The sequence below is a fragment of the Vagococcus sp. WN80Y genome (assembly GCF_059621045.1).
Genome location: NZ_JCAQHY010000156.1, coordinates 1 through 57,671, shown reverse-complemented (window position 1 = coordinate 57,671; position 57,671 = coordinate 1). Strand labels below are relative to the sequence as shown.

At 37.7% G+C, this 57,671-nt stretch carries 45 protein-coding genes and 1 pseudogene (1 of these 46 running past the window's edge); 5 read left to right on the top strand and 41 right to left on the bottom strand.

Annotated elements, in window-relative coordinates; all coding sequences use genetic code 11:
* The 7 genes from AC5KOD_RS12835 to AC5KOD_RS12805 form a co-directional block, all read right to left on the bottom strand.
* Positions 1-24: the beginning of an amylo-alpha-1,6-glucosidase gene (locus AC5KOD_RS12835; RefSeq protein ID WP_496914966.1), read on the bottom strand. 1,701 nt of this gene lie to the left of the window's left edge; only the first 24 of its 1,725 coding nucleotides appear in the window; the start codon lies at positions 22-24; the stop codon falls past the left edge of the window.
* Positions 25-43: 19 nt separating this feature from the next.
* Positions 44-3,001 (bottom strand): glycoside hydrolase family 2 TIM barrel-domain containing protein, encoded by a 2,958-nt coding sequence (locus AC5KOD_RS12830; protein WP_496914965.1) that lies wholly within the window; start codon positions 2,999-3,001, stop codon positions 44-46.
* Positions 3,002-3,027: 26 nt separating this feature from the next.
* Positions 3,028-3,849 carry a carbohydrate ABC transporter permease gene (locus tag AC5KOD_RS12825; protein WP_496914964.1) on the bottom strand — a complete coding sequence of 274 codons (822 nt, stop codon included), beginning with the start codon at positions 3,847-3,849 and terminating at the stop codon, positions 3,028-3,030.
* Entirely contained in the window at positions 3,850-4,809 is a 960-nt protein-coding gene (locus AC5KOD_RS12820; protein WP_496914963.1) for a carbohydrate ABC transporter permease, read from the bottom strand.
* A 65-nt stretch (positions 4,810-4,874) separates the two neighbouring features.
* A complete protein-coding gene (locus AC5KOD_RS12815) occupies positions 4,875-6,107 on the bottom strand; it encodes an ABC transporter substrate-binding protein (RefSeq protein ID WP_496914962.1) in 1,233 nt (410 codons plus the stop codon).
* Between the two features lie 302 nt (positions 6,108-6,409).
* A complete protein-coding gene (locus AC5KOD_RS12810) occupies positions 6,410-7,636 on the bottom strand; it encodes an amidohydrolase (protein ID WP_496914961.1) in 1,227 nt (408 codons plus the stop codon).
* 18 nt (positions 7,637-7,654) lie between these two features.
* Positions 7,655-8,497, bottom strand: coding sequence for an ankyrin repeat domain-containing protein (locus AC5KOD_RS12805; RefSeq protein WP_496914960.1), 843 nt, complete (start codon positions 8,495-8,497; stop codon positions 7,655-7,657).
* A gap of 122 nt (positions 8,498-8,619) precedes the next feature.
* Here AC5KOD_RS12805 and AC5KOD_RS12800 point away from each other — a divergent pair, with 122 nt between their 5' ends.
* Complete coding sequence (locus AC5KOD_RS12800) at positions 8,620-9,504, top strand: LysR family transcriptional regulator (protein ID WP_496914959.1); 885 nt, start codon at positions 8,620-8,622, stop codon at positions 9,502-9,504.
* On the opposite strand, the gene AC5KOD_RS12795 is transcribed toward AC5KOD_RS12800, so the two are convergent.
* From AC5KOD_RS12795 to AC5KOD_RS12740, 12 genes are all read right to left on the bottom strand, one after another.
* Positions 9,501-10,466 (bottom strand): S66 family peptidase, encoded by a 966-nt coding sequence (locus AC5KOD_RS12795; protein WP_496914958.1) that lies wholly within the window; start codon positions 10,464-10,466, stop codon positions 9,501-9,503. The two genes, AC5KOD_RS12800 and AC5KOD_RS12795, sit on opposite strands and share 4 nt — an antisense overlap.
* Before the next feature lie 82 nt (positions 10,467-10,548).
* Positions 10,549-12,363 (bottom strand): glutamine--fructose-6-phosphate transaminase (isomerizing), encoded by a 1,815-nt coding sequence (gene glmS, locus AC5KOD_RS12790; protein ID WP_496914957.1) that lies wholly within the window; start codon positions 12,361-12,363, stop codon positions 10,549-10,551.
* 472 nt (positions 12,364-12,835) lie between these two features.
* Complete coding sequence (gene glmM, locus AC5KOD_RS12785; RefSeq protein ID WP_496914956.1) at positions 12,836-14,194, bottom strand: phosphoglucosamine mutase; 1,359 nt, start codon at positions 14,192-14,194, stop codon at positions 12,836-12,838.
* 48 nt (positions 14,195-14,242) lie between these two features.
* Entirely contained in the window at positions 14,243-15,334 is a 1,092-nt protein-coding gene (locus AC5KOD_RS12780) for a CdaR family protein (protein ID WP_496914955.1), read from the bottom strand.
* The gene (gene cdaA / locus AC5KOD_RS12775) at positions 15,334-16,215 is read right to left on the bottom strand and encodes a diadenylate cyclase CdaA (protein WP_496914954.1); all 882 of its coding nucleotides are present in this window, start codon (positions 16,213-16,215) and stop codon (positions 15,334-15,336) included. Before cdaA ends, AC5KOD_RS12780 begins: the two co-directional genes overlap by 1 nt.
* A gap of 386 nt (positions 16,216-16,601) precedes the next feature.
* Positions 16,602-17,780 (bottom strand): glycosyltransferase family 4 protein, encoded by a 1,179-nt coding sequence (locus AC5KOD_RS12770; RefSeq protein WP_496914953.1) that lies wholly within the window; start codon positions 17,778-17,780, stop codon positions 16,602-16,604.
* 496 nt (positions 17,781-18,276) lie between these two features.
* Positions 18,277-19,908, bottom strand: a complete 1,632-nt coding sequence (locus AC5KOD_RS12765) for a glycoside hydrolase family 13 protein (RefSeq protein WP_496914952.1) — start codon at positions 19,906-19,908, stop codon at positions 18,277-18,279.
* Between the two features lie 53 nt (positions 19,909-19,961).
* A complete protein-coding gene (locus tag AC5KOD_RS12760) occupies positions 19,962-20,783 on the bottom strand; it encodes a carbohydrate ABC transporter permease (protein WP_496914951.1) in 822 nt (273 codons plus the stop codon).
* A complete protein-coding gene (locus tag AC5KOD_RS12755; RefSeq protein WP_496914950.1) occupies positions 20,783-21,652 on the bottom strand; it encodes a carbohydrate ABC transporter permease in 870 nt (289 codons plus the stop codon). The genes AC5KOD_RS12760 and AC5KOD_RS12755 overlap by 1 nt, the downstream gene beginning before the upstream one ends.
* A 4-nt stretch (positions 21,653-21,656) precedes the next feature.
* On the bottom strand, positions 21,657-22,889 hold the full coding sequence (locus AC5KOD_RS12750) for an ABC transporter substrate-binding protein (RefSeq protein WP_496914949.1): 1,233 nt from the start codon (positions 22,887-22,889) through the stop codon (positions 21,657-21,659).
* A gap of 56 nt (positions 22,890-22,945) precedes the next feature.
* Positions 22,946-23,953, bottom strand: coding sequence for a LacI family DNA-binding transcriptional regulator (locus AC5KOD_RS12745; protein WP_496914948.1), 1,008 nt, complete (start codon positions 23,951-23,953; stop codon positions 22,946-22,948).
* 129 nt (positions 23,954-24,082) lie between these two features.
* Entirely contained in the window at positions 24,083-24,601 is a 519-nt protein-coding gene (locus tag AC5KOD_RS12740; RefSeq protein WP_496914947.1) for a VanZ family protein, read from the bottom strand.
* Positions 24,602-24,804: 203 nt separating this feature from the next.
* Between AC5KOD_RS12740 and AC5KOD_RS12735 the strand changes: the two genes are divergently transcribed.
* Complete coding sequence (locus AC5KOD_RS12735; RefSeq protein WP_496914946.1) at positions 24,805-25,950, top strand: AI-2E family transporter; 1,146 nt, start codon at positions 24,805-24,807, stop codon at positions 25,948-25,950.
* A gap of 40 nt (positions 25,951-25,990) precedes the next feature.
* On the opposite strand, the gene AC5KOD_RS12730 is transcribed toward AC5KOD_RS12735, so the two are convergent.
* From AC5KOD_RS12730 to secA, 14 genes and pseudogenes are all read right to left on the bottom strand, one after another.
* Complete coding sequence (locus AC5KOD_RS12730; RefSeq protein WP_496914971.1) at positions 25,991-27,292, bottom strand: hemolysin family protein; 1,302 nt, start codon at positions 27,290-27,292, stop codon at positions 25,991-25,993.
* A gap of 165 nt (positions 27,293-27,457) precedes the next feature.
* Positions 27,458-31,003, bottom strand: a pseudogene (gene nifJ / locus AC5KOD_RS12725) (pyruvate:ferredoxin (flavodoxin) oxidoreductase); the annotation flags it as partial.
* Between the two features lie 1,810 nt (positions 31,004-32,813).
* Positions 32,814-34,088, bottom strand: coding sequence for a murein hydrolase activator EnvC family protein (locus AC5KOD_RS12720; protein ID WP_496914945.1), 1,275 nt, complete (start codon positions 34,086-34,088; stop codon positions 32,814-32,816).
* A gap of 179 nt (positions 34,089-34,267) precedes the next feature.
* The gene (gene phoU / locus AC5KOD_RS12715) at positions 34,268-34,948 is read right to left on the bottom strand and encodes a phosphate signaling complex protein PhoU (RefSeq protein WP_496914944.1); all 681 of its coding nucleotides are present in this window, start codon (positions 34,946-34,948) and stop codon (positions 34,268-34,270) included.
* Between the two features lie 14 nt (positions 34,949-34,962).
* On the bottom strand, positions 34,963-35,748 hold the full coding sequence (gene pstB / locus AC5KOD_RS12710; protein WP_496914970.1) for a phosphate ABC transporter ATP-binding protein PstB: 786 nt from the start codon (positions 35,746-35,748) through the stop codon (positions 34,963-34,965).
* Positions 35,726-36,535: a phosphate ABC transporter ATP-binding protein PstB gene (gene pstB, locus AC5KOD_RS12705; RefSeq protein WP_496914943.1), complete on the bottom strand. Its 810-nt coding sequence runs from the start codon at positions 36,533-36,535 to the stop codon at positions 35,726-35,728. Before pstB (AC5KOD_RS12705) ends, pstB (AC5KOD_RS12710) begins: the two co-directional genes overlap by 23 nt.
* A gap of 90 nt (positions 36,536-36,625) precedes the next feature.
* The gene (pstA, locus tag AC5KOD_RS12700; RefSeq protein WP_496914942.1) at positions 36,626-37,510 is read right to left on the bottom strand and encodes a phosphate ABC transporter permease PstA; all 885 of its coding nucleotides are present in this window, start codon (positions 37,508-37,510) and stop codon (positions 36,626-36,628) included.
* Positions 37,510-38,430 carry a phosphate ABC transporter permease subunit PstC gene (pstC, locus tag AC5KOD_RS12695; RefSeq protein ID WP_496914941.1) on the bottom strand — a complete coding sequence of 307 codons (921 nt, stop codon included), beginning with the start codon at positions 38,428-38,430 and terminating at the stop codon, positions 37,510-37,512. The genes pstA and pstC overlap by 1 nt, the downstream gene beginning before the upstream one ends.
* A 131-nt stretch (positions 38,431-38,561) precedes the next feature.
* Positions 38,562-39,410, bottom strand: a complete 849-nt coding sequence (locus tag AC5KOD_RS12690; RefSeq protein WP_496914940.1) for a phosphate ABC transporter substrate-binding protein PstS family protein — start codon at positions 39,408-39,410, stop codon at positions 38,562-38,564.
* Positions 39,411-39,972: 562 nt separating this feature from the next.
* On the bottom strand, positions 39,973-41,421 hold the full coding sequence (gene cls / locus AC5KOD_RS12685) for a cardiolipin synthase (protein ID WP_496914939.1): 1,449 nt from the start codon (positions 41,419-41,421) through the stop codon (positions 39,973-39,975).
* A gap of 135 nt (positions 41,422-41,556) precedes the next feature.
* Positions 41,557-42,441, bottom strand: a complete 885-nt coding sequence (gene ftsX, locus AC5KOD_RS12680; RefSeq protein WP_496914938.1) for a permease-like cell division protein FtsX — start codon at positions 42,439-42,441, stop codon at positions 41,557-41,559.
* Positions 42,434-43,120: a cell division ATP-binding protein FtsE gene (gene ftsE, locus AC5KOD_RS12675; protein WP_496914937.1), complete on the bottom strand. Its 687-nt coding sequence runs from the start codon at positions 43,118-43,120 to the stop codon at positions 42,434-42,436. Before ftsE ends, ftsX begins: the two co-directional genes overlap by 8 nt.
* A 169-nt stretch (positions 43,121-43,289) precedes the next feature.
* A protein-coding gene (gene prfB, locus AC5KOD_RS12670; RefSeq protein ID WP_496914936.1) for a peptide chain release factor 2 occupies positions 43,290-44,412 on the bottom strand; the annotation gives its coding sequence in 2 pieces (ribosomal slippage) (positions 43,290-44,339 and positions 44,341-44,412; 1,122 coding nt in all).
* Positions 44,413-44,728: 316 nt separating this feature from the next.
* Positions 44,729-47,257 (bottom strand): preprotein translocase subunit SecA, encoded by a 2,529-nt coding sequence (gene secA / locus AC5KOD_RS12665; protein ID WP_496914935.1) that lies wholly within the window; start codon positions 47,255-47,257, stop codon positions 44,729-44,731.
* 328 nt (positions 47,258-47,585) lie between these two features.
* Between secA and AC5KOD_RS12660 the strand changes: the two genes are divergently transcribed.
* The gene (locus AC5KOD_RS12660) at positions 47,586-48,482 is read left to right on the top strand and encodes an alpha/beta hydrolase (RefSeq protein WP_496914934.1); all 897 of its coding nucleotides are present in this window, start codon (positions 47,586-47,588) and stop codon (positions 48,480-48,482) included.
* 83 nt (positions 48,483-48,565) lie between these two features.
* On the opposite strand, the gene hpf is transcribed toward AC5KOD_RS12660, so the two are convergent.
* From hpf to AC5KOD_RS12645, 3 genes are all read right to left on the bottom strand, one after another.
* Complete coding sequence (hpf, locus tag AC5KOD_RS12655) at positions 48,566-49,138, bottom strand: ribosome hibernation-promoting factor, HPF/YfiA family (RefSeq protein WP_496914933.1); 573 nt, start codon at positions 49,136-49,138, stop codon at positions 48,566-48,568.
* A gap of 200 nt (positions 49,139-49,338) precedes the next feature.
* Positions 49,339-50,025, bottom strand: coding sequence for a ComF family protein (locus tag AC5KOD_RS12650; protein WP_496914932.1), 687 nt, complete (start codon positions 50,023-50,025; stop codon positions 49,339-49,341).
* Complete coding sequence (locus AC5KOD_RS12645) at positions 50,022-51,374, bottom strand: ATP-dependent helicase ComFA (protein ID WP_496914931.1); 1,353 nt, start codon at positions 51,372-51,374, stop codon at positions 50,022-50,024. The genes AC5KOD_RS12650 and AC5KOD_RS12645 overlap by 4 nt, the downstream gene beginning before the upstream one ends.
* 131 nt (positions 51,375-51,505) lie before the next feature.
* On the opposite strand from AC5KOD_RS12645, the gene AC5KOD_RS12640 reads away from it, so the two are divergent.
* Complete coding sequence (locus tag AC5KOD_RS12640) at positions 51,506-52,423, top strand: alpha/beta fold hydrolase (protein ID WP_496914930.1); 918 nt, start codon at positions 51,506-51,508, stop codon at positions 52,421-52,423.
* A gap of 38 nt (positions 52,424-52,461) precedes the next feature.
* Here the strand turns inward: AC5KOD_RS12640 and AC5KOD_RS12635 are convergent, their stop codons facing one another.
* The 3 genes from AC5KOD_RS12635 to AC5KOD_RS12625 form a co-directional block, all read right to left on the bottom strand.
* Positions 52,462-53,175: a hypothetical protein gene (locus AC5KOD_RS12635; protein ID WP_496914929.1), complete on the bottom strand. Its 714-nt coding sequence runs from the start codon at positions 53,173-53,175 to the stop codon at positions 52,462-52,464.
* Positions 53,176-53,281: 106 nt separating this feature from the next.
* Complete coding sequence (locus AC5KOD_RS12630) at positions 53,282-53,806, bottom strand: hypothetical protein (RefSeq protein WP_496914928.1); 525 nt, start codon at positions 53,804-53,806, stop codon at positions 53,282-53,284.
* A gap of 231 nt (positions 53,807-54,037) precedes the next feature.
* Complete coding sequence (locus tag AC5KOD_RS12625; RefSeq protein ID WP_496914927.1) at positions 54,038-54,337, bottom strand: DUF7662 domain-containing protein; 300 nt, start codon at positions 54,335-54,337, stop codon at positions 54,038-54,040.
* A gap of 152 nt (positions 54,338-54,489) precedes the next feature.
* Between AC5KOD_RS12625 and AC5KOD_RS12620 the strand changes: the two genes are divergently transcribed.
* The gene (locus tag AC5KOD_RS12620; RefSeq protein WP_496914926.1) at positions 54,490-55,134 is read left to right on the top strand and encodes a YigZ family protein; all 645 of its coding nucleotides are present in this window, start codon (positions 54,490-54,492) and stop codon (positions 55,132-55,134) included.
* 40 nt (positions 55,135-55,174) lie between these two features.
* Here AC5KOD_RS12620 and AC5KOD_RS12615 read toward each other — a convergent pair whose 3' ends face one another.
* Entirely contained in the window at positions 55,175-56,290 is a 1,116-nt protein-coding gene (locus AC5KOD_RS12615) for a glycerol dehydrogenase (protein ID WP_496914925.1), read from the bottom strand.
* A gap of 96 nt (positions 56,291-56,386) precedes the next feature.
* Complete coding sequence (locus tag AC5KOD_RS12610) at positions 56,387-57,097, bottom strand: GntR family transcriptional regulator (RefSeq protein WP_496914924.1); 711 nt, start codon at positions 57,095-57,097, stop codon at positions 56,387-56,389.
* Between the last annotated feature and the right edge of the window lie 574 nt (positions 57,098-57,671).

Here is a 57,671-nt window from a genome sequence, read left to right as displayed (position 1 = left end):
ATCCCTAATATCATACTTCATCATAGTCAACTCCTCGCCTTTTTTATCTCACTACTAATGTAAATGCTAAATCAAAATTATCAAGCCTAGTCTTATGTTTATCATACTGTTCTTGCCCACAACTATTACTTCCTAACCCTGATTGTGCCACATCAATCGTTAACCAATTACTAGATTCTCTTGATAATTCATCTATATGAGTGGCATCTTCCAACGCTTGTCTACTATAATCATGAGCTGTAAAGGTCACCGGTTGCTTGAACTGAAAAACTAGTTCTTTTCCTAATGGATTGGCTACACTTGCCCAGTAAACCATCGTTCGGGCGCCATTTTCTTGAGGGTAAATATACTCTGTATGCATGTCAGAGACTCGTTCCTGATAAATCCCTAACTGGACAGCAGCTAAACTATCACAGTAGCTCTCTCCCGGCCCATTTCCATACCATTTCACTTGATCAAACTCGCCATGGGTTACTAAATCAAAGCCTATTCTTGGCAACATGTCGGGTTTGTTTGTTCCACGACTATAGGTTTTTCCTTGAATATCAACCTCGACCACACCAGAAGGATAGATTTGATACGTATACGTCAGATGATAGCCCCAATTTTGATTAGTAGCAGAAGCGTCCGTTTTGACAACTACTTCAACAAAGTCATCATTCTCCGTATAGTGAAAGTTAGCTAGTTGCTCTGATACTTGAGGTAAAAAATAAGTTTCTCGCCAATCAGTTACCTTATACATATCATTATCTATCGGAGCACGCCATAAAGTCAATGCCAAGCCATCTTCAATGACCACATCTTCTCCTTGCTGCATTCGAGTTAATTTGCCTGTTAGTTGATTAAAAACAATCTCTATTGCATCATTTTTTATGACGATCAAGGGGCCATCCTGTTTAATAGTAAGAGACTCTCCATGTTTACTAGGTACTTGCCATTTTGGCTTTTCTCGTAAAATAATCTGACTCTTCGCAATTTCATTGATACCAATCTCTTTTTGAGTTTCACTAAAGTGTAGATTCAAATATACATCTCCAATATCAGAGGAAACATACGATTCATGTGGTAAAGATAATAATCGTTGAGATTGAGCAGGAATATCCGGTAAAATCAATGAGTCTTGATAAAGTATTCTTTCATTTTGCATTATTTGATAAGTTAGATTTACTCCCAATAAGCTCTTAAAATCAAATAAATTCTCAATTTCTACAACAAAAGGCTCTGATGTTTGATAGACCTTAATTGGTTCAATTACGTATTTATATTCAATCAATGCTGGAGACGGCGTTCGGTCTGGTCGCAATAACCCGTCGATACAAAAATTACTATTATTTGGCTGATCGCCATAGTCCCCTCCATATAAATAAGTTATTTGATCGTTTCGTTCTGCTTTTATCCCGTGATCAAACCATTCCCAAATAAAGCCGCCATGAAGTCGCGGGTATTGACGCATAACTTCTTGGTACTCTTTTAAACCTCCAGGACCATTTCCCATAGCATGGCCATACTCACAGATTAAATGAGGCTTTTGCCCCTCCGTCTCAGAGCCAATAATTTTTAAGTTTTCTAAGCGCGTGTACATCGTGGTAAACACATCACTGTGCCGACCTTCTCTAGCACCTTCGTAATGAATCGGTCGCACAGAATCAATGGCTTTAATCGCCTTATACATACTATCAAAATTTTGGCCTGCTCCTGATTCATTTCCTAACGACCACATCAAGATAGATGGATGATTGTAGTCTCGTTTTACCATTCGCAAAGCTCTCTCGACGTAAGCAGCTTCCCACAAAGTGTTATCACTCAACCAGTTATAATCACCTGTATTTTCAAAACCATGACACTCCAAATCCGCTTCATCAATAACATACAGCCCATACTTATCACATAGATCATAAAAATAGTGCTGATTAGGATAGTGTGCTGTCCTTACAGCATTGATATTATGCGCCTTCATTAAGCGCACATCATCTTCCATAATAGCTCGAGTAGTCGTCATTCCGCCAGTAGTTGTAAAATCATGACGATTGACCCCATTAAAAAATATCGGCTGCCCATTCACACAAATGCGTTGATTTTTAATCTCAATTGACCTGAATCCAACTGTTAAAGGAATAAATTCCTCGTCTATTGTCAGTAAAACTTCATATAAATGAGGTGTTTCTGCCGTCCACAACTCAGGTTGTTTAATCTGAGTTAAACTTAGAGTCTCCTCCCCATCTTTGACAAACCTATTTAACTGTACCCATTTTCCATCGATTAAGATTTCACCTTTTATCTCTTGAGAATAAGGGGTTGTTAGCCTTAATCGCAAGTCGAAATTTTCATAGTTTTCATCTGGAATTGTGTCAATTTTAATATCACTAATGCTATTTTTTGCTTGTTTATATAAGGAAACATCTCTAAATATCCCAGATAACCACCACATATCTTGATCTTCTAAATAGGTACCAGCCGACCATTTGACCACTTTAACAAATAGCTGATTAGCCTGTTCTTTTACTAACTCCGATACATCAAAGCGAGTTTCATAACGACTCCCCATATTAGAGCCGACAAACTGGCCATTCAAATAAACTTCAAAATAAGAGCTAACTCCTTCAAATAATAGAATGGTTCGTTCATCCATTTCTGGTAGATAGTCAAAGCTTCGATAGTAAAGCCCAGTTGGATTTTCAGTGGGTACGTATGGTGGATTAATAGGAAATGGGTACAGTACATCTGTGTAATGCATCTTATCGTACCCCTCCATTTGCCAGCAAGAAGGAACGTTAATCAACTGTTCGCCCATAACCGCCGCCGTCAATTCTTCCGGTACCATCTCTGGGTAGTCATACAACTTAAATTGCCACTCACCGTTCAAATTTAAATAGCCTTTTTGTTGAGAATCCTCAAAATTAAGAGCCGTTTGACGATCGCTATAACGATTAAAAGAAGTCGCCGGCTCCATTCGATTTTGTCCTAAAGACTGATTATTTTCCCACGGTTTTATTTCTCTCATTTTGTCGATACCTCTTTCATTAATAATTATTTTACTGAGCCACTAACTCCCTCAATAATGTATTTTTGTGCAAAGAAAAACGCTAAAATTGGTGGCACAATCATCAGAATCGTAATACACATGATTGGAATAATATTTGTATCATGAACCCCTTTAAAGGAAGCTAAGCCTAATGCCAGTGTGTACTTTGTCCGGTCCTGCAAGAAAATCAACGGACCTAAATAGTCGTTCCAAACAGACAACATATTCAAAATAGCAATTAATATCAATGGTGCCCGCATAATTGGAAAAAAGATTTTATAATATATTTGAAAGTCATTCGCGCCATCAATTCGTGCAGCATTCTCAATGTCAGTCGGAATATTCATCAGGAACTGACGCAATAAGAAGATATAATACGGTGAACCGAAAAAAGATGGGACAATCAGTGGTTTCAAGGTATTTATCCATCCCATCATATTGAATTGCATATAAAGAGGAATCATCGTTACATCCCATGGCAACATCATCGAAGCTAATAACAGCATGAATAGAAAGTTTTTATACTTAAAGTCATATCGTGCAAAACCAAAAGCGATTAACGAACAGGATATAACTTGACCGATAGTAGTCAAAACGGTCACCACTGTCGAGTTCCATAAATAACGGCCAAAAGGTTGAGATTGCCAAGCTTCGACAAAATTTTTCCATTGAAAAGCCCGAGGAATAATAGTAGGTGGGTAACTATTGACTTCACTTGGTGATTTCAATGCCGTAATTAACATCCAGAGAAAGGGTGCCATAAAATAAAACGAAAATAAAATTAAACACACATACGTCAATAGTTTATTTTTCTTTGATAATTCCATTTACTTTCTCCCTCCCTTTTTCTTTTTCGTACTCTTAACCTCAGCTTCATAAAAGACCCAAGCACTAGAAGATTTAAAGATTAACGTTGTCAATAATAAAATAATGACAAACATCACCCAAGCATTTGCACTCGCATACCCCAGTCGCTGGTGTTTAAAAGCATTCTCAAAGACATAAAGGCCATAGAAATATGTCGATTTCAGTGGGCCTCCTTTAGTCAATAAGATAACTAATGTCAGTTGTTGCAACGCCGTAATTGTCGAAGTAATTAAATTAAATAAAATTGTTGGCGTGATGATTGGAATTGTAATATTGAAAAATTGCTTGATTGGCGATGCCCCATCAATAACTGCTGCTTCATAATAATCACCCGGAATACTTTTAATATTCGTGTAGAAAATGAGCATCATTGTCCCAACGCCCCATGCGCTAGCAATAACTACCGCTATCAACGCCCATTTAGGATCAACCAACCATTTTGGTCCATCGATTCCAACCAAACTTAATAAATAATTCAAAATACCGTATTTTGAGTTGAAAATCCAGCCCCAAATAATAGAGACCGCCACCCCTGAAATAACAGCTGGCAAATAAAAAATCGCCCGAAAAAATTTAACCCCTTTGACTTTCTGTGTTAATAACACAGCTAAAATTAACGCAATAATCATATTTAATGGCACAAATATCAGCGCAAATTTAATCGTTATATACAGGGATTTCTTGAATTGCGGATCGACTGTAAACATTGTTTTATAGTTTTCTAGTCCTACAAAAACTGGTTCGCGAGTGACTGGCCAATCATGCAAACTCATAAAGAATGAGAAGATGAGAGGACCAAAGGTAAATACGATAAATCCAATGATCCATGGGGCGATAAACAAATAAGGAATCCATTTTCTATGATCTTTCTTTTTCTTAAAAGGTTTCGTAGCACTTGATTGCTTCATACTTTCTTCCAAGTTTTTCAGCTCCTTTGATAAATATAACAGAGAGACTAGTCACTTTTAGCTAGTCTCTCCAGCCTTTAGTACTTTTCTGCCACATTCGTCAAAACTTCTTTTGGTTTTTCCATTGTACTTGGATTAAATATTTGCTCAAATGACAACTTCAAGTCCTCTGAAACATCGCTCCAATTATCAACTTTGAAGGAACTCGGTGTAAAGCCCTCACTTTTAATTAACATCTTGTAGAATATCCCTTTATATTCGTCCTCTTCCAAACCATTTTCTTTAACAACAGATTTTAAAACAGGTAGTTCATAATCAATCCGCTCATTATTAGCCTCTTGATTCGTCCAGAATTTAATAAACTCGAAGGCAGCTTCTTTATTTTTTGAGTATTTTGACATGGCTAAACCAGATGAACTAATTATACTAACCCCATCATTACCATTACGGCTTGGGATTTCTGCCAATCCATAGTCAATTCCAGCTTCTTTAAGCGGCTCTAACGACCATGAACCTGTTACAAACATTCCGACCTTACCTGACTCCATTTCTGTTGAACCATCACCTTCTGTTGCAATAGCACTCTCATCCTTCAGCATTCCTTGAAAGTCATCAAAAACCTGAATTGTTTTAGAACTATCAAGTGCACCGGCTAGTTTTCCGTCATCTGTCGTGTAAGAGGAAGCATTTCCCCAAGCAAACATTTCAAAATCATAAGGGTCTGGCTTACCAGGCAAAGCATACCCAATATCACCTGTCTTACTGTCGCTTAATTTTTTAGCTTTCTCGTGTAAATCATCCCATGTCCAGCCTTCTTTAGGATAATCCACTTTCTTTGCATCAAATAACTCTTTATTGTAATAAATTGCGTGTGTCGTAAACCCAACAGGTAGCCCTAAAATCTCATCATCAACTGAATTATAATTCCAAAGTGTCTCATAAAAATCAGCCTTAAATTCAGCACCTTCTTTTTCTATAAAGGAATCTAGTGGCTCTAAAGCATCTTTATACTGAGGGTAATTCCACATATACATAACATCTGGCGCATCTTTTGCACCAATTCCTGCTGAAATTTTTGTATCGTATTCGCTTCCATATGCCTCTAAAACAACTTTGATATCCTTGTGCTCATCATTAAATTTATCAACTAATTTTTGCTGCATATCCAAACTTTTTTCACTGTCCCAAGTTGAGAATCGAACAACAGTTTTCCCATCATCTTTTTTGGCATCTTTACTAGATGAACATCCAACTAATGCAATACCTAATCCTAAAAGTGCTGTACCTACTAACAATTTCCTAATTTTCATACACAATGCTCCCCTTTGCTAATTATTATTTTATTAACTACCTGTAGTATAATGATAAAATTTACTAAATGCAAGCGTTTTTATCAAATTATTTACTAAATAAAAAAATGTGAATAGATGAACTTTAGTAAATTTTATGTTGAAAGCTCACAGTAGCAAGTTATTTTAACAAAAAAAAACTACTAGATTATAAGTAGCATTAGTCAGACACTTCTAATAACTAATTATAATCTAATAGCTAATACGTTAAATACGAATAGTGAACCGGTCATAAAGATAATTCCTAAGCCTCACTCCTTGTTTTAACTATTTACCCCTTTTGGCAATTTCCCAGCAATCACTTTCCCCTTGGCCATTGTTGCTACTCGCTCAGAACATCGCGCAATCGCTTCGGCCGAACAACTAGCCGCAACAAAAACAAAGTCCGCTTGATCGCCAACTTGTGGCCAGACACGTTGACCTTCGTTATCTAATGGGGTTACACCGTCGGTAATAAAGCCGAGTAAACGATTCAGCTCATATTCTGTTACTTGACCTGTGATTTCACCTAAACGACCAAGGCGTTCCAGAATATCACCATTCCCATATGGAGACCAATTATCAAAAATATTGTCACACCCCACATGTACCTTTACTCCGGCCTTTTGTAAATCAAAAACTGGTGGCATATTACCTCCAAGTGGGACACTTGTGATGATACTAACTTTCTGTTCTGCTAAATGCTCAAATAATTCAAGCTTTTGTTGTCCAGAGACATCTGCTAAAGCAAAGGCATGACTAATAGCCGCTTTTCCTTGCATCTGATATTTTTCAACTAGAGTCAAAAAATACTCAAAAGTAGCCATCCCCATATCCGCTCGCTCATGGAGATGTAAATCGATTCCCACTCCTTGTTCATCAGCTAAGCTAAAAGTATTTTCAAGAGAAGCTTTCATATCTCCATCTACAGCCGTCGGGTCAACGCCCCCCACTAATGATGCTCCACTTTTCAACGCTTGACGAATTAATTGACGACTATCACTTCGTAATAGACCATGTTGTGGAAAGGCCACAATCTCAGCAGTCATGTGATCTGATTGAGCGGCTACGACATCAGCAACTTGAGTAAGATAGGACAATTCAACTGCAGGGTGTACGTCAACATGACTTCTAAAATGTGTCACACCAACTTGTTGATAAACTTCAATCAGCTTCTCAGCACGTTGCGCCACCGATAAAGGAAGTCGGTTTAGCTCGCCAATCTCCATCTCAAATCGTTCCACGATAGACGGAACCTTAGTGACTGCTTTCCAAGCCGTTCCCAAACGTGATTTATCTAGATGACAATGTTTTTCAGTGAAGCTAGGCAATAATAGTGACCCTCCTGCCTCATAAACTTGTCCCGTAGTTTCACTATCCGTTGGAAGTATCTGAGTGATTGTGCCATTATCAATGACTAAGTTGACCAAATCAGTGATTGTCTCCACTTCTTCACCAACTTTTTTTAAACCTGTTTCAATTCGCACATCTTTTATCGTCATTTGGGTCATTTTGTTCTCTCCTTTTCTTTATTCCACTCCACCAGCTGCTATCAGCATGGTTGCAATATTGCCATATCCCAAACGCCTCGCATGAGCTAGTGGACTAACACCTTGACTGTCTTTAATATTGGGATCGGCACCGTTAGCTAAAAGCTCCTTGACAATCTCTTGTTGTACTTCATCTCCATTAGTTAAGGCAATAGCTTCAAGTAACGCTGTCCACCCCAACTGATTAACATGATTAACATCAACTTCCGTCTCAGCTAGTAGAAATCGCACATTTTCTAAGTGACCTTTTTCAGCCGCTGGAATCAAAGCATTGCCACCATAACGATTGACAATCTGTTGATCAGGTTGATACTTAGCCAGCTCTTTCAAAATCTCTAATCGGCCTTCCGCTCCTGCAAACAAAAATGGACTGTCTTCAATGGCATCCTGTGAATTAACAGAAGCACCATTAGCTAATAACAACTTCGCTAATGGTAAATCATTTACCTGAGTGGCAATCAGTAAAACAGTCGCTTGCTTTTCATTGCGACTTTCAACATCTGCCCCTGCCTCGATACTTTCTTTAGCAACCTCTAAATTTTGCTGAGTAACAGCATTGACTAATTGTTGATTCAACTCCGATTGATTAATCATCGGTTCATCCTCCTGACTTGATTCAACTGTCTCACTTGCTTCTGGTTGAGTAGTCTCACTACTTTTTGGCAAACGTGTTGTAGAAATTGACTCCTCTACGATATCTGGTTTATTTACTTGTCCCACCCAATAAATACCACCTACAATTACAAGTCCAACCAGTACGACTCCTACAACAATTAGTCTCTTTCTTTTAGTAATCAGACGAATCCCTCCTTCATCAGACAACTCCTAAACCAATCAATTCCTTTGCCATTCTCCTAACTTTACTTTATCATGAGTTTTATCAGATGAAAAATATTAATAATATTCGATTACCATATTTTTTTTATATAGGAGAAGATTAATTTATGGATTTACGTCAAATTAAATACTATATCGCCATCGCAGAAGCCAAAAATATTACTGAAGCCGCCAAAAAACTCCATATCGCTCAGCCACCTCTCAGTCAGATGTTAAAGCAATTGGAACAAGAGTTAGATACCTGTTTGATTGAACGTCAAGGACGCCAGATTAGTTTGACTGACTCTGGACGTGTTCTCTACAATGAATCGCTTAAAATAATTAAACAAATTGAAGAAACAGAGCGCCTAGTTAGAGATACCTCCTCAGGGACAAAAGGGAATTTAACAATTGGTATTAATACTCTCTCCGCCGAAGAACTTGTTCCTAGTTTATTACGATTTCAGGAAAAGTACCCCCAAATAACCTTTGACATTCATCAAAATGAATCTAGCATTCTCTGTCAACTGGTACGCGAACGAAAAATTGATGTTGCCTTAATCCGTTTTCCTCTTGAAGTAGACGATTTTGATGTCACTTATCTAAATACGGAACCCTTTTATTTCATTTGTGATGGCTCAGAAAAAAAAGGGCCTAATCCCTCAGATTTTCTCGGTATCGCTAATAGCAAGTTAGTTTTACCAAGTACTAAAGGTTTAGGTGTTTACCATTCAATCATTGAATATTTAGCAAAATTTCAGCTTAACCCACACTCAATTTCGAGTTGTTCCGACATCAACTTACTTTTTCAATTAGTGGAAGCAGGCTTCGGTACAAGTATCGTTCCAAAATCCTTACTAACACAACAAAAACACCGAAAAGTCGAAGCTCACTTGCTTGACGATCCGCTGTTTCGTTCTTCTTATGGCTTAATAACGCTTAAAGGTGCCTATCACGGCACTGTTATCGGTAAATTTATCAAGGAATTAACAAATGATAGGGGAGCCACTTAAAATTCAATCAACTTTAAGTTTGATAAAGTTGTATTAAGGGTAACCATTCCCCCAATTGGTAAGGTCATCAGTGGCTGTGTATGCCCAAAGTCCAAGCCATAATAAACTGGAATTTGCTTCAACTCTGGATGCTTATCCAAAATAAAAAGAAGCTGTTCCTCTGTCATCTGAGAGACCTCTTGAAAACGCCCAATTAACAAACCTTTAAGATTGTTAGTCGCTTGCAACAGTGAACTCAAATCACGAGCAAAAGTTTCTGGTGTCGTCAATTCATCATCTTCAATGAATAAAATACTCCCATCAACATCAGGCATATAAGCTGTTCCCTGTAATAAATTTAACGTACAAAGATTGCCTCCATATAGTGTCCCAAGAGCCGTACCATGATTATATATCTGCCAATTCGTCTCATGATAGACTCTCTTTTCTTGATCTAAGAACCAAGCATCATCACTCCAATAGCTAGAAGGTAATAATTCATAAGGCTCCTGTTGCATCAAGCAGTTCCTAAAGCTACTTGATTGATATGCTTGAAGTTCAGTCATTTGAAAGCTAGAAAAATGAGGGCCAGAATACGTCATAAAGCCACATTTGGCTGTAATTGCATTTGTAAGAGCGGTAATATCGCTATAGCCACACAAGATTTTTGGATTTGCTTGAATTAGTTTATAATCCAAATAAGGCAGTAATTCATTACTATTAAAGCCACCGATAACTGTTAAAATAGCTTTAACCTTCGGATCGGCAAACGCATCATGCAGATCGGTTACTCGCTCCGAAATTGGTGATGAATGTTGTAAATCACACGTCCCTACATATTTACCAAATGTCACCTTAAATCCAAACGCTTCTAGTCGTTGTTTTGCTAGAACAATTCCTTCTTCTGACAGAATTTTAAGACTTCGACTTGGTGCTACTACTCTAATTTCGTCTCCTTGTTTCAATTTTGCAGGTCTCTTCATGATGAATTCTTCCCTTCTTTTACGCCAATATAAAAATAATCTCTAAGGCTATAATACCTAAGAGATTATTTTTTAGCAACTTTTATTCAACTGTCACACTTTTAGCCAAATTACGCGGTTTGTCAACATCTAAGCCCCGCTGTAAACTAGCAAAATAAGCAATTAATTGTGTTGGAATAACACTCACTAAAGGACTTAATAAAGTATCAACCTGCGGTAAAATTATCGCATCTCCCGCTTTTTCTAACCCTTCCATAGCAATAACAATTGTCTTCGCCCCGCGACTTTCTACTTCCTTCAAGTTTCCTCTAGTATGAGAGCCCGTAACCTCTTCAGTGATAATCCCAAATACTGGTGTCCCTTCTTCAACAAGGGCAATAGTACCATGCTTCAGTTCACCGGCAGCAAAGCCTTCTGCTTGAATATAAGAGATTTCTTTCAGTTTTAAAGAGGCTTCCATAGATACATAGTAATCAACCCCTCTGCCAATATAAAAAGCATTACGCGTCGTAGACAAGCTTTCAGCTACTAACGCTGCCAAGGATTCCTTTTCATTAATCAGAACATCCATACCATTAGCCACTAAACCAAGTTGATGAATAAGATCAAATTCACTAGCCTTTTTAATTTGACAAACGCTGCCTGCAACTTTAGCCAAAATTGCTAGAACAGCAATTTGTGCCGTATATGCTTTAGTTGACGCAACAGCAATTTCTGGACCAGCATACAACAACAACGTATACTTCGCTTCCCGAGAAAGAGTTGATCCTGGAACATTAGTCAATGTTAAAGAAGGATATCCTAACTGATTAATCTTCACTAAAACCTGACGACTATCTGCCGTTTCGCCACTTTGACTCAAGAAAATGAAAAAGGGCTTTTTAGCTAAAATCGGCATGTTATAACCGAACTCACTTGACAAGTGAACTTCAACTGGAATATTTACCAACTGCTCTAATAGCTGTTTTCCAACCCATCCTGCATGCCAACTTGTGCCACATGCCACGATATAGACACGCTCACTTGCAGTTAACTCCTCAACAATTGCTGGGTCAATCACTAACTCTTCCAGTTCATTAGAATAGCGTTGAATAAGTCGACGCATCACCGCAGGCTGCTCATCAATCTCCTTTAACATGTAATGAGCATAAGTCCCCTTTTCCATATCCTCTAAATCTAATTGTGCTTCATAAGGTTCTCGACGAATTAAATTCCCTTTCTCATCTTCGATTTCAATTTTATCAGCCCAGATCGTCACTAGCTCTCCATCAACAATTTCGACAAAATGTTTAGTCTCTTGAATCATCGCCATCGCATCACTACAGATAACATTAAAATCAGCACCTAAGCCAATGAGTAATGGGCTTTTATTTTTAGCCACATATATGTGTTCAGGATGTTGTTTATCAACTAAGGCAAAGGCATAAGAGCCTTTAATAATTGTTAACGCCTTTTTAAAAGCTTCTTTTGCAGTCATTTCTTCTTTAGCCACAAAATAACTAATAAGCTGAACCGCAATTTCCGTATCAGTCTCCCCTTTTAAAGATGCCTCATTAATAAAGTGAGCTCTAATTTCTTCAAAATTTTCGATCACACCATTGTGGACTAAAACAAAGCGACCATCGTTTGATACATGAGGATGCGCATTCGTTTCTGAGGGTTTGCCATGCGTTGCCCAACGTGTATGGCCTATCCCTATCTCTCCCTGTACCTCCTCGTCAATCTTAGATTTCAAATCAGCAATCCGTCCTTGAGATTTTACTAAATAATCTTGATAACCTCGACCTGTAACAAAAATACCGGCTGAATCATAGCCACGATACTCTAATTTTTCTAATCCTTGAATTAATATTTCAGTTGCATTTTTCTTGCCAATCACGCCTACAATTCCACACATAATTAAAACCCTGCTCTCTTAAGTTAAATTCATTATTTTAATGACAGTTGCTCACAAACTCCAACCGTCTACGTTTCTATCTGCTTAATCAGGCTTTTGTTACTGCTTCACAGCTGTTTTTTGGCCTAATCTTTAGAGTGCAGTCCCTAGAGCCATCCGCCGAAATTTCGATAAACTCTCTCCTCGTCACCTATTTTAACAGCCTCTTTCTAGTCTAGCTACTAGTTGACTTTATAAATAGGTCTGGCGCTATCCTTTTAAATTGGTATAGTTCACTCCTTTTTGTTTTTATTATTAGAAACACTATAAATCATAATATTAATCTGATAAATTGTCAACAAGTATTTTATTGGTATATTGTAAATACTTTTAAATTTTGAAAGTGGTCTAGCAACATCTACACTAATCCATCACTTACATAAAATAAAAAATCAGTAGAACCGTGACGGCCCTACTGATTTTTTATTTTTAGTTACTCTATGCCTATCTCTTCACGAACCACATCCGCGATGGTATCCACATAATAGTCAACTTTTTCTTGAGTCGGAGCTTCAGCCATAACACGTAACAATGGTTCTGTCCCAGAAGGTCGAACTAAAATACGACCATCGCCATTCATTTCAGCTTCCGCTTTATCGATAGCTTTTTTGATTGCTGGCACCTCCATCGCACCATGCTTATCAGACACTTTAATATTCACTAATTTTTGTGGGTATTCTTTCACTTCGCTAGCTAATTCCGATAAAGTCTTACCCGTTTCGCGCATGACATTAATCAATTGAATCCCCGATAACAGCCCGTCTCCTGTCGTATTATAGTCTAGGAAAATCATGTGACCAGACTGTTCACCACCAAAGTTATAGCCATTTTTACGCATCTCTTCAACTACATAACGATCTCCAACTTGAGTTGCTAAAGCCACCATTCCTTCAGATTCTACTGCCTTATGAAACCCTAGATTACTCATAACTGTAGAAACAATCGTATTCTTTTTCAGACGACCTTGTTCAAATAAATATTTACCACAAATAAACATAATTTTATCGCCATCAATAATATTCCCTAATTCATCGACTGCTATAACCCGATCGCCATCACCATCAAAGGCTAGCCCTAAATCAGCTTGTTTTTCAACCACTAACTTGGCAAGTGCCTCAGGATGTGTTGAGCCAACACCATCGTTGATATTAATCCCATTAGGTGTTGTACCCATCGTATAAAAATCTGCCTCTAAATCAGCAAATACACGATTAACTAAAGGTGTTGTTGCTCCATTGGCCCCATCTAAACAAACCCGAATATTGTCAAAATCACCCTCGACTGTGTCTGTTAAGAATTGAGAATACTTCAAGATACCTTCTGGAAATTCATCAACTGTCCCTAATCCCTCTGCCGCTGGGCGAGGTAATGTATCAACCTCAGCATCCAAGAGAGCCTCAATTTCTAATTCTTGATCATCAAGCAATTTAAACCCGTCAGGACCAAAGAATTTGATCCCATTATCTAAAGCAGGATTGTGCGATGCAGAAATCATCACTCCCGCTGCCGCTTTTTGTAAACGTGTCAAGTATGATACTCCTGGCGTTGAAATAACCCCTAATTGAAAGACTTCAATCCCAACAGATAATAGACCTGAAATCAACGCGTGCTCCAGCAATTGTCCTGAAATCCGTGTATCACGTCCGACTAAAACCCGAGGTTGTTTACCTGATTCTTGATTGTGTTGACATAAAACATATCCGCCGAAACGGCCCAATTTAAATGCTAACTCCGGTGTTAACTCCTGATTTGCAATCCCTCTGACACCGTCTGTTCCAAAATATTTTCCCATTTTTTAATACCTCTCCAATACTTCAAAATTTAGTAATACTGTTAATGATTAATTAGAACTATCTGTCGACTTACTACTTGACGACTTTGATGATGAACTGGTTGAACTCGATGACTGTTTTGTACTTGCCTTCGTGCTAGTTTTAGTCCCTGATTTAGTGGTAGATTCTGACTCTTTTGTTTTTTCCTTATCACTCTTAATCGCATTAATGTTAACTTCGACTGCCACTGGGTCTACCTTAACATTTTCTGGCGCTGTTATCGTAAACGTGTCCGTCTTACTCTTAGTAATACTACTGGTATCTATGTAAACCTCTAAACTTGTCACTTGGTCAATCGCTTCACGCGGCCCACTTATTTTAACATTTTCATAGTTCGTGTTGAACTCAAATGAACTAATGCCAGAAGGAATGGTACCAGATTGTTTCAAAACTAGAGGAACTGACTTACTTGGCGCCTCAACACTGACACTCATTGTTACCGTCGTTGGCACAATGATCACACTTAACACATTGCCATCCTTATCCAGAGCAACTACATCCACTCGCTTCGATAAATCATCTGACAAATCACGATCATCATCTAAAGAGGCAACTACTTGATCAATTTGATCGAGAGTTTCTGCACCTGAGGTAATCTCCACTTTCGCTGGATCTACTGTAATATGCTCCAGTGAATAGCCATTTTTCAATAAATTATCATTTACTTTAGCTGTCACATCAAATTGACGTGTTTCCCGCTTTTCGATACGAACCTGAATCTTCTTATCCTTTAAAGTCGCATGGACAGCTTGATTAAGTCCTGTTACCTTTAGTGGTACTTCATAGACCCCCTCAGAATAGCTAGAAAGGTCACCTTCCACTTTAAAATTACGAGTTTGACTATTCGATTCAACATCCAATAATAACTGATTAGCACTCCTCAAGTAAACAGTCGTTGTCTCTTCATAACCAGCAACATAATACTTATTTTCGTCATATTTAAGCTTAATTGGCACGTCATCAACAGCCGTTGCCAAGCCTGCATCTGAAGTTGAAACCTTGATTGGCTTATTAACTGAGTTAGCATTAAAAAAGAGAAGTAACGCGAAAAACAACGCCAAAATCCGAGTAAACCATTTACTGTTTGTCAGCCTATCCATTATTTGCCACCTCCTTTAGAAATCCCATCTAAGAAGGTTTGAAATAAATTTTCTTTTGGCTCAGCCTTTTCTGTTATCAATTCTCGTTTAAGAACTTTGAGATATTGCTCCTGAGTCAAATGAGTATCTAGGGAATTATTTTGAGCTATACTGACATCACCTGTTTCTTCCGAAACGATAATAGTTAACGAGTCGCTGACCTCACTAATTCCTACTGCGGCCCTGTGTCTTGTCCCAAATTCTTTCGGGATAGACTCATTTTCTGATAACGGTAAGTAAGCACAGGCTGCTGCGATTTTATCATCTCGGATAATCACCGCGCCGTCATGAAGAGGTGTATTAGGGATAAAAATATTAATTAATAGCTCGCCAGTAATTTCAGCTTTAATTGGAATCCCCGTCTCAATGTATTCTTCTAGGCCAGTATTCTTTTCAATGGTGATTAACGCACCAATTTTCCTTTTAGCCATATACTGTATGGCTTTGTCAAAGGCGTTGACCATCGCTTGATCTTTTCGTTCACTCTTATTTGCTTTTCTAAATAACGCACCACGACCAAGATGCTCTAGACCACGTCTAACCTCTGGTTGGAAGATAATAATCGCTGCAATCACACCATACGTAATGACTTGATCCATCAACCATGAGACCGTGTTTAACCCCAATAAGAAACTGACGATTCTCACAACGATAATCACTGCAATCCCTTTTAATAACTGCACTGCTTTTGTTCCCTTGACAAGACTAAACAGCTTGTAAATCAAGTACCAGACAACTAATATATCTAAAATATTTATCAAAAAACTTGTTGTAAACACTGTATTAGTAAAAAAATTTCTTATAGTATCAAAGTTAAAAATATTCATGAACTGACTCCACATAACTATCACTCCTAATCCGTAATAGGTTTGTTATCAAGTAGTTTAACAGCGAACTGCCATAAAACAATGATCACCTATTACCATGGGTCCGTTAGTCCCTTTTTCCGATTTTTGCCTAAAGGAACGTTGATAAAAAAGTTATCCAACTAAGTATACCACATTCTGAAAAAGCTGGAAACAAAACAATCACGTTGAATAAGCTTACTCATTTTTGCTTTATTTCTGCAACTATCATCCTGATAAATCGACAACTCTATATCCCAAAAGCAATTATTTGATTTATACCTTTCAATAAAAAAACAGTAGCGAGAAAGACTTTTGTCTCCCCCGCTACTCATATCACGACTATTATATGACGAATGCGTACTATGTATCCACGTACTAAATTAAGACACCTTGACTGACTGATGATAATGGTTTGAGTGACTTGGTTGCATACTATCTTGGTAAAAACTCATCATATTTTCCGCAAACATCTCTCCAGATATCTTTGTTAAAACCTGCGCTCTAACGCCTTCAACCCGCTCGTCATCCTTTGTAAGTAACTCTTTCAATAATGCTTGAGCCAGTTCCGAGTCAGTCGCCACTAGGGTTCCCAGCTCACTTTTAGATCCGACTAAGGTTTCTGTATAAGCATTTCCTTTAGCAACAATTGCGGTTTTACACGCCACAGCTTCAATGTAAGTTAGCCCTTGAGACTCTGACTCTGACGCGCTGACAAACACATCTGCCTGTGTATAATAATTAGGTACTTCGTCACGATGTTTTTCACCGGTAAAAATAACTGCATCAGAAATTGCCAAGCTTGTGACAAGCTCTTCTAATTCTTCACGCTGAGGACCACCGCCTACAATAACTAAACGCGCATCTGGTCGAACACGAAGGACCTCAGGCATCGCCTTAATAACGGCTAAAATATTCTTTTCCTCCGATAAACGACTTAGAGAAAGAATAATCGGTTGAACTGATGTTAGTCCTAATTCTCGGCGAATATCAGCGCCACCGATGACAGGTTTAAATTGCTCTAAATTGACCCCCGTCGGAATAATTCCGATCTTCGTGTGAACCTCATAACTACGTAACTGCTCCTCTACTCGTTGACTAGGCGCAACTACTCCATCCGCTTGATTACAGAAATAACGAGACAAGGCTGCAACATGACCAGGACGCACTAATTTACCGCCAGCAATATAATGCAAGTAATCCTCATACATCGTATGATACGTGTGGATGTGAGGGATTGCTAACTGCTTTGCAACAAATTTCCCAATAAAACCGACACTAAATTCCGTTTGAGTATGAACAATATCCAGTTTTAATTGACGAGCAATTCGCAAAGCTTTATAGTTTCCACTAATCACAATCCGGCGATCCTTAAAGGACATAAAAGGAATACTCGGCAAACGATAAATTCCTACTTCTGTAGAATCAGCTTTAGGATCTGTGGTTGTGAAGATATATACCTCATGGCCTAATGCCTCTAGACTTTCTTTTAATGTTTTAATTGAAGTTGATACACCACTCACTTGTGGAAAATAAGTATCTGAAAATAGGCCGATGCGCATATTATTTGTCTCCTTTTACGTCTGTTTAAAAGTACCCTAACACTTTTTAAAACGACTTGGTTTGATTTGATAGACTAATCATAACTAATTTTCATGAAAATCGTATCATCCTTAAGATGGAGTTTATTCTAAACCAAAGACTGATTTTTTCCTACAACTCAGAATATAACGAAGGTTATCATTAGAATAAACAATGTCATTCCGAAAATTGGTATAATCCTGTGCGCTCTCTCTTTTTTATCATACTACTAATATCATTTTGATAAAAAAAGCATAATTGTGACAATTTTGTTAGATTAAAAATCCGATTTATATGATATACTACTCTTATAGTCAAACGCTATTCTCAGAAACGAGGAGGAAATGGTATGCTCACTTTAGCCCTATTCGCTTCAATATTTTTAGTGGTTGTTATCATTTGGTTTGTATACACGACACTAAAAAGTTGTAATCCAAAATGAAGAGTCCCCATTTGCTAAAAATGAGGACTCTTTTCTTATTTACATCGATAAACAACTGCTTCATATGGACGCAAATCAAGCTCATGTAATGCTAAGCTACTATCTGAATAATTGCTCAATAAAATAGTGTCCGCTTTATGAGCTAAATGCTGATAGCTAACAGGCTTTTCATAGAAATTAGCAATTACCAACCACGTCTCGCCTTCATATGTTCTTTCATAAACAAATAACTGCTCATCATCTGGCAATAAATCACGATACCCTCCCCAAACAACAAGGGGATTCGCTTTGCGCAATGCTATTAATTGCTGATAATGATAAAATAAAGAGTGACGATCCTCTATAGCCTGTGCCACATTTATCGTTTTATACTGAGGGTTTAAGGCCAACCACGGAGTCCCGTTTGTAAATCCACTATTCAGACTTTCATCCCAATGCATCGGACGACGAGCGTTATCTCGACCTTTCTTATTGATTGAAAATAGAATCTCTTCTTCTGAATACCCCTCAGCTAGACGTTCATGGTACATATTAAGACTTTCAATATCATCCAATTGGGCTAAGTTGGTCACAGGGGTATTAATCATGCCGATTTCTTCTCCTTGATAAATGTACGGCGTTCCTTGCTGCATGTGCAAAATAGTTGCCAGCATTTTCCCACTTAAAACACGATACTCAGAAGAATCATTTCCCCAACGTGAGATAATCCGTGGGGTGTCGTGGTTATTCCAAAACAAACTATTCCAACCATCTCCTTTAAAACCCGTTTGCCACTTTGAAAAAACGGCCTTCAGTTGCCTAAAATCTAAAGGCTGCCAATCCCATTTGGCTTTCCCCGGCACTTCATCTAAGCCGATATGTTCAAACTGAAAGACCATTGATAGCTCGTTTCGTTCAGGATCTGAGTACAACTTAGCAATTTCCGGCGTTGCTCCCCACGTTTCACCAACCGTCATGACATCATATTTTCCAAAAGTTTCCTTATTCATTTCTTGTAAATAATCATGAAGTTTGGGTCCATTTCCCGTGATCTCTTGATCTGGCTGTTTGCCAATTAGATCAATCACATCCATTCGAAAACCGCCAATGCCTTTATCAAGCCAGAAGTTCATCATGTCCCAAACTTCTTGGCGAACATGCGGATTTTCCCAATTCAAGTCTGGTTGCTTTTTACTAAAAAGGTGCAGATAATATTGACCACTTTCTTCATCTAATTCCCATGCAGAGCCACTGAATGTCGACACGAGCTCATTAGGGACCTGCCCCTCACAAGAATCACGCCAGATGTAATAATCGCGATAAGGGCTAGTTGTGGATTTTCGTGACTCAATAAACCATGGATGCTCGTCCGATGTATGGTTCACCACTAAATCCATAATCAATCGAATATTGCGAGCCTGACACGCTTCAATCAATTGCTCCATATCCGCCATAGTCCCGAACTCTGCCATGATTCCTTGATAATTGCTAATATCATACCCGTTATCATCATTAGGTGATTCAAAAACGGGGCTTAACCAGATAGCATCAATTCCTAATTCTTGCAAATAATCTAAGCGGCTGATAATGCCTTGAATATCCCCTATTCCATCATTATTACTATCTTGAAAGCTCCTTGGATAAATTTGATAAACAACTGAATCATGCCACCATTTCTTTTCTAACATCGTTTCCACATCCTTTTTAATCTGAACTCGTCACAGTGAACGAGTTGTTTTAGCTATTTGATTGACCCACGGGTTACCCCGCCAATAATGTATTTTTGTGCAAATACATACACAATTATCATTGGCAACATTGCCATTAAATAGGAAGAAAAGGCCAAATTGAAATCTGTGCCAAATTCCGATTGAAAAACATATTGTACCAAGGGCAACGTATTATTCTTTTGATCATTTAAAATCAATAAAGGCAACATAAAATCGTTCCAAGCCCATAAACAGGTCAAAATACCAACAGTCGCATTCATTGGCTTCAACATTGGAAAAATGACTTTCCAATAAGTTGTCCACTGACTTGCTCCGTCAATTGCTGCCGCTTCTTCCAATTCATAAGGAATTGATTTTATGTACCCGACATACAACATCGTATTAAATGCCATGCCATAAACAACATACAGAATGACTAAGCCTACTGGATTGTCCATATGGAAAAATGACGTTTGCTTAACAATTGGCAACATAATAATTGGAAACGGAATAAACATCGCCGCAATAAAGTAATAGTACAACGCTTTAAAAAACTTAGAACGTTTCATCCCTCTCGCGATTGCATAAGCCACCATTGAATTAGTCATGATTGTTAAAACGACAGCAAAAAAGGAGATGATAGCACTGTTCTTAAAGGCATGAAAAAAATTCGTCTGCTTAATAGCATTAGCAAAGTTTTCGAAATGAAACTTAGTTGGTAATGCTAAAATCGAATCCGCCATTTGTTGGGGTGATTTTATAGCAATAATAATTACCATATATAAGGGAAATAGCACAAAAATTGACCCGATAAAAATCAAAATTGTTGAAGATATATTCACTTTTTTACGCATTACGCTTCATCTCCTTCGCGTTTTTGTAAGATTCTCAATTGAAATAATGAGATCCCTGTAATGACGATAAAATAGATAACTGAGTTAGCCGATTGATAAGCCATTTCTCCGCCTTTAAAGCCACCATTATAAATCAAAAAGGCGATCGATTCTGTTGACTTAGCCGGGCCACCACCAGTTAACGCAATGATTTGATCAAACACTTGCAGAAAGTTTTTTAAAGATAAAACCATGTTAATTGTAAAAAATGGTGCAATAGATGGAAAAGTGATTTTCCAAAAGTTTTGCCATGTGTTAGCACCGTCGATCGCAGAAGCCTCATACAGCTCTTCTGGCACCGTTTGTAGACCTGATAAGTATAAAATAATAGTCATGGCGCACCCTTGCCAAACAGCAACAATAATAATTCCGATCCAAGCTAGGTCTACACTACCTAAGATGTTCGTTTCAAGAAAAGGAATTTTTAATGTCGTTCCCCAAGCCGGTAAAATAGTCGCAAAAAAATAATTAAAAATATAACCAACAATCAGGGTTCCGAGTACATTTGGTAAAAAGTAAATCGCTCGAAAAAAGTTTTTAAACTTGATTCGTGAGTTCAAGCCGATTGCCACTAACAAGCTAATAACATTAACAAGTATGGTTGAAATTAGTGCAAACTTAAATGTAAAAAGATACGAACTTAAAACATTACTATCTTTAAACAAATTCAAATAGTTTTTTAAGCCCACCATATCGAAGGTTTTATTCAAACCATTCCAATTAGTAAAAGAATAAAAGACTCCTTGAAGAAATGGAAATGTGTGGAAAATAAAAAATAACATAACTGCTGGAATCGTCATCATATAAATAGTTTTACGATAGTTTCTCATTTTGTTACTCCTTTCGATTCATCACTTTTGTCCATTCATCATCCATCGTTTGTAAAAATGAGGTCTTATCTTTTTTTATAACAAACGTTTGAACTTGAGAATCAAATCCAACACCACTTGGAATTAAGTGATCCGCAAAATCAACAACCTGATTTTTTTCAATATAAGACTCTAATGACTTCAAGCCGTCATTCTGAATAGCCATTCCTTTGATGGCTGGAATAGCATCTTGCTCTTCCAAATACATCGCTACATTTTCTTCCTGATAGAGAAAATCAATCAATTTATCAGCTGCTTTCGCTTTTTTCTTATCAGTTATTTCTGCTGATTGGGCCAACATCAAATCAACACCTGATACCAGTCGATTTTTTTCCGGATCATTACTCACTGGCATCGCGAATACACCAATCGAAACATCAGGATTTGCCTTTTTTATTTCCGGTATTGCCCAAATGCCTTGTAAATACATAGCAGATTCTCCATTAGCAAAGGCTAGATTACCATCAGAATATCCTTGTCCATAGCCATTTTTTTGAATAAAAGGAAAGAGCTGAGCCAGCTTATCGGCCGCTTCATCATAACCTTCTACAAACGTTATTTCTTTGTTGCGACGCTTCTCAAAAAAATCATCTCCTTGAGTATTTGCCACGATTGGATTCATCGCTCCCAAAGTCGTCCAAGCATCTTTGATAGTAAAATAAAAAGGATTAATCCCAAGTGATTGAAACGTTTCTGCAGCCGCGATAAATTCATCCCATGTTTCAGGCACTTTCACCTTATTTTCTTTAAAAATAGCTTCATTATAAAGAACTCCGCTAGCATTTGCTACAAAAGGTAAACCATACAGGTTATCCGTCAAACCGACATCTTTCAATATCTGAATATAACCTTCTTTCGATTTAGCAGCCAACTCCGTTCCATCGAATTGTTTTAACTGCTCTGCCTCGATTAACTCAGAAAATAGATAACTACCACCAATTCCAATCACCTCAGGCATTTGACGTTTAAAAACACGCGTTCGCAAGACAGTCTCTGCATCTGGGGGATAGCTTTCGACTACCTTAATATCAGGATTTTCTTCTTGAAACTTCGCAATTAATTTTCGAAATGTGGGGATTGCTTCAGATTTTGTTTGAAAAAACTCAATTTCAACTTGATTCGTTTCCTTCTTTCCACAGCCACTTATTCCGACTATCAGCAAAGCTAATACAACCATCAACATTCTTTTTCTAATCATCATCGCATCTCCTCTACTTTTACGTAAACGTTTAACTAAATGACCAAAGCAAATACTTATTTGCTTCGCTGGGCCACGGATCCACGCTCAACTAATTTAAATGGGACTATCTGGCTCACTATTTGTTTGTCGGCTTCACATTTATTGATGATAGCCGTTACAGCTAACTCCCCCATTTGGTATAAGGGCTGATGAATCGTTGTTAATTCAGGATAACTTAATAATGCTGTCATCGAATCATCAAATCCGCTAATTGATATATCTCGCGGCACCCGCAACCCCCTTTTACCACAGGCCTTGATTGCCCCAATTGCCGCCTCATCACTTGCACCAAATATAGCTGACATATCTGGATAGCGAGTTAATAAATAATTAGCGCCAACTTCTCCCATCTCAACCCCAAAATCACCATGACGAATCCAATCAGGCTTAACAAGCAAATTGGAATCCGTCATCGCTTGTCTATATCCTTCAATCCGCGGGATTCCCGCAACAGCGTCTTTTTTATCGATGCCAACTATTCCAATTTTTTGATGCCCATGAGCAATCAAAAAAAGGGTTGCATCATAAGCCGCCTGATAATCATCAATTTTAATCGATGGAAATTCAAATTCTGATGACTCAGAGGAAATAAACACATAAGCAACTCCTGTTTTTTTTAGCCACTCAAATTGCCGTCTATTTGGCTGAATCGATACCAGGATAATTCCTTCTACCCGCCTTTCTGCCAGTGATTGCAACGAACGTTCAAAATGTTCCGCATTTTCTCCACTATGGGATAGTAAAACCGTATAACCTAATTCCTGAGCACGACTTTCAATCCCTTCCACTATCAGCCCATGATAATTTGTCACCACACTGGGAATAATAACGCCAATTGAATAGCTATAATTTTTTTTTAAACTACTAGCCATTTCATTTTTTTGATAACCCAGCTCTTCAATCACTTCTTCCACTTTTCGTTTGGTCTTTTGACTAAATCCCTCTTTTCCATTAATCACTCTGGACACAGTGGCAATCGAAACACCTGCACGCTTAGCTACCTCAACCATTGAAATTGACATTCTGACACCTCACTTACGTAAACGTTTACTACTTATAGTTTGAACTTTATCATGATTTGTATCCGTTGTCAATTGTTTTTATTACCCACCTCAAAATGAAACACTGTCAAAAGTCAGCCCCACTATCACTTATTGGCAGGCAACCTGTAGCAATACCCACAAAACAAGCAATGGCACACCCAGTAAGGTTGAAGCAATTGCCATAAACGATTTCAATCGCTGTTTATTTTTCAAAAATAACGATAATATCCCAACTAATATCATGCCTAAAATACCACCGCCAAGATTTAGAATAACATCGTCTACATCAAGAGCACCAATATTAATAATAAACTGTATTGCTTCAAAACTAGCACTGATTAAAAACATCACACCAATTCCCAGCCACTTATGCTTAAACAAAATTGCCAGATACATACCCAAGGGGATAAATAACAATATATTTCCAATCACATTCAAATCCGTCAAATCAGTCAAAAAATAAAAAGGTTGCCAATTAACTAACCTCACGCCAGTTCGCGGATTGCTCAGCGTAGCCATAGGAGATTCTCCTTTGAACAAAATAATTGAAACAAGACTGGCCAAATAAACTAACAGCATCCCCCAAAAAAGAATCGTGATCACTAAACTTGTCCGCTTATTTTTCATCAGCTACGCCACCCTTTCAACTAACTTACTTCTAGTGTATCATTCTTTGTAACTAGAAGGATGAAATATCAGTATGGCTTTTAAAACTTTTAAGAATTTATTGGTGTTCTATCTCATTACTTTTCTTAAATTTTGCAGATTCCTTCCTTGGAATGCTATAATCAATTTTAAAGATAAGAAAAAAATGTTAGGAAACAGGTATAATGAAAAAACTAGATATTGATTGGAATTATTGGTTAGTTAGATTCTTATTTATCCTTGCTGTCATTGTGGGATTTAAGCTCATCTCAAATTTTCACATAGTAACAAGCAGTATTCAACAATTGCTTAGCACATTATCGCCGTTTATAATCGGCTTTATTTTGGCCTACTTATTAAATGGCCCTCAGAAAAAATTAGAAACACTTTTAACAAAGCTCAAGCTACCATTCATTCAGAAAAAAAGGAAAGGACTTAGTATCCTGATTCTGTACGTAATCGCACTATTTTGTATCTTTTTAATATTAAATTATCTTGTACCACTAATCATTAAAAATTTATTGGATTTGATCTCACTGCTACCTTCTTTTTATGCTTATTTAACTGATTTGACTGTCAGTTTGGAGGATAATGGAATCATCGAACTCATTAAATTAGAAGAACTATTAAAAAGATTGACTGCTAGTTATTCGCCAGAAAAATTATTACTGCAAGGAACTGCCTCATTAGCCTCACTAGGTTTATTTGCTAAAAACCTTTCTTCAACAGTAATCAATACCTTTTTAGCCTTTATCATCTCTATTTATGTACTTGTCTTTAAAGATGCTATCCTTACTTTTTTCACTAAAGTTTGCAGAAAACTATTATCCGACACTTATTTCAATCATACAAAACGATTTATTCAACATTCAAACACTATTTTCTATAAGTTTATTGGCTGTCAATTTCTCGATGCTTGTATTCTTGGTGCCCTTGCAACGATTCTACTTTCGCTTCTAGGTGTAAGATTTGCGATTACTCTTGGAATTTTATTAGGAATTTGTAACATGATCCCATATTTTGGCTCCATTTTTGCTTCTATAATTACGACGATTATCACTTTTTTCACAGGAGGCTTAAATCTTGCTGTCATTACGCTCGTCTCACTTTTGATTCTTCAGCAGATAGACGGCAATATTATTGGCCCTAAAATTATGGGCGGGGCATTAAATCTAAATCCTATTTTAATTATTGTTTCAATTACAGTTGGTGGCGCCTATTTCGGCATTTTAGGCATGTTTCTATCCGTTCCCGTTGCCGCTATTTTAAAAATAATCGTGATAGAATGGCTAGAAACAACTGACGACACCCCTATAGGAAAATTAAATTAATAAAAAGATCAGACATTGTTTGCCTGATCTTTTTTATTAGCTAGTCTTTACTTGTCCTTCTTTTACGGTCTTTAATCTTAATTTTAGCAATATTAACTTTATCCATCTCCATTACTTCCATTTCTAACCCCTCATGAATACAGCGAAACCCGACCCTCACAGCTTGCTTATAAGTATCCGTAATCACGCCACTCAAACTAATACTTTCTGTATTTTCGGGAAAATCAACATGAAAAAAATCTTCAATTTCAGCTAGAGACGTTTTTCCATTAACCATAAATTCTTGCTCCGTTAAAGGCTGAATATTTTCCTCTTCCCGATCCTGTTCATCTTGAATATCCCCAACGATCTCTTCCAAAATATCTTCAATCGTCACCATCCCACTAGTCCCACCGTACTCATCTGTTAAGATCGCAAAATGCTTATGGCTCTTTTGCATTTCCGCTAGCAAATGCTTAACAGGAATAGTTTCAAACGCAATAATAGGTACGTTAACTAATGTTAAAATTGGACCATCAGGATTAGTCAAATACTCTTTAATCAGGTCTTGCATCGTAAGATAACCAATAATATCGTCCTTCGTCTTGCGAATAACAGGAAAACGACTGTGACCTTTTTCAATCGTAAATGCTAGTGCCTCCCCAATAGTAAACTCTTCTGGGATGACTTCCATGTCAAGACGAGTCACCATAATTTCCTTCGCCATCAACTCATCAAAATCAAAAACATTATTTAAAAATTCATATTCATCCTTATTAATTTCACCATGCTTCAAGCTTTCATTAGCAATTAACAATAATTCTTCTTCAGAATGAGTCTCATTCCCTTCGCCTAATTTTAAGCCAAATAAACTGTCAATACCATTAGCCGAAGCATTTAATAACCAAATAAATGGATACGTCACTTTGTAAAAATAGTGTAGCGGAGTCACGACCCACAAAACAACCCCTTCAGTTTTTGTAATACTTAGTGATTTGGGAATTAATTCGCCAATGACGACATGAACAAATGTAATCAATAAAAATGATAAAACAAGAGAAATCACCTGAATAACCGAACTCGGAATCGGCAGATAAGTTAACAGAGGATGAAGTAACTCTCTAACCGTTCCTTCACCCAACCACCCAATAGCTAATGATGTAAGGGTGATACCTAACTGACACGCACTTAAATACTCATCCAAATGCCCGACAATATTAAGGGCCAAACCCGCCTTTTTATTGCCAGCTTGAGCTAAGCCTTCTAATCGACTTTTTCTAATTTTAACTAAACCAAATTCTGCCGCAACAAAAAATGCCGTTAAAATAATCATAACCACTAATATGAGTAACTTTCCTACGATCATTTAAAACGCCTCTTTCTATCAATAGATACCGTTTATAATATAACATATTAATAGAATCAAGCCTACGAATTTATTACATGAACAACCAACAGCAAGCTCTTCTACTGATAATTGAAAATGAAGAAGAGTGAGACAAATTATCTCACTCTCCCCTTCCAATTATTTTTCTAATTTCTCACGAATCTTTTCTTCCTGACCAGCAATTCTGGCATACCGATAAAATCGTGATTTAGCGTTCGCCACCGTCAAATCAAACAACTCCTCAGAAAGCTCTGGTTCAATACCTACAAGAGTAGAAAAACGAGTTTCAGATTTCATAAATTCCTTCATCCCAGCAAAATCAGGCTTTTTGAAATCTAATGTCATAGGATTTTTGCCCTTTTCAAGTAATAAAGGGTTATAACGATACAATGACCAATAGCCCGTATTAACAGCTTCTTTAGTCTGCTCTAAAGTAATACCACCTGAAATTCCATGGGCGATACACGGAGTGTACGCAATAATCAATGACGGCCCAGGGAATTTTTCAGCTTCTTCAATCGCACGAATTGTTTGAACTTGATTCGCACCAGAAGCTATTTGAGCCACATACACATGACCATAGCTCATAGCAATTACGCCTAAATCTTTTTTCGAACCTCGTTTACCATCAGATGCAAACTTAGCAACAGCTGCCGTTGGTGTCGCCTTTGATTTTTGCCCGCCTGTATTGGAATACACTTCATTATCCATCACAAGAATATTGACATCTTCACCACTAGCAATAATATGATCTATCCCACCAAAGTCAATATCATAGGCCCAGCCATCGCCACCAATCATCCACTGACTTGGTTTGGCAAACAGATCATGGTTGTCATAAATCTCTAACAATAAGTCACTCTTCGTTGCTTCATCCTCTAAGGCGGCTTTTAATTTTTGAGCCCGCTGTTGAGTTCCATCTCCTTGGTTTTTATGAAGCAACCAATCCTCTAACAACTCTCTTAGCTCACCAGACAAATCTGATTCTTCCATGACGGCTGCTACTTTGGCTGCTAAATAATCTCGACGAGAATTATTAGCCAAATACATACCATAACCGTACTCAGCATTATCCTCAAAGAGTGAGTTTGACCAAGCCGGTCCTTGACCTAATTCATTAGTCGTATAAGGTGTTGTTGGAGCAGCGCCACCAAAGATAGACGAACAACCTGTTGCATTAGCCATCATTAAACGATCACCATAAAGCTGAGTTAACAATTTGATGTATGGCGTTTCTCCACAGCCCGAGCACGCACCTGAAAATTCAATCAAAGGTTGTTCAAATTGAGAGCCCTTTACCGAGTTTTTCTTCACAGGATTTTCTTTTGTTTTCAATGTCATTGCAAAAGCCCAATTAATTGCCTCTTCTTTTTGTTCCCCATAAGGCTTCATTTCTAAGGCTTTACCTTTAGCAGGACAAGCCTCTACACATAAACCACAGCCAGTACAATCCTCTAACGACACTTGAATCCGATACATCAGCCCATCCGTACCACGCATTTCGCGCATAATAAACCTTTCAGGCGCTTCTGCTACCTCGCCCTCATCAGCTAAAAACGGCCGAATGGCTGCATGCGGACAGACGAACGCACACTCGTTACACATCGTACAACGATCCACATTCCACTCTGGAACTTCCAAGGCAACACCTCTTTTTTCAAAGGCAGCAGTTCCTAATGGCATTCGACCATCAGTCATATTATTTGCTTTTAAGTCACCTACACTTAACGAATCTCCTTCTTGGCGATTAACAGGTTCAACAATATTGAAGACAAATGAAGGCATATTGTCTCGTTGCTTTTTGGGAGCTTCTTCACTAGCCACCCAAGAATTCGGAAGATCAATTCTCTGAAGATTGGCGATAGTTAAATCAATTGCAGCATTATTTTTATCAACAATCTTTTGTGATTTCTTCCCGTAGTTTTTAGCCACTTCTGCTTTCATCAATTCAACAGCTTCTTCATAAGGCATAATAGCCATCAACTTGAAAAAAGCCGCCTGCATCACAGTATTAATTCGGCGACCTAAGCCAACTTCTTGGGCAATCGCTACTGCATTAATTGTATAAAAATTAATTTCTTTTTCAGCTAATTGGCGCTTTAATTTAACTGGCATATTTTTAGCCAACTGCTCACTGTCCCAACTCGTATTAAGCAAGAACGTACCGCCTTGTTTTAACCCTTTAATCAAGTCATAGTTATAAATATAAGAAGGGTTGTGGCACGCAACAAAATCAGGATTTTCAACTAAATAAGTCGATTGAATCGGTTCCTTACCAAACCGTAAATGAGACACCGTTAACCCACCCGATTTTTTAGAATCATATGAAAAATAACCCTGAGCATATAACTCAGTATGATCCCCAATAATCTTTATTGATGATTTATTAGCACCAACCGTGCCATCAGAGCCGAAGCCCCAAAACTTTGCTTGATATGTTCCTTGAGGCGTTAAATCCAGTTTATCTCTTAACGGAAGTGACAACTCAGTCACATCATCAACGATACCAATTGTAAAGCGTCGTTTCATTTCAGATACTGGCAACTGTAAATGCTCATAAACACTCACTAACTGATCTGGCGTGACATCTTTTGATCCCAAGCCGTAACGCCCACCAATAATAACTGGTCGAATCTCGCTATCATACATCACACTTTGAACATCCAGTAATAAAGGTTCACCACCGGCTCCAGGCTCTTTCGTACGATCAAGTACCGCCATCCGCTTCACCGTCTTTGGAACAGCCGCTAGAAATTCTGCAACTGGGAAAGGACGATATAAATGAATATTGAGATGTCCCACTTTACTACCTTGTTGATTTAGATAATCAACCGTTTGCTGGACAACAGGTGCAACACTCCCCATTGAAACGATAACCTCTGTCGCATCATCTGCTCCATAATAATTTACCAAGTCATAGTCTGTTCCACGCAGGTCATTGATTTCATTCATATATTTCTTAACAATAGTAGGTACATCAATATAATGGTGATTAATTGTTTCACGCTGTTGAAAATGAATATCAGCATTCTGATTGGTTCCACTAACATGAGGATGATTGGGATTCATACTTTTTGCTCTAAACTCAGCTAATTTCTCTTGATTAACTAAACCACTCAATTCATCATAGTCTAAAACGTCAATCTTTTGAATTTCATGACTAGTACGGAAACCATCAAAAAAGCTGATGAATGGTAAGCTTGCTTCAATTGCGGCCAAATGGGCTACCGCAGATAGATCCATAACCTCTTGGACACTACTCTCTGCTAACATGACAACACCCGTTTGACGAGCCGCCATGACATCGCCGTGATCGCCAAAAATACTCAAAGCATTCGTTGCAACCGCACGACTTGCAACATGAAAAACAGCTGGTAATAACTCACCGGCAATTTTGTACATATTAGGAATCATTAATAATAAACCTTGAGAAGCTGTATAAGTAGTCGTTAAAGCACCTGTTTTTAGTGATCCATGAACAACCCCTGCAGCCCCCGCTTCTGATTGCATTTCTACCACTTTCACAGGATGACCAAAGATATTTTTCTGACCTTGTGCCGACCATTCATCTACCAACTCAGCCATCGTTGAGCTTGGTGTAATTGGGTAAATGGCTGCAAGTTCGGTAAAGGCATAAGAGACATAAGCCGCAGCGGTATTGCCGTCCATCGTTTGCTTGTTACGCATTTGATTTCCTTCTTTCTTTCTCACATTAAAACCATCTATCACTTAGACCTGTCTTGCACCCATGACTAATAATCGTTATCTAATAGCTTTTTTGTGAAATAGTATTCAATGTTTCTTTGACATTATTATTATAACTCATTAGAAACTAGGTTTCAATGATAATAAGAATCCTTTCATTTACGTTCACTATGACGTATAAGTTTCACAAAAAGCTCGGATGTAAATTTATTTTGATACTAGTACTACTTAAACTTTGATCTCTCAAAGTCATTCGATGTCCCTAGCTCTCTGGCTTGAGATGGTTTAGCACAGCAAAAAGAGACCGTAACTTATGCTACAGCCTCTTAAGAATAGAGCTCTCGTCACCCTTCTTTTGTAAAAATATGCTTGAGTCATTACTTTTATTTTGTAACGAACAAAGAAATCTTGATTTGCCTCACTCAGAAGTAACCAAATCAATTATCATTATTGTGCCTTCATTTTTTCTCATCGTGTCACATGACATACGACACGACTCATTTTTTTGATTCATTTTCATACTGATTTCAATAGCTTCATTATAACTATAAAATCCTTTATTCCCTAATTAGATAAGCCTGACTCACACATTAATTTGCTTAAAATCACATTTCTTTCTACTTTCAGCGCTTATTTCTGTCACAAGCCACGTGACACCACTCGGTTTTTTGATTTATCTTAAACTTGATTTCAATAGCTTCATTACACCTTTAAAACCCTTTATTCCCTATTCAGATAGCCTCACTCATACATTAATTCGCTCAAACTCACAATTCTTTCTACTTTCAACGCTCATTTCTGTCACGAGCCACGTGACACCACTCGGTTTTTTTAATTTATTTCAAATTTGATTTCAACAACTTAATTACACTATAAAACTCTTTATCACTCAATGAGATAAACCTGACTCACACATTAATTTGCTTAAAATCACATTTCTTTCTACTTTCAGCGCTTATTTCTGTCACAAGCCACGTGACACCACTCGTTTTTTTTGATTTATCTTAAACTTGATTTCAATAGCTTCATTACACCTTTAAAACCCTTTATTCCCTATTCAGATAAGCCTCACTCATACATTAATTCGCTCAAAATCATATTTCTTTCTACTTTCAGCACTTATTTCTGTCACGAGCCGTGTGACACCACTCGGTTTTTTTAATTTATTTTAAACTTGATTTCAATAGCTTCATTACTCTATAAAACTCTTTATTCCCTATTCAGATAAGCCAGTCTCATACATTAATTTGCTCAAAATCACATTTCTTTCTACTTTCAACGCTTATTTCTGTCACGAGCCGTGTGACACCACTCGGTTTTTTTAATTCATTTTAAACTTGATTTCAACGACTTAATCACGCTATAAAACCCTTTGTCCCTCAATGAGATAAGTCAGACTCACGCATTAATTCTTTCATAGCCACATTTCTTATTACTTTCAGCTTTTATTGATGTCACTGCCGCGTGAAACGACTCCTGCTTTTTTGAAGCTACTAAATCAAGCATAGAAGGTCTATCCTTTTTAAGCTTCTATGTAAAGCTAGCCACTCTTTCTGTAATAATACTCATCTCAGTGTACCACAGTATCGCTAACATTTGTACACGTTTCCATTATTTATTTTTTTACACCTGTTTAAAAAAATAAATAGGACATTCTCTGAAACCTTTCTAAATTTCTTAGAATATAAAAATGGAATTGAATGAGAGCTCTCCCCTCCTTCAATTCCACATAATATTAATTCATTTATCTTGCTTAATACTAAGTTCTAATTAATCATAGAGCTATTCTATATTAGTATAGACCTAGGAATGGACCAGGATCTAGATAACCAGACCAAGCACCAGATGTTGCAATAGCAAAATGCAAGTGAACTCCAGTGGAATTACCTGTTGTTCCCATTAAACCGATTACTTGCCCCGCACCAACTGTACCACCAGTCGCAATGATTTGATTTAAATGCATATAGTAAGTGAAATAGCCATTATCATGCTGAATAATCACAAAGTTACCAGCACCACTCTCAAATCCTGAAGAAATGATTGTACCAGCGCGACTTGCGAAGACTTGATCGTTCAAGCTACCAGCAAAATCGATTCCGTTATGCCCCGTTCCAGACGTCCCTGTTGGATCTGGTCGGTTACCATAGCCACTTGTAACATGTAAACTAGGTAGTGGCCACTGGAAATCACCTGAACCTTGAGACGGACGATTATCCGGTTTGTTCTCAGTATCTCCTGGCATAACTTGAGTGTTAATCGTACTAATTTCTGTAGCAATTTCTTTTTCTGATTTAGCAGCTTCGGCTTGTTGTTTCTTTTGTTCCTCAGCAAGCTTAGCAGCGGCTTCAGCTTCTTTTTTCGCTTCTTCTTTAGCGATTCGTTCGGCTTCGGCCTTACGTTTTTCAGCTTCTTCTTTTTCTTTCAATAAGCCAGCTTTTTTAGATTCTTCGGTAGTTAAACTAGCCGCAACCTCTTTCGCCAAAATAGCTTGATCATATTGTTTAGTTGTCATCTCTTCTTGCTTAACTTTTAGCTCTTCAGTTAAAGCAGTCACTTCAACAATTTTATCATCAACAACCACTTTTTTATCAGCCAATTCTTTTTTATCTTCTGTTTGAGCTGTCATAATATCATTATTAGCTGATACTAATTTGCCATAAGCCCAAGAACGACTAATTGCTTCTGTAATACTATCTGATTCAAGTACAACATTCAAGTAACTGTTGCTTGATGTATTAACTTGCGCTGAACGAGCTTGTTCTTTAATTTTTACCGTCCGCTTTTCAATAGCGCCCTCTAACTTAGCAATTTCTGTATTTAACTCATTTAGCTCTTTCTCAAGCTCACCCTTTTTGTCTAAGGTATCCTGAACTTGTGTTTCAAGACTAGTCACCTCAGCCGTCAACTCAGCAAGCGTTGCTTCGGCTTCAGCCTTTTGGCTCTTTAATGTTTCTATTTTAGATGTTGCTTCATTTATATCCTTGTCAATTGTATCAGCAACAGCCATAAGTGGTGCTGATGTACCAATAACTAATGCTGATAATAGTGATATATATTTATTCTTCATATAGTCAGTATACCTCGTTATTATTTTTTTCTACATATTAGACTATAACATACAAAGGAGCCCTATGAGGTTACAATTCCGTTACAACTTATTACTGATGTAAACAGTTAATAACGTTATTTTTTTCACAAATAAAAGAAGTAGAGCCAAAAATTATGGCCTACTTCTTATTGTAAAATTTAATTAACTAAATCATCTCGATTTGTATTGAGCTCTAAAATTTTACCTGTTTTCAAGTAAACAATCCATTCACAAATATTTGTTACATAATCACCAATTCGTTCTAAGAAACCAGCAACCTGCAGATAGTCAGTACCACCAACCACTGTTTCAGGATTTTCTTTCATTTCCTTGATACACATATCGTAAATTTCGTTAAAATAATCATTCACTCGACTATCACTTTGAGCAATTGCTTTAGCTTGCGTCATATCGCCAGTAATATAAGCATCTTTCACGCTGTCAACCATAATCTTAACCGCATCAGCCATATCAGAAATTTTTTCTTCCACTTCTAAAATGCGTTCGTTTCCTTTTACTCGAATAGTAGATTTTGCGATTGAGACAGCATGGTCCCCCATTCTCTCTAGGTCCGAGCTGGCTTTCATCACCGTAATGATAATCCGTAAATCCGTTGTGACAGGCTGTTGCAACGCAATCATCTCAAGGCTCTTTTTCTCTAATTGGACTTCTAACTCATTAATTTTGACATCATTTTCGATGACATTGTAGGCAATTTCTTTATCATGCTTGATAAAAGCCTTAACAGATTTATAAACAGCATCACTTACTTCTTGAGCCATAGTTGAAAACTGAGTGTGCAAATTTTGTAAATCTTCTTCAAATTGTGTCCGTAACATGTTGTTACTCCTCCCTACCCGAATTTACCGGTAATATAATCTTCTGTTTCTTGTTTAGATGGATTCAAGAAAATCTTTTTAGTCTTATCATACTCAATAAGATCGCCATTTAAAAAGAAAGCAGTTTTATCAGATATTCTAGACGCTTGTTGCATATTATGTGTCACCATAATCATTGTATACTGTTCTTTCAGTTCAAACAACATATTTTCAATTTTACCGCTCGAAACTGGATCTAAGGCACTAGTAGGTTCATCAAGTAAAATAATTTCCGGCTTAACCGCCAAAACTCTGGCAATACATACCCGTTGTTGTTGCCCACCTGATAGAGATAAGGCACTCTTATTAAGTTTATCTTTGACGTCATCCCAAACAGCAGCAGCCTTAAGACTCGTTTCAACAGCTTCATCCAGTTCTTGTTTATCGGTCTTTCCAGCTAATTTCAAGCCGTAAATAACATTTTCATACACCGAAAAAGGAAAGGGATTGGGTTGTTGAAAAACCATCCCAATTTGTTTTCTTAATTCGACCGTATCAGTCTTTGGACTATAGATATTTTTATCTTTGAAAAGCACATTACCAGTAATTGTTACATCAGGAATCAAATCATTCATCCGATTCAATGTTCGCAAGTAAGTAGACTTACCGCAGCCTGATGGACCGATTAACGCTGTTATTTCACCTTTTTCAAAGCTCATATCAATGCCCTTTAACGCTTCTTTCTTTCCATAAAACAAATGCAATTGTCTTGATTCAATAATCGTCATAGTTGTCTCCTTACCCAAAGTGTCCTGAGACATAGTCATCAGTTGCTTGAATTTTCGGACGGGTAAAGATTTTAGCAGTTTCATCGTACTCTAAAACTTTCCCCATATAGAAAAATGCTGTATAGTCGCTAATCCGAGCGGCTTGTTGCATATTATGCGTCACGATTGCAATCGTATAATTTTCTTTTAAGTTAACCAAAGTCTCTTCAACCTTACTTGTTGATATTGGATCTAGAGCACTTGCTGGCTCATCTAACAATAAAATATCTGGTTTTAACGCAATCGCTCTCGCAATGCACAATCGTTGCTGCTGTCCGCCAGATAGTGCATGAGCACTTTTATCCAAGTTATCCTTAACTTGTTCCCAAAGAGCGGCTTGCTTTAAGCTAGTTTCCACAATCTCATCTAATTCTTTTTTATCAGTTAAGCCATGCTGTTTAAGAGCAAATGTAATATTACCATAAATAGACTTACTAAAAGGGTTCGGTCGTTGAAAAACCATGCCAATATGCTTACGCATTTCATAAACATCAATTTGCTTAGAATTAATATCGGTTGCTTCATAAATTATCTCACCGGTCACCTTAGTTCCAGCTATTTCATCATTCATTCGGTTCAACGAACGTAAATAGGTCGATTTCCCACACCCAGAAGGGCCGATAAGTGATGTAATGCGATTCTTTTCAAATTCTAATGATACCCCTTTAATGGCCTCATTTTGACCATACCAAACATGCAAGTCATTTGTAGACAAGGCGATCGGTTGTTCTTGAGGATTAAACTTTATGATATGTGTGTCGTTTAGATCATATTCTTTCATGAGATAAGCTCCTTAATGGAAAATTGTGAGGGAAATTTCATGCCTCACTAAAACCAACCCAATAGTAACTCAGGCTAGTTGTTAACATTATTATGCTGAAGTAATTTTTTTATGAAGTCTCTTTCCTAAGAAGCGAGCAACCAAGTTAAACAACAGAACGGCAATAATTAAAACGGCGGAAGCCCCTGCTGATACTTGCACGCCATCAGGCATAGTCCCTTCACTATTGACTTTCCAAATATGAACAGCCAATGTTTCAGCCTGCCGGAAAATATTTAAAGGACTTGAAATACTCAATGGGTTCCAGTTTGAGAAATCTAATGCTGGCGCACTTTGTCCTGCCGTATAAATCAAAGCAGCTGCTTCACCGAAAATTCGGCCAGCCCCTAAAATAATCCCTGTTAAAATTCCTGGTAACGCTTCTGGTACAACTACTTTAATTACCGTTTCCCAGCGAGACAACCCTAATGCTAAGCCCGCCTCTCTTTGAGTAAAATGCACTGCTTTAAGAGATTCCTCAACATTTCGTGTTAATAAGGGCAGATTGAAAAAAGTCAGCGCTAAGGCACCAGAAATGATTGAAAAACCTAAACCAGCTTGGACAACAAAAACTAAGAAACCAAAAAGACCTACAACAACTGACGGCAACGAGCTTAAAATTTCAATAGCCGTTCTAATTAAATCCGTCAACCAATTCTTTTTAGCATACTCTGATAGATAGATGCCTGCCCCCAAAGAGATTGGTACACTGATTATCATTGTAATCAATAATAAATAGAAGGAATTAAACAATTGAATCCCAATTCCACCACCCACTTGAAATGTCTTCGAGCGAGCCGTTAGAAATTCCCAACTAATATGAGGTAAACCGCGAGCCAATATATAAATTAATAAACTAGCTAAAATCAAAACAATAATCCCTGAAATCACGTAAAGGATTCCTGTTGCTACTTTATCTACTTTTTTAGGAGTCATTATTTAATCGCTCCTTTCTTGCCAATAAAGCGAATCAAAATATTGAAAATAAGAGACATTAATAAAAGTAGTAGCGCCAATGACCACAATACATTATTTTCTAGTGTTCCCATGATTGTGTTACCAATCCCCATAGTTAAAATACTAGTTAAAGTTGAAGCTGGCGTGGTTAAGCTTGATGGCATAAGTGCGGCGTTTCCGATAACCATCTGAATAGCTAAAGCCTCACCAAACGCACGAGCCATTCCAAATACCACTGCTGTCAGTATCCCTGGAACTGCAGAACGCAAAACAACTTTGTAGATTGTCTGCCAGCGCGTTGCGCCTAAGGCTAAAGACGCTTCACGATAATGACGTGGTACAGCTTTTAAAGCATCTGTCGTCATTGATGTGACCGTCGGTAAAATCATGACAAACAAAACGAATGTCCCTGCCAAAATACCGAAACCACTGCCACCAAACACTGAACGGACAGCTGGTACAATAACTGACAGACCAATAAAGCCATAGACAACCGAAGGTATCCCAACCAACAATTCAATTACAGGTTGCAAAATTTTAGTCCCCAATTTAGGCGATATTTCCGTCATAAAGACTGCCGCTCCTATTGCAAAAGGAGTTGCCACAAGTGCAGATAAAAGAGTGACCACAAAAGAGCCGACAATCATTGGTAGCGCACCAACTAAAGGCTTGCCATTTTCACCTACATTGCCAGGACTCCAATCCGTTCCAAATAGAAAATCAAACACATTGATACCGTCTTTAAAAAAAGTAGCTAACCCTTTGCTCGCTACAAAGTAAAAAATCGCCACAACTACTAACACAATAAACGTAATACAAAGAAAGCTAATGGTTTTCCCAAGCTGCTCTAGCTTTGCTTTTTTGGATTTTTTTAATAAATTACTCCGGACATCTTCCAAGACGTACCCTCCCAGTAAATTGAACTAACTCACATAAACAGTGACAAGTGAGTTTGACCAACTGTTTGTTTCGTTCAATTATCTTATAATAGTCAAACCTATTATTTGTTTAATCTCAGTTTCATTTCAAATTAATCAATTAGATTTCCTTCAGCGTCTCGCTCAACTTTCATGCTTGAGACTGGTATGTAACCAAGTTGCGGAACTATCTCATCCTGAACTTCTGATGAATACATGAAGTCTAAAAATTCTTTTGTTAATCCTTTAGCTTCACCTTTAGTATACATATGTTGATAAGACCAAATAGGCCATTTATTCGTCATAACATTTTCATCAGTAGGATTAATCTGATCGATTGACAGTGTATGAACCTCTTCATTCACGTACGAAAAAGCTACATAACTAATAGCGCCAGGTGTCGTACTGACAATCTGTCTGACCATCCCTGTCGATTCTTGCTCTTGCGCTTTTTTAGCCGTCTCACCATCTAAGACCCATCTTTCAAAAGTATAGCGACTTCCACTACCAGTTGCTCTATTAAGCAAAACAACCTCTAAATCATTGCCACCAATTTCTTTCCAGTTAGTGACTTCCCCTGTAAATACTTTTTTTAAATCGGACATTGAGATATTTTTCAAGCCGACTTCCTTGTTAACGATAGGTGTTGTTCCAACGACAGCTACCTTGTGATCCACAAGCTCACTGACATCGATTCCTGATTTTTCTTCAGCAAATAAATCTGAATTCCCAATATCAACCGCCCCCGATTGAACTTGGCTCAAACCAGTTCCACTACCGCCACCTTGAACATTAATGAATTTTCCAACATGTTTTCCACTATACTGTTCGCCAGCTGCCTCGACTAAAGGCTGCATAGCTGATGAACCAACTGCCATGACAGATTCGCCTCGATCAATTTTACACGCCGATAAGGCAACAACAGCCAGCGCTATATAGCTGAGTTGTAAGAATTTTTTCACTTTTGATCCTCCCTAATTTTAGCGAAAAGTTCTGAAACACCTTCGTCACTATTTCCCAGCAAAAACTGGTATCAAATGAGTGCTTCAATCACAACTTCTCTTTATTAAACATATAGGTTCGCTCGCAAAAAAGCAAGTATTTTTATTCTAAAAATTTTAAATAAAAATTCCGTTATTTTTTACATCACCGATTACTACCCTTCTGTACATTAAACGGACATTTTTTAACTAAGGAAAGTTATTTATCAATAAAAACAATAATTTACCAACAATTTATTATAACAATATGCTATAATATGTACGAAATCTATTTTTGACAATTTAATTTGATGGAGTATTAACTTATCTATTACAGTAACTTCCCCAATCCCTACTGTTAATAACTAACTAATATTCTTTACTTAATCTGTCCAAAAACATCAAGTTGTGATTGCTCTTAAATGATTTCAATTCTCATGTTGGTTAATTCCCCATAATCATCCAACATTGAGAAAATATTTATCATCCCTTATAAAGGAAAAAGAGTATTCGAAACTGAATACTCTTTTTCCTTATTCTAGGGTTATAGTAGAGGGGAAATTAGTCTCGCTAGGCCCTCTTTTACCCTAATCATAAACTTTCGATTTTGGTATATCTCTTCGGTTAACCGTTCTGAATGGGTCGAATCTTCAAAAAAGGACTTTCTAACCTCCTGAGCAAATGAGCAGTCATAAACCACTGCATTAACTTCAAAATCGAGCCGAAAAGACCGATTATCAAAATTTGCAGAACCAATTGAAACAACTTCTCCATCAATAATTACCGTTTTAGCATGCATAAAACCAGCTTCGTACGTTTCTATCACTGCCCCCAACTGAATCAACTCAGCAGCAAATGAATAGGTCGCCCAGTATACGAGTAAATGATCCGGTTTGTTAGGAATTTGCAAATGAGCCTTAACTCCTGATAAAAGAGCTGACTTCAACGCTTCATGGATAGATTCATCAGGAATATAATAAGGCGTTTGAATCAATATCTCCTTCTTGGCGATATTAATCATTTTTAAATAAACTAACTTAATTTGCTCATGAGTCGAGTCTGGCCCACTTGTGACAATTTGAACATCCTTATCTCCCATTGGCAAAATAATTGGGAAAAACTCTGATTGAAAATCTGTTTTTTCCTCACGTTGAGAATTCCAATCCATCAAAAAGCGACTTTGCAAGGAGTAGACAGCCTCTCCATTAATCCTCAGATGATTATCACGCCAATAACCAAACCGGTCACTTTTACCGAGATATTCATCTCCTACATTGAAACCGCCTATATACCCCGTCTCCCCATCAATCACAACAATTTTGCGATGATTGCGATATTGTAAACGAGGATTGATGTAAGGCAAGAATAAAGGGAAAAATTCAGCCACCTCTCCCCCAGCTTCAACTAAAGGTTGGAAAAAATGTTTTCCCACTCGCCATGACCCCCAAGCACCAAGCAACACTCGAACTTTCACCCCTCTCTTTACCGCATCAATTAACTCACTCCGCAAGCGCTGTCCCAACTCATCGTTACGATAAATATAATATTGAAGGTGAACATGATTTTTTGCTCTACGAATATCTCGAATAACGGCCTCAAACTTCTTCTCGCCATCAGTAAATAACTGAATTTCATTACTTAGTGTAAATAATGCGTCATCATAAATCATCATCATATAAATCAACTCTCTTGCATCCACAGTTTCAGTATGGGGAATGGGAAAGTTTCCGTTTTTCAAATCTGACATCTGCTCTTTTAACACGTGCTCCAAACCAATTTTCTCTTCTAATTGCCTATCAAATATTTTTTCTTTTGATAATTCTCTTCCCAAAAATATATAGAGAAAAAAACCTAAGATAGGTATAAAAATAAGAACTAATAACCATGCCCACGTTTGTGCTGTATTCTTCCGTTCTAAAAAAACAATTACAATAGCCAAGATTACATTTAAAATCAAGATAACAGTTGTTAAATTATTTATTATATACATCACAATACACCACTTCTCTCTTTAATCTACCCATACAACTTAACAGTACCTAACATATCTACAAATGTAAAGTCAGAAGAATAGACGACAAAAAACAACCCTAGCGAGTTACTTATCGCTAGGGTTAAGATTAATTTATTAGATTTTCAAGAAACGTCTCATAGAGAGAATCGACCCAATCGACCCAATTAGTACACCAATCAACAACATGATTGCATTAACTTGAACCACGATTGTTTCTGGACGTAACAGCGAGTATCCTGAACGAATCAAGTTAGGATTAACAATATAGTAAACTTGCATATAGCCAAATGTCATTAAAATAATTGGCACAGCAGCTCCTAAAATACCAATCCAAGCCCCTTCAAAAAAGAAAGGCCAACGGATAAAACCATTTTTAGCTCCTACTAAACGCATGATTTGAATCTCACGTTTACGGGAAATAATGGTAATTCGAATCGTGTTAGAAATTAAGAAAACAGCTACGAATATCAATAAACCCGTCGCTAAAAGCCCCCATTTGCGTACCCCATTGGAAATTGACAAGATTTTATCAGAAGATACTCCGCCATAATCCGCACGGTCAACATTTTTTAACTGTTCCGCAGCTTTTTGGACCTTCTTAATATCTTGCGGTGAATCCGCACTTACGACAAATACATCATACAAAGGATTTTCGTCACCACTAAATAATTTCCAAGTATCCCCCATCGTTTCAACTAATCGGTCATACTCTTCTTTATTACTAGAAAACTTTACCTTTTTAACCTGAGGTAAAGCTTTTAACTCATCCTCTAATTGACTTAATTCCGGCTCTTTCGTTCCTATCTCAACAAAAACAGACACATCAACAGCATCTTCTACATCTTTTGCTAATTTTGAAACATTTAAAATCACAGATAAAAAGACTCCGACTAACACTAATGTCACCGTTACCGCACTGACGGATGCTAAAGTCATCCAACCATTACGTTTTAAACTTTTTAAACTCTCGCCAACATGACGGAAAAAATTTCTAATCATCGTAGCCATACTCCCCTTCATGCTGATCACGGATAATTCGACCATTCTCCACAGCTAACACACGGTGACGAATCGTATTAACGATCGTACTATTATGTGTTGCCATAACAACTGTCGTTCCCTGAGTATTAATTTTATCCAATAATTTCATGATTTCCCATGAATTTTCTGGATCTAGATTACCAGTTGGTTCATCAGCAATCAACACTTTAGGCGTGTTAACAATCGCTCTTGCAATTGCTACACGTTGCTGCTCTCCACCTGATAATTCACTAGGAAAAACACGCACTTTATGACGTAAGCCGACCAAATCCAATACTTCCATCACTCGACGTTTAATCTCACGTGGGCGTTTGCCGATTACTTGCATCGCATACGCTACGTTTTCATAAATAGTTTTCTTAGGCAATAACTTGTAATCTTGGAAAACAATGCCGATTTCACGACGTAAAAGTGGCACATTTTTATTTTTAATTTTAATTAAATCGTAGCCAACGACATTTAGCATTCCCTTAGTTGCACGTTCTTCACGATACATTAATTTGATAAAGGTTGATTTCCCAGCACCACTAGGACCGACAACATAAACAAATTCCCCTTGTTCAATCTTAACGGAGATATTTCTGATCGCTGTTGTTCCATTTGAGTACTTCTTCATTACATCTTTCATTTCAATCATTTAACATTCCCCTATCTTTCAATAGTCACTTGTAGTCTTTTCTACTCCAATGCTCTAACATGATAATGGATTGAACACTAGCAAGTTTTACTAACATCAGCAAGACTTCATTTATTATATCACTTGATTATTGTAATTCATCTTACATTTAATTACAATTATATGTCATTTACAACTCACTGGCCTCATTTTTGGACAAACTCAAGCGCAAGTAAGCATCAATGAATCCATCAATATCCCCATCCATCACCGCTTGGGTATTTCCCACTTCGTAATTTGTCCGATGATCCTTGACCATTGAATAAGGATGAAACACATAAGACCTGATTTGCGATCCCCACCCAATCTCCAGTTGTTCACCGCGTAAAGCCGCCGCTTCTTGTTCTTTCTTTTCTACTTCCAATTGGTATAGCTTAGCTCGTAACATGCTCATTGCTTGTTCTCTATTTTTCAATTGAGAGCGCTGAGCCTGACTTGATACCACAATCCCAGTTGGTAAATGAGTCAACCGCACGGCCGAATCCGTTTTATTAACATGCTGACCACCGGCTCCACTTGCACGAAATGTATCCATCTTAATGTCATCATTATTAATCTCTACTTCAATATCCCCTGCTAATTCTGGCATGACATCAACCGAACAAAAGGACGTATGACGGCGACTAGCTGAATCGAAAGGCGAAATTCGAACGAGACGATGAACCCCTTTTTCAGACTTCAAATAACCATACGCGTTGTATCCTTTTATAAGGATAGTCGCACTCTTGATCCCAGCCTCATCGCCACCATTATAATCTAAATACTCAAGTGAAAACTCGTGATCATTCGCCCATCGAGTGTACATACGTAAAAGCATGTCTCCCCAGTCTTGAGATTCGGTCCCTCCCGCACCTGGATGTAACTCAATAATCGCGTTATTGTTGTCATAGGGTTGATTTAAAAGTTGTTCAAGTTCATAGGTACTTAATCGTTCTTTAAAAGTTCCCAAACGATTAATCAATTCTTGATGCAACGTCTCATCAAATTCCTCCTGCTGCATCTCTAGCATGACCTCTAACTCTTCGTGTTCCTCTGCCAATTCAATAAACGCTTGATACTTACTCTTGAGAGCATTATTACGATTAATAATCTCCTGAGCTGCATCATTATCATCCCAAAAACGTGGATCGGCCATCCGCTCCTCATTTCCGGCAATCTGTTCTTCCAAGTCGTCTAAGTCAAAGAGACCTCCTGAAATCACCAATTTTTTGTTTGGTATTTTCAATCTCGTTTTTTAATTCACTGATTTCCATGCCTTTTCCTCCTACACCTCTGGGTTTTGACAGCAGTCATTTCAGCACGGTCTCCCGGTTGAATCACAACTAGCCGCTATCTCCCAATTCTTGCTATTATAACTAGCAAACGGTCTAATAACCAATTATCTCCACTTACAATTGTACAGTTTTTTTCTAAATTTTCTACTACAATGCTTTGCCTTTTTTAGTAATCTTATGCCAGTCTCACAATTATCAAACAAAATGACAGGTTATCTCCTCGCCATCCTGTATTAATCTGACTCGCAATACAAAAAGCAATGCGGTCTGGAGGCTTCCAAACCGCATTGACTAATTAGTCGTTTTTACCGTGGCAATTTTTATACTTTTTGCCGCTGCCGCATGGACACAAATCATTACGCCCTACTTTATCAACTTGACGAGGTTTTTTACGTTGATCAGAGTCAACTCGACCTTCTTCCTCAGTTGGATGAACTGCTTCACCTTGAGCTACCTGCTCCCGTTGTACATTTTGTCTAATTTCAGCTTTCATGAATAAACGGGTCGTATCGAATTCAATCGCACCAATCATTGTTTCAAACATTTTATACCCTTCTTGTTGATACTCAACAAGTGGGTTATTTTGTCCATATGCTCGTAAACCAATAGACTCACGCAATTGATCCATTGCATCAATGTGATCTGTCCATTTCATATCTACTACACGTAAAATTACAACTTTTTGGAACTCAAGTAATTGTTCGCTACCATTTAAAATATCCGCTTTTGCTTGGTAAACAGCTTTTGCTTGATCGAATAACATCGCTTTGATCTCAGCTGGTTTTTTACCTTTAATATCTTCAACACTAATTGAATCTTCATGGACTAGACACGAACGAGCAAAATCAACAATTCCCTCATAGTTCCAATCTTTTTCATTTTCAAAAGCTGTATGATCATCAACACTGCGATTAATCGTGCGTTCAACCATCCCTAGAAGCACATCAGTTAGACTATCGTCTTCCATAATAACTTGGTTACGTTGACCGTACATGATTTCACGTTGTTCACGCATTACATCATCGTATTGTAGTACATTCTTACGAGTGTCATAGTTATTACCTTCCACTCGTTTTTGAGCAGACTCCACTTGTTTTGATAACATCTTACTTTGGATAACTGCGTCATCTTCTTCGATCTTGAAACGATCAAGCATTGCTTTTACGCGATCAGAACCAAAGCGTTTCATTAAGTCATCTTCTAATGATAAATAGAATTGAGTCACACCCGGGTCACCTTGACGACCAGCACGACCACGTAACTGATTATCAATACGACGAGACTCATGACGCTCAGTCCCGATAACCGCTAAACCACCTAATTCTTTAACACCCAAACCCAATTTAATATCTGTCCCACGCCCAGCCATATTGGTAGCGATTGTTACTGCCCCTTTTTGACCTGCGTTTAAAATAATATCTGCTTCTTTAAAGTGATTCTTAGCATTTAAAACTTCATGAGGTACTTTTTCACGATTTAATAGCTGTGATAAGTATTCTGACGTCTCAACCGCCACTGTTCCCACAAGAACAGGTTGGCCTTTACGGTGACGCTCTTTGATATCAGCCGTCACAGCATTAAATTTACTTTCCAATGTTGGGTAAAGTAAATCAGGGCGATCATCCCGAACAATTGGACGGTTAGTAGGAATTTGAATAACTTCGATATTATAAATCTCACGGAACTCTTCTTCCTCTGTCTTAGCAGTCCCCGTCATACCTGATAGTTTTTTATACATCCGGAAATAGTTCTGGAACGTAACGTTAGCCATTGTTTTGGTTTCATCTTCGATTTCTACAGCTTCTTTAGCTTCAATCGCTTGGTGAAGACCGTCAGAATATCGACGACCATCCATAATACGACCAGTAAATTGGTCAACAATCATGACTTTGCCATCTTGTACCACGTAATCAATATCACGTAACATGATATAGTTGGCGCGTAAAGAGTTGTCAACATGATGCGTCAACGCTGTGTTATCAATATCGTATAGATTATCAATTCCAAATGTTTCTTCTGCTTTTGAGATTCCTTCTTCAGTCAAAGCAATTGTTTTTGATTGAACATCAATTTTATAATCTTCTTCTGCAACTAAACGCTTCACAAAGTTATCTGCACGCGCATATAGAGCCGTTGATTTTTCAGCTTGACCAGAAATAATTAATGGTGTTCTCGCCTCATCAATTAAAATTGAATCAACCTCATCGACAATGGCGTAGTTTAGTGGACGTTGTACCATTTGTTCACGGTAAACTACCATGTTATCACGTAAATAATCAAAACCTAATTCATTATTCGTACTGTAAGTGATGTCACAAGCATATGCGTGACGTTTCTCTTCAGACGATTTAGAATTCAAATTAAGACCAACTGTCAATCCAAGGAAATTGTACAATTCCCCCATTTCGCTAGCATCACGTGTTGCCAAATACTCATTAACCGTTACAACGTGAACCCCTTCGCCTGTCATAGCATTTAAGTATACAGGCATTGTAGCTGTTAATGTTTTACCTTCACCAGTCTTCATCTCAGGAATATTTCCATCATGTAGGACGGTTCCCCCCATTAACTGAACTTTGTATGGGTACAGTCCCAACACACGTTTAGATGCTTCGCGAACTGTCGCGAAAGCCTCTGGTAATAATTGATCAAGTGTTTCACCTTTTTGATATCTTGCTTTGAACTCCTCAGTTTGAGCTTTCAATTGCTCGTCACTCAAAGCTTCCATTTGTTTTGCATAGCTATCAACCTGATCTGCTATTTTTTCTAAGCGACGTAACTCTTTTTTGTCGCTTTCGATAATTTTTTTAAGAAAATTAGCCATCTTGTCTTTCCTTTCCTAAATAGAATAAAACTGATTACATTTTATCTACATGTCATAATAAATATTGAGATATTACCCCATCTTTTTTATTCTAGCATTTTTGAGCAAAAAATGAAACATTTTTTAAAGATATCCTGCCTTTAGCAAAAAATTAGTCCTGTTTATTTACAGCATCATTGAAAAACACTCATGTTTCACTCTGACTCATTCAATGTAAAAATCTCTTTCATAAATAGACTAGCTAACGTGGCAATCATTTCTATCACTTTCCAACTCAATACGCTATAATGTTAGAAGACCTAAAGTTAATTTTGAAAGGATTCCTTATATGACAAAACAACTCCTAACTTTTGTAGTGTGTCTTGTTATTTTATTAACGGGATGTGGCACTTTAAAAAAAGCTAACATCAATAATACAAGCACTATACCACAACCAACACTGAATTTAAACACGCAACGGCCAATTATTTTTCTCCATGGCAGTGGCGGCTCAGAAAATGATTTAGTCCCTTTTGCTGATCGTCTGACACTCAACAGCTCGCTCCCTACAAGCCAGCTAAGAGTAACTATCAGTAAGGACCATCATATAACTTACTTAGATAGCTTAACGGATAAAAAGCAAACCCCGCTAATTTTTGTTGGTTTCGAAGACGATAATGCGCCCATTGAAGAATGGTCTGAAGGCCTTGCCACTTTTCTAAAAGAGCTAGTTCAATACTATCACTTTGAAAAGATTGATTTAGTCGGTTTTTCCAACGGTGGTTTGGCGGCCGGCTACTATGCAGAGACCTACTCTAACACTGGAGGGCTGCCGCAACTCCAAAAACTCATTATGATCGGTGCCCCCTTTAATGATTTGGAACCACTAAACAATGAGGAAACACTTGATTTCTCTGATCGTAGCAATCAAGATCCCTACTTTGATAAATTTTTACAAAAGAAAAAAGAAATTTCCCCTACTTTAGCTGTTTTAGCAATTGCAGGAGATGTCGAAGATGACTCAATGTCAGATTCAGTTGTACCTGTAACCAGTGCCTTAGCTTCACGGTTTATTTTTCCAGAATACGCTCTTTCTTACGAGGAGAAATTAAGTAAAGGCGAAGCTGCTAACCATGTTGGGCTCGTCAGCAATAACCAAGAGGTTGACGACTGGGTCAGTACTTTCCTATTTAACACACCTGATCCCTCTAAAAAGGTTGAGCCACAATTAATTGCCTCTGAGTAAGCCTCAAATAATAGTAACTTTCCGAATAAAAAAAGGTAAAAATTCGATTTGAATTTTTACCTTTTTATTTAATTTATTAACGATTAATTGGTCTCGATTAAGCCGTACTTACCGTCTTTACGGCTATAAACAATACTTGTGCCATTCGTTTCTGCATCTTCAAAGATAAAGAAATTATGACCTAACATGTTCATTTGTAATACTGCTTCTTCGCTGTCCATTGGTTTTAATGATAGGCGTTTAGTCCGAACTATTTCAAGCTCTTGTTCTTTCGATTCTGTTTCTGTTTCTGCTTCTGCTTGATTATTTAAGAAAACTGCCGCTGTTTGTGTATCGACAGCCACCTCACGTTGCTTACGATTAATTCTTGTTTTAAATTTGCGAATTTGTCTTTCTAATTTATCAACAACTAAATCAATACTTGCATATAAATCATGAGACGTTTCTTCTGCTCTCAACACAATATATGGTAGTGGAATGGTTACTTCCACTTTGGCATTTTTATCTGAATAAACTTTCAAATTTACATGAGCTGTTGCTTCAGGAGAACGTTCTTTATCAAAATAGCGCTCTAATTTAGACACTCTTTTTTCAACATAAGCTCTAATAGCATCCGTTACCTCAATATTTTCTCCTCTAATGTTAAATTTTAGCATAGCAATTACCCCTTTCGTCTACCAATAGAAAGAAACTGGAAAGGACCACTCTCTCCAAGTGTTTCTTCTTACTCTCATTATAACTAAGTTTCGACTAAAACACAATTATTGTTCTCTGTTTTTTAAAATAAGGAGGAGAGCCATTGATTCCGCTTACTTCCTAACAACTTATTAGCCCATCGACCTGAAATTAATTGATTTCACCGAGCAAGAGACACCGTTTTAATTTCCTTAGGTCTTCCCAACTCGATACATTGCCTCGCATGCATCATTGTTCTTCCAGTTGTATAGACGTCATCAACTAGTAAAACACGCTGATCAATAATCATTCCAACACTTTTCTTCGGTAGATAAAAGCTCTGCTTAGTTTGTAGTCGAGCTTTTCGCGTTTTACTAGACTGCCTTCCATCTTCAGGCTTTTTTTTCACTAGTAACTGGTACGAAACATTAGCCGCCTTTAATAATTCCTCTACTTGGTTAAACCCTCTTGATTTTAATCGCTTTTTGGATAGCGGAATTGGTATAACGAGCCAACCGATTTGCTTGGCAAAATAGCTCGCGATAGCCGGGCTAAAAGAACGAGCCAAATTTATATCTCCTTTAAACTTATATTGCTGAAACCAATCATGAAGTGCTTCATCATAGCAAAAAAGACTCTCATGCTTAATCCCTGTCTCTGGATAAAGCTCTTGCCAATCGTGACAATCTGAACAGTATCCACTTACAGATGGTTTGTCACAGCCTTGACATTTTGGAAATTGATTATTTAAAGTAAACAATCGCTGGCAAGTTACACATAATTCTTTAGCTTGAATGGGACGAAAAGAAAATAGCTCAACTAAGGACAGGTTGTTAGCAAAAAATTGTTGGCAGTATAGACACTTCATTCCTTAATCAAACCTTCCTCTCTTGCTAATTGATTTAGCGAACGAATCTCACTAATTGCTCCTTTCATGGCCTTCGTCCAACCATCGTGAATAAAATAAACATGACCATGAGGGTCAGTAAAACTTCGCCCAGCCCGACCCGCTATTTGAATTAGACTTGCTTTATTAAAAACAGCATGATTACTACCAATCACAATCACGTCAATATTTGCAAAAGTAACGCCTCTTTCCAAGATTGTAGTCGTTAAAAATAAATCATAGTTTGCTTCTCGCATCTCACTGATTTTTTCATGACGCTGATCGTCTTTCGAATGAGCCGAGCCAATCCGTGAATCAGGGAACTCCATTTGCAAAACTAGAACCATTTTAGTTAACCATTCGATTGTCGGACAAAAAATTAGTGTTCGTCGCCCCATTTTCAATTGCTTAATTAGCAATCTTTTGCACGCAACTGATACGAGTTGTCGACTAGCCATCTTTTTCCAGCTATTTACCCAGATTAATTCAGGAACTGGCAACGGATGCCCATGAAAACGAACAGGTAAAACTATTTTTTCTAGCGATCCATCAGTCACCTGCTTCTCTAGTTCAGGTGTAGATGTGGCTGTCAACATAATATGAGCAGCCTTTGCTTTTTTAGCATTTTCGACAGCAACATGCAAGAGGGGATTACCGATAAATGGAAACGCATCGACTTCGTCTACAATCAACACATCAAAGGCCTGATAAAAGCGCAATAATTGATGCGTTGTACACACAACCAATGAAGAATAATGATATGGCAGTTCTTGTTTGCCATGTAATAAGGCAATCCTAACTTCTGGAAAAACCCTCTGCAAGCGAGGAAACAACTCTAAACAAACATCTACCCGCGGCGAAACAATACCAACACGCCAGCCTCTTTCTAGAGCCAATTGGACTCCTTTAAACATCATTTCAGTTTTTCCAGCCCCAGTCACCGCATGAACCAATAACGTTTGACGTTTCCGGACAACTTCTAAAAGCCGTTCTGAAACAACTATCTGGCTAGCCGTCAATCGTCCTGGCCATTTCATAGCTCCTTCATTCAGGGGCTTAGGTCGTTTACTTGTCCCATAGAACTGTAAGTTGCTTTGTACGCGACCTAACTGGATACAAGCTGGACAATAATAAAACGTTTCATAGACATTAACAATTTTCACTTTCTCTCGCTCATGCCATGTCTCACAACGTAAACATTGAATTGAGTCCTTATCTCTTAGCATTGTAGGATAGCAATTAATTTGATCGCATTTTAAAGCCCCCCTCAGACTTTTCGGAATTTCCTCTAACAACAACCGTCTTCCTGAAAAAAAACCTAGCTTATCCATCGTTTCCTCCTCAAAATAACACTTTACTCATACATACTTTCGCAACTCTCGTTATGTTTCATTTATTTTTATAGAAGAGTTTGCGCAAATGGACTATACTTACACTATACTATTAAGAAAGGATGATAAAATTGAAAACACATATTAATCTACCTTCCAAAGATGGCGTAACCTCTCTTCATTTAGTCCAGTGGAAACCGGAAGCCCCGAACGCGATTTTACAAATTATCCATGGTATGGCGGAATTTATTGAACGATATGATGAATTTGCTACTTTTCTCACACAACATGGTTTTTTAGTGATTGGTCATGATCACTTAGGTCACGGGCAATCAGTAGCCCCTGATAATCCCCTTTACGGTTATTTTTCAGACTCACAAAGTCCTAATATATTAATTAAAGATGCTCATCAAGTGACTGAGTTCATTCAAGGAAAATATCCTGAATTACCCATAGTTGTTTTGGGACATAGCATGGGCTCCTTTGTTTTGAGAAACTATTTAACCCGCTACTCACAGTCACTCCAAGGAGCAATTATCATGGGAACGGGGGGACGTCGCCCTGAGTTAAAATTTGCTCTCCCCTTAGCAAAAGCCCTTAACAAACAACAACCCAAAGCGATCAATCACTTTTTTGATAAAATGGCTTTCGGCAGTTTTTCGAAGCATTTTCCAGAAAAACGATCAGCTTTTGACTGGCTAACCAAAAATCCCGATAATGTCGATAACTATCTCAATCACCCTCATACTGGATTTACTTTCACAAATAATGGCTTTTATACACTATTCACTTTAATGGATAAAGCGACTGAACCTAATTGGTTTAATGAGGTGTCCCGTGACCTCCCTATTTATATTACAAGTGGGGAACAAGATCCTGTTGGCAATTTTGGTAAAGGGCCACGAGAAGTTGCTAATGAGCTAGCAGCAGCTGATTTTAAAGATGTTACCTTACATTTATATCATGACTTACGCCACGAAATTCTTAATGAGAAAGAAAAAGAAATTGTTATGACTGATATTTTAGTTTGGCTTGAGCGTCACTTATAAAAATTAATTAAATAAGCACAACAAACAGAAAAAGACAATCAAGCCTCTATCTCAGCTTGGTTGTCTTTTTCTCTCGCAGCATTTTGTAAAATAATGTCGACCAATTTCATTTGTGGGACATTCAGCTGTCGACCTTGGATTATTGCTTCTAATCGAGCGAAATCACTCGCTTCCCTCTGATAAAAAGCGACTAAACTAGCGACTGAATCAGGGGAAAAAGTCTGAGGTCCCAGATCAAACTGTTTAAAGACCTTTAAGGCTCGACTATCAAAGGCTGGCACACACCCTAATGTTCCCAGTAAAATTTTTGTAATAAGTTGTTGAGAAACAGGACTTTCTGGTTCTTTTTTACCTACTCTCGCATAAGTTTCTAGTCTAATTTGATGATAAATAGCTGTGATTTTTTTAGTTAGTTCAAACAGCTTTTCCTGATTCTCAGTCATTCCCAGCGCTTGACTAGAAATGCCACTGAGAACATGATAGGTAGGCTCACAAATGAGCTGAATCGCTTCACGGTGAACTTTGTAGCCATTTTGCAAAATAAATGATGACCCATGATACATATTCGCTTGAGCTAAATAGACACTTAGATGAAGAGATAACATATTATAATCCGTTGCTGTTAACGAACGGTAACGACTGTCACAAAAATAATTAAAACAGTGATACCAGACCCATTCTTCCTGATTTTCCCGCTCTAATAACCCTTCTAAATAACGACTACCAACTGCTTGGGCGTTAAAATTCTTCACTCTACCACTACCTTCCAGCACTCCTTATTAAATAGTATACAGGAGTGTTATCAAAAGAAAAGCATGGCTTCCCCCAAAAAGGGGCCACCATGCTTAGAAATCTTAATTATTTAGAATAAACCTCGATTCCCACCTTTTTAATGATGTTGATTAGCTCAGAAGGACGATCAAAAAATTCTTCTAGAGCGACCTCTTCCTGACCATTCAAAAAAGTCTTAACTCCTAGCGGAATATGGTAACAATTCCCATCAAAGTTGACACGAGTCTCTGAACCATCTACATGCTCAATAATCAACTCACGATATCCCAGCATTTTGACTATATGAGGGTGTCGTAAATCTGGTTTGCGAATAATTCGATGATCACCATAAGGAACATAATGAAATATTCTAGTGGGTCTTTTTTCCCCATAAACTAGCGCGCCCTTATCCAGCTCGCGATCAATTGTATGAGGATAAAGAATCGCTGTTTCATCCTCTTCAAAACTACCATCCTCTTGCTCCAGCTTAACTGAAAACAATAAATAAGGATGTAACTCGATCCGCGCTCGCTTAATATCTGTCAAAGGAATGCTTGATTTGTCCTTCAAGATAATCCTTTCACCATCAAAAAGTCCCTCAACTATATCCATTTGTCTCGCTCCTTTTATTGGCAAATATTCTATTTACCTTTAAATTTGTGAAAAATGCTCAAATGAAATGACTATCTCTATTGTTTAGTTCCCTCTTGATTTAGGTAGTCATTCCTCGCCTATTTTACTATCATTTTATTGATAAAAGCAATAGTTTTTAACGAATCTATCATCTAGATAAAATAATCTACCTTTATTAAATCGGCTTCGTTTGTGAAATTATTACTATTTTCATACTAAATAAGCAGATTTTATCAATTTATTAAAAACAGCATACTCTTTTGCCAAATTAATATGAACCATCTCATATCCAGCATTCAACCAACCGTAAGCTCCTTTTTCTGGATATTTATAATCATTAGCCCACCAGTCTTCCGTTTTCCTTGCTGATCTAGGTAGCCCACTATATGGAAATAAAATTTCATCAAATTGAGTAAAAGTTAAGGTCACTTGAGAACCGCCATTGCTTGTCATATAGCGGGTAACTGCATCATATTTCCGCTCACGCCTTGGTTGATAATGACTCGCCATTTGTTTCACCTCTTCTTTGAAGTTTAGATAGTTCTATACTATTATTATCTCATAAATACTAGCACTTGCAACTGCTTACAAAACAAAATAAGGAGGAGAACTTGCACCTTTCAATCACATTATACTATACTAAAGAGGAAACGAGGTGCTTTATGCTATCACACTATTTGACCGTCAAAGAAACCGGTCAACATGAAATTGAAATAAAAAAATCACGCTTTATTTGTACCTTAGCCAGAGTAACTAATGAAGATGAAGCGAAAGCAATTATTCACAAAATAAAAAAAGACCACTGGAAAGCAAGCCATAATTGTTGCGCTTATGTAATCGGAGAGAACAATGACATTCAGCGTAGTAGTGATGATGGTGAACCATCAGGAACAGCAGGCGTTCCTATGTTAGAAGTCTTAAAAAAAAGACAATTAATTAATACACTTGCTGTCGTCACACGTTATTTTGGCGGCACTGAACTGGGTAAAGGCGGGCTAATTCGGGCCTATAGCGGTGTTGTCTCGGAAGCGTTGGATACCATTGGTATTGTTGAAGGGCGACTTCAACAAGAGATCATCGTAGAGCTTGATTACAGTAACCATGCCAAATTCGAAACCTTCCTTGAACAATCCCCCTATGACTTATCTAAAACAGAATTTACGGAGATTGTCGCAGTTACCTGTATGGTTGATGAGGCAGCCACAAGTGACTTTCAGTCAGATGTTACAAACTGCCTCAACGGACAAGGTTCTATTCGTCTAGGAAATAAATCTTATTTTGAAAAAGATTATTCGCCAACCCACTAATCGTGTACGACTCAAGCATGCAGGTAAAGGCGCAATAAAATCACTTTTTATTGTGTCTTTTTTTTTCAGCTTCTTCTCCACACCTGTTAGCTTCCAACATAGCTCTGGTCAAACTTTCAATCGTCAGCTCACCTGCCAGATAATGACTGGTTTCATTTGGAGCAAGCGCTCGCTCGGCAATAACTACTAGCGAAGAATAATCAGCCTTATCAATAAATAATTCTGCTAATGTAGTAGGGAGTTGTAATTCTAGATAAAAACTAATAAACTGAGTAATTTCTTTTTTAGGTCTCCCTTCCAGTACTAACTGCACTAAAGTGCCAAAAGCAACTTTCTGCCCATGACTCAAGGTTTGAACCTTGCCTTTTATCACAGAGAGGCCATTTTGAATAGCGTGAGCCGCAGCCAATCCACCACTTTCAAAACCAATACCACTTAAGAGCGTATTGGCTTCAACTACTGCTTCAAAAGCAGGTGTCAATTGTTTCGCCCGATTATCGGCTACTGCTGCCAGTCCAAACTCAAATAGTGTTTTTTGACAAGCTTTAGCAATAGCAACGGCTGCTATTGTTGGTTGTCCCCCAAGTAAATTGTTGCCCCCCTGCTCCACCACTGTTCGTACTTCTACATAAGTTGCTAAGGCATCTGCTATTCCTGATCTCAATAAAAAATCTGGCGCCTGAACAATAATAGCCGTATCCACTAAAACAACATCTGGATTTTTGTGATGGTAACTATACCGTTCAAACAACCCTTCTTGACTATAAACAACTGAAATTGCTGATGTTGGAGCATCCGTACTAGCAGCTGTTGGAATAACTGCAATAGGCAGCCCTAACTGGTAACTGACTGATTTCCCTAAATCAATGGCTCGCCCGCCTCCTAAAGCAATAACAAAATCACTGTTAATTCTTTGAATCTGATTAACTAAATTGACACTCTCCTCTTCCGAGGATTGTGCCTTTAGAAAAAAAGCTGTTACTTCAAGCCCATCATTTATTAGCTGATTTGAGAATTGCTGACCACAAATCGCCCATACTCTTTCATCAGTTACGATTACAGCACGATGTCCTAGCTTTTCAATAAACTGTCGTTCCTCCTTTAAAACTCCTGGCCCTTGAATGTAACGACTCGGACTTCCAAATAATTTTGCCATCGTTTGTCTCCTCTTCCTTTTCTGTTATATTGTTACATTTCTCACAAATAATAAAAAAATAGGAAACTATCATCAGCTCCTATTCCTTTTAAACAATTATTTTTCAAGTAAAAATTCGAACCTATTGCCAACATATTGAGAGCGAACATACTCAAAGGGCTGCTCATTTTCAAAATAAGTAATTTGCCGCAATCGCAAAATGGCGTCTCCTTTTTTGATATCTAGATGCTCTGCTATTCGCTCAGAAGCAATCATAGCAGTAACTCTTTGAACCGCTTTGCCAATTTTTTGTTCGCTGTGTTCTGCTAAGGTTTGATATAAAGATTGTGTAATTTCCTTTTTATTGTAATCTTTCACAAACTCATAAGGAATGCTTGTCACCTCAAAGCAGATGGGTAAATCATCTGCATAACGAATCCGCTCCATTCGTAAGATTTGATCGTCTTCATTCAATTTTAGTTTTTCCATCTCACTAGAACTTGGTTTAGTCACAAAATAAGAAGTGGTTTTACTGGCAGGCCGTTTCCCTTGCGACACCATAATCTCTGAAAAACTTGTTGTTCCCGTCATAGTTTCCTGTACTTTTTTACGAGCTACATATGTTCCAGAGCCAATTTTTCGTTCCAAGATTCCTTCATCGGCTAAGGTCTGTACCGCTTGTCTTAAAGTCATCCGACTCACGCCAAACTGAATCGATAGCTCACGCTCAGAGGGTAAACGGTCTCCTACAGCCCACTTCCCTTTTTCAATTTCTTCTCGAATTTGGTCATGTATTTGTATATATATTGGTAGATTTTTCTTTGGCATCCTATCCTACTCTCCCTTTCTCAAAGAACTATCACGATTGGTCTAACACTCAATAATGTAATCAACTCTGTAAAAACAGTCTATTCTTTCTACTCTATTATAACTGGTATATACCAAACTTACAATAAGAATCTAAAAAAAATTAAAAAAGCAAGACAATCCTCCTCAATAAAAATGGATAACTAATCTTATTTACACATTTATTTGTTTAGGCTGTATAATAAATAACGATTTTGCTAATTATAATCGAGTAGGAGAATAATCATTAATTGATTATTCGTCCTCTCACACCACCGTGCGTACGGTTCTCGTACACGGCGGTCCAATTTTATACTAAACATGTACTTTATATAATAATCAAGTGGAGAGATTAGCCCTTTTCGGGCTAGTCTCTTATTCGTTACTGTGGTCGTCATAATCCAAGAAGCTGACACTCTCGCACATGATTTACTGGAATGGCCATTTCCGCATAACGTCGTGGTCTAAATCCATAGCTATCCTCATGAAATTGTTTGTCAAATAGCGGCGTTAACACTTGGGCAATCGCTTGTTGTATCACACGATCTACGACAGT

Excerpts from the sequence above, each read along its gene's own strand:
- AC5KOD_RS12830 (WP_496914965.1), bottom strand. The coding sequence starts at position 3,001 with ATGAGAGAAATAAAACCGTGGGAAAATAATCAGTCTTTAGGACAAAAT.
- AC5KOD_RS12825 (WP_496914964.1), bottom strand. The coding sequence starts at position 3,849 with ATGGAATTATCAAAGAAAAATAAACTATTGACGTATGTGTGTTTAATT.
- AC5KOD_RS12815 (WP_496914962.1), bottom strand. The coding sequence starts at position 6,107 with ATGAAAATTAGGAAATTGTTAGTAGGTACAGCACTTTTAGGATTAGGT.
- AC5KOD_RS12810 (WP_496914961.1), bottom strand. The coding sequence starts at position 7,636 with ATGACCCAAATGACGATAAAAGATGTGCGAATTGAAACAGGTTTAAAA.
- AC5KOD_RS12800 (WP_496914959.1), top strand. The coding sequence starts at position 8,620 with ATGGATTTACGTCAAATTAAATACTATATCGCCATCGCAGAAGCCAAA.
- AC5KOD_RS12795 (WP_496914958.1), bottom strand. The coding sequence starts at position 10,466 with ATGAAGAGACCTGCAAAATTGAAACAAGGAGACGAAATTAGAGTAGTA.
- glmS (WP_496914957.1), bottom strand. The coding sequence starts at position 12,363 with ATGTGTGGAATTGTAGGCGTGATTGGCAAGAAAAATGCAACTGAAATA.
- glmM (WP_496914956.1), bottom strand. The coding sequence starts at position 14,194 with ATGGGAAAATATTTTGGAACAGACGGTGTCAGAGGGATTGCAAATCAG.
- AC5KOD_RS12780 (WP_496914955.1), bottom strand. The coding sequence starts at position 15,334 with ATGGATAGGCTGACAAACAGTAAATGGTTTACTCGGATTTTGGCGTTG.
- cdaA (WP_496914954.1), bottom strand. The coding sequence starts at position 16,215 with ATGTGGAGTCAGTTCATGAATATTTTTAACTTTGATACTATAAGAAAT.
- AC5KOD_RS12770 (WP_496914953.1), bottom strand. The coding sequence starts at position 17,780 with ATGCGCATCGGCCTATTTTCAGATACTTATTTTCCACAAGTGAGTGGT.
- AC5KOD_RS12765 (WP_496914952.1), bottom strand. The coding sequence starts at position 19,908 with ATGTTAGAAAAGAAATGGTGGCATGATTCAGTTGTTTATCAAATTTAT.
- AC5KOD_RS12760 (WP_496914951.1), bottom strand. The coding sequence starts at position 20,783 with ATGCGTAAAAAAGTGAATATATCTTCAACAATTTTGATTTTTATCGGG.
- AC5KOD_RS12755 (WP_496914950.1), bottom strand. The coding sequence starts at position 21,652 with ATGAGAAACTATCGTAAAACTATTTATATGATGACGATTCCAGCAGTT.
- AC5KOD_RS12750 (WP_496914949.1), bottom strand. The coding sequence starts at position 22,889 with ATGATTAGAAAAAGAATGTTGATGGTTGTATTAGCTTTGCTGATAGTC.
- AC5KOD_RS12745 (WP_496914948.1), bottom strand. The coding sequence starts at position 23,953 with ATGTCAATTTCAATGGTTGAGGTAGCTAAGCGTGCAGGTGTTTCGATT.
- AC5KOD_RS12740 (WP_496914947.1), bottom strand. The coding sequence starts at position 24,601 with ATGAAAAATAAGCGGACAAGTTTAGTGATCACGATTCTTTTTTGGGGG.
- AC5KOD_RS12735 (WP_496914946.1), top strand. The coding sequence starts at position 24,805 with ATGAAAAAACTAGATATTGATTGGAATTATTGGTTAGTTAGATTCTTA.
- AC5KOD_RS12720 (WP_496914945.1), bottom strand. The coding sequence starts at position 34,088 with ATGAAGAATAAATATATATCACTATTATCAGCATTAGTTATTGGTACA.
- phoU (WP_496914944.1), bottom strand. The coding sequence starts at position 34,948 with ATGTTACGGACACAATTTGAAGAAGATTTACAAAATTTGCACACTCAG.
- pstB (WP_496914970.1), bottom strand. The coding sequence starts at position 35,748 with ATGTCTCAGGACACTTTGGGTAAGGAGACAACTATGACGATTATTGAA.
- pstB (WP_496914943.1), bottom strand. The coding sequence starts at position 36,535 with ATGAAAGAATATGATCTAAACGACACACATATCATAAAGTTTAATCCT.
- pstA (WP_496914942.1), bottom strand. The coding sequence starts at position 37,510 with ATGACTCCTAAAAAAGTAGATAAAGTAGCAACAGGAATCCTTTACGTG.
- ftsX (WP_496914938.1), bottom strand. The coding sequence starts at position 42,441 with ATGATTAGAAATTTTTTCCGTCATGTTGGCGAGAGTTTAAAAAGTTTA.
- ftsE (WP_496914937.1), bottom strand. The coding sequence starts at position 43,120 with ATGATTGAAATGAAAGATGTAATGAAGAAGTACTCAAATGGAACAACA.
- secA (WP_496914935.1), bottom strand. The coding sequence starts at position 47,257 with ATGGCTAATTTTCTTAAAAAAATTATCGAAAGCGACAAAAAAGAGTTA.
- AC5KOD_RS12660 (WP_496914934.1), top strand. The coding sequence starts at position 47,586 with ATGACAAAACAACTCCTAACTTTTGTAGTGTGTCTTGTTATTTTATTA.
- hpf (WP_496914933.1), bottom strand. The coding sequence starts at position 49,138 with ATGCTAAAATTTAACATTAGAGGAGAAAATATTGAGGTAACGGATGCT.
- AC5KOD_RS12650 (WP_496914932.1), bottom strand. The coding sequence starts at position 50,025 with ATGAAGTGTCTATACTGCCAACAATTTTTTGCTAACAACCTGTCCTTA.
- AC5KOD_RS12645 (WP_496914931.1), bottom strand. The coding sequence starts at position 51,374 with ATGGATAAGCTAGGTTTTTTTTCAGGAAGACGGTTGTTGTTAGAGGAA.
- AC5KOD_RS12630 (WP_496914928.1), bottom strand. The coding sequence starts at position 53,806 with ATGGATATAGTTGAGGGACTTTTTGATGGTGAAAGGATTATCTTGAAG.
- AC5KOD_RS12625 (WP_496914927.1), bottom strand. The coding sequence starts at position 54,337 with ATGGCGAGTCATTATCAACCAAGGCGTGAGCGGAAATATGATGCAGTT.
- AC5KOD_RS12620 (WP_496914926.1), top strand. The coding sequence starts at position 54,490 with ATGCTATCACACTATTTGACCGTCAAAGAAACCGGTCAACATGAAATT.
- AC5KOD_RS12615 (WP_496914925.1), bottom strand. The coding sequence starts at position 56,290 with ATGGCAAAATTATTTGGAAGTCCGAGTCGTTACATTCAAGGGCCAGGA.
- AC5KOD_RS12610 (WP_496914924.1), bottom strand. The coding sequence starts at position 57,097 with ATGCCAAAGAAAAATCTACCAATATATATACAAATACATGACCAAATT.